This window comes from Rhizobium sp. PP-F2F-G48 (genome assembly GCF_004342335.1).
GTDB lineage: Bacteria > Pseudomonadota > Alphaproteobacteria > Rhizobiales > Rhizobiaceae > Ferranicluibacter.
The window spans coordinates 1-57,025 of the sequence record NZ_SLVH01000004.1; the positions used below are offsets into that span (position 1 = coordinate 1).

The window sequence follows — 57,025 nt, forward strand, 5'->3', positions numbered from 1 at the left end:
AGAAACTTCAGAGCGAGTTCGTCGGTCGCCAGCAGCGCCGCCGCCCTCGTTGGTGTGCGGTTTATAGATCCCACTTCACCGCTTCGTCAACAGGGGGTGGCGGGAAAAATGACATTTTTTATAACACATTGATATAATACGCCTTTTCAATTTCTCCTGATTTTCGTCGCAACATTCTCCCCAATCGGTCAGCCCATCCGCGGGAATCACCTGTCTGCTGTCTTCCCTTCCTATGCTCATCATCCTGTCCTTTCCGTCTTGGCCACGATCATTCGCGCCAGTCTTTCGCGGACAGACAACATGGGCTTCGTGCACTTTGTCTCAGGGCCCTATAGATTGGCACTATGACCATCTTTGCCTCGCTACCCGACCTTCCTGTCAAAGCTGTCCTCGCGCAGATCGGGACGGCTCTTTCGACCAGCGGCCTTGCCGTCCTCTCCGCCCCTCCGGGTGCCGGCAAGACGACGCTCGTGCCGCCCTTCCTGCTCGACGCGTCATGGCGGGGGGATGGGCGGATCATTCTTCTCGAACCGAGGCGCCTTGCAGCACGGGCCGCGGCGGGCCGCATCGCATCGCTTCTCGGCGAGGAGATCGGGGAGAGAGCGGGATACCGGATGCGGCTCGACAGCCGCATCTCGGCGCGGACGCGCATCGAGGTGGTGACCGAAGGTGTGTTCGCCCGGATGGTGCTCGACGATCCGGAGCTCAAAGGGGTGGCGGCCGTTCTCTTCGACGAGTTTCATGAACGATCGCTCGATGCGGATGTCGGACTGGCTCTGGCCCTGGATGTGCGCGCCGCGCTGCGGGAGGATCTGCGCCTTCTCGTGATGTCGGCGACGCTCGACGTGGAGCGGGTGGCGGCGTTGCTGGGCCATCCCGCTGTGATCGAGAGCCACGGCCGCAGTTTTCCGATCGACATCCGGCACAGCGACCGGTTGCCGAACGAGCGGATCGAAGATGCCATGGCACGGGCGATCATCGAGGCGCATCGCGGCGAGGAAGGCTCCATTCTGGCTTTTCTCCCCGGGCAGGCGGAGATCAAGCGGACGATCGAGCGGCTGCAGGGTCGCCTTCCCGGAGCGACCGACATCATTGGTCTTTACGGAACGATGAGCCAGGCCGAACAGGATCGGGCGATCAAGCCGGTCTCGCCGAGACAGCGCAAGGTGGTGCTGGCGACCTCGATCGCGGAGACGTCGATCACCATCGACGGCGTACGGATCGTGATCGATAGCGGCTTGCAGCGCCTGCCGGCCTATGAGGCGGCGACAGGCATCACGCGGCTTGAAACCGTTCGCGTCTCCAAGGCCTCGGCCGACCAGCGGGCCGGGCGCGCCGGGCGCACCGAGCCCGGCATCGCCGTCCGGCTCTGGCATCCGGGACAGACAGCGGCGCTGCCCGCATTCACGCCGCCGCAGATTCTCGCAAGCGATCTCTCCGGGCTCGTGCTCGATCTGGCGCATTGGGGCGTGACCGATCCCTCCTCGATGGGATTTCTCGATGCGCCGCCAGGCCCGGCCTGGCGCGAGGCGCGGGCGCTGCTCTCGTCACTCGGCGCCGTGGATGCCGAGGGGAGGCTGACGGAGGCCGGACAGCGGATTCGAAATCTGGCCTTGCCGCCGCGGCTTGCGGCCATGGCCGTGGGGGCAGCGTCTGACGGACAGGGCATGGCGGCCTGCGAGCTCGCCGTCCTTCTGACGGAACAGGGGCTTGGCGGCACATCGATCGATCTCGAGGATCGATTGCGGCAGTTTCGCGCAGACCGCAGTCCGCGCGGCGAAGCGGCGCGCGGGCTTGCGCGGCGCATGGCGTCCGAGCTTGGGGTTCGGCGCAACAGTCCGGCCGAGCCCGTTCTTGCGGGCGCCCTCTTGATCCGGGCATTTCCGGATCGGATCGCCCTGCAGCGCGGCGGGCGGGGGCGGTTCGTGATGGCCAATGGGCGCGGCGCCGAGCTGCCGGAGACCGAGCGCCTGTCCGGCGCGACCATGCTCGTCATCGCGGATGTCACGGGGTCGGCCGGGCGGCACCGGATCTTGGCAGCGGCCGAGATCCGTCGGGAGGATGTCGTCGATCATCTCCCCTCCGCCATCGTGACGGGGAACGAGACCTATTTCGACCGCCAGAGCCGGCAGGTGCGAGCGCGGCGCGTCACGCGGATCGGCGCGATCGTGCTGGAGGAGACGCCGATGGCGCGGCCGTCCGGCCTGGATGCCGCACGCGCTGTGGCGGAGGGCGTGCAGATGCTGGGGCTCGATGTGCTGCCGTTCTCGAAAGAGGGGCGCCAGCTGCGTGACCGGATCGGATTTCTGCACAGGAAACTGGGCGATCCCTGGCCGGATGTCTCCGATCTCGCCCTTCTCGACCGTCTCGACGACTGGTTCGTGCCGTTCCAGGCGGATGCGCGGGGTTTGAGCGATATCGAGCCGGGCAGCCTCACGCAGGGACTTCAATCCCTCGTTCCACAAGGCGCATCGCGGGACCTGTCCAAGCTCGTGCCGACGCATTTCGAGGCGCCGACGGGCAACCGCCATGCGATCCGCTACGATGCCGACGAGCCGGTTCTCTCGATCCGGGTGCAGGAGCTGTTCGGGCTGACCGTGCATCCGGCGATCGGCGGGGGACGTATACCCCTGCTCTTGGAGCTGATATCGCCGGGTCAGCGTCCGATCCAGACGACGCGGGACCTGCCGGGCTTCTGGGCGGGATCCTGGAAGGACGTGCGCGCGGAGATGCGCGGCCGCTATCCGCGGCATCCCTGGCCGGAGGACCCGGCACAGGCCGCGCCGACGGCGCGGGCCAAACCGAGGGGGACGTGAATGGCACATCAGGATACGGCTCTGGAGACCGCGGCGACCGGATCGCGCGAGCCGGACGATCCGACAGCGAGCCGATCCCTGCGGCTGCAGACCATCGTGCGGTTGCGCTGGCTGGCGGTGGCCGGACAGTCGATCGCGATCATCATCGTCGCGCTCTGGCTGCGATTCCCGATGCCGCTGATCGCCTGCTTCCTGCTGATCGCGCTTCTGGCCATCGTCAACATCTACCTGACCCTGCGTTATCCCCCGGCACACCGGCTGCATCCGGTCGCCGCCTTCACGCTTCTGGGCATCGACCTCGCGCAGCTGACGGCGCTTCTCTACATGACCGGGGGCATCGCCAATCCGTTTGCGCCCCTCGTTTCGGTTCCCGTCATCATCTCCTCGGCATCGCAGCCGAAATGGTACAGCGTTGCGCTTGCGCTGCTCGCCGTGGCCGGCGTGACGGCGCTCGCATTTTCGCCCTATCCCCTGCCCTGGTACGATGGCGCGGTTCTCGTCGTGCCGCCGGCGCTGATGGTCGGCTTCTGGTTCGCCATCGTCTCCACCACGGCTTTTGCCGCTTTCTATGCCTATCGCGTGTCGCTCGAGGCGAGCGAACTGGCCGAAGCGCTGGCCGCAACCGAACTGGTGCTGCAGCGCGAGCAGCATCTGTCCCAGCTCGACGGGCTGGCGGCGGCCGCCGCGCATGAACTCGGCACGCCGCTCGCGACGATCAGCGTGGTCGCCAAGGAGATGGAGCGGGAACTCGGCAACGATCCGAAATTCGGCGAGGACGTCCAGCTTCTACGCAGCCAGAGCGAGAGATGCCGCGACATCCTGCGGCGACTGACGACGCTCTCCTCCAACGACGAGGCGCATATGCGCTACCTGCCGCTGTCGTCGATGATCGAAGAGGTTCTGGCGCCGCATCGGGAGTTCGACATCGAGATCATTCTGGTGGAGGTTTCCGGCCGCAAGGGCGAACCGGTCGGCACGCGCAATGCCGGAATTCTCTACGGGCTCGGAAATCTGGTCGAGAATGCTGTCGACTATGCGAAGACCGAGGTCATCGTGACGGTAAAACATTCCGCCGATCGCGTTTCGGTGACGATTGAGGATGACGGCGACGGCTACGCGCCGGACATTCTGAGCCGGATCGGCGAACCCTATGTGACGCGGCGGCAGCGCGACGACACCGCAGGCGGGCTGGGGCTCGGGCTGTTCATCGCCAAGACGCTTCTGGAACGGTCGGGCGCGACGCTCGCCTTCGAGAATGGCGGGCCGGAGAAGCCGGGCGCGCGCGTCAGCGTCGAATGGCCGCGGGCCTTGATGGACACCAAGCCGGCGAAATGACCGGTCGTACCTTTCGCCATTCGGGACGGACCCTTATCTATCCCTCCATGAGATGAAGCGAGACGAGCTGAACGGGGCAAGAAGGATCGCGCCATGAGCGAGAGAGCAGACGCCGGAGCCGGCGAAACAGTTGCAGACAACCTGGACGACGCGATCGGGCTCGATCCGTCGCTGCTGATCGTCGATGACGACGGGCCGTTCGTGCGCCGTCTGGCCCGCGCGATGGAACAGCGCGGCTTTACGGTCGCGATCGCCGAATCGGTTGCGGACGGCGTCGCCCAGGCGAAACGGCATCCGCCGAAATATGCGGTGGTCGATCTTCGCCTCGGCGACGGCAGCGGGCTTGACGTGATCGAAGCGATCCGCAGCTGCCGCGACGACACACGCATCATCATGCTGACCGGCTATGGCAATATCGCGACGGCGGTGAACGCGGTGAAGCTCGGCGCGGTGGACTATCTGTCGAAGCCTGCGGATGCCGACGAAGTCTACAATGCCCTCATCCAGAACGACGGCGACAAGGCGGAGCTGCCGGAAAACCCGATGTCGGCCGATCGCGTCCGGTGGGAGCATATCCAGCGCGTGTTCGAGATCTGCGAACGCAACGTGTCGGAGACGGCGCGGCGGCTGAACATGCACCGGCGCACGCTGCAGCGGATTCTTGCCAAGCGAGCCCCGAAGTAAGCGTTCAGAGATCGCTGTCCTGCGCGCCGGACATGATGTCCGACAGCGGCGAGGCGTCGCCGGCGCCACCGACGCACCATTCCGCGAGCATCAGCCGCTGGGCGGCGGCGCGCGCGAAGTTGAGGGTGACCGACTTGCGCTGCGGGGCGGAAAGACGGTGTTCGGGGGCGTCGCGGATCATGTCGGCGCCATAACCGTCGGAGAGGAACAGGCCGCAATCCTCCGGGAAGATGTCGAGCGGCACGTCCGCATGCGTGGCGAAAAACAGCCGGTCGCAATGCAGCCTGTAATCGGGCCATTTTCGATCCACCCTGAAATCCTCGATCGACGTCTTGATCTCGACGATCCAGATCTCGCCCTTCGGCGAGATCGAGGCGAGGTCGGCCCTGCGGCCGCCCGCAAGCGTGAGTTCGGGCATCACAGCGTGGCGCAGGTCGTAGAGATACCGTTGCAGGCCGCGGCGAACGAGCATCGCGCGGCGGGACTGACGTCCATCGACAAGCGGGGTGGTGGCGTGGAGCGAAACGATCGGCATGGCATCTTCCTAACTGGCCTGCGCTTGAAATGCCGGACATGGCGGTCTTTGTTGCAAAAAAACCATCCAGGCCGAATTTGAATCAGCGCAGCCTCATGCTGCAGCGCATTCCCTTGCAAGGACCCGGCGAATGGAAAATAAGCATAGAGGCTGATGGTCGAACCACTCGAGCCGTCCTTCGCTCCCTTTTAAGAGATTCTCATGCGCACCCGCAACGCATTCTTCCTGTGCAGCCTTCTGGCAAGCGTCGCTCTGGCCGGCTGCTCCACGGCGCCCGTCACCACGTCCAATAATATGCCGATCCAGCATGTCGCGACGAACCAGATCTTCTCCGACGGCTACGGTCCTGTCGAAGATCACGGATATGCGCTTCCGGCGATCCCGATCAACCGCGTCGATCAGCGCTTCCATCGTCAGATCGTCGATTATGCGACGAACGACCCGGTCGGCACCATCGTGGTCAACACGCCGAACCGCTTCCTCTATTACGTGCTGCCGGGCGGCAAGGCGGTTCGCTACGGGATCGGCGTCGGCAAGCAGGGCTTTGCCTGGCAGGGCCGCGCCTATGTGGCCTGGAAGCAGGAATGGCCGACATGGCATCCGCCGAAGGAAATGGCCGAGCGTCGCCCCGACGTCGCGCAATATGTCGAATCCGGCATGGGCCCGGGCCTGCGCAATCCGCTCGGCGCGCGCGCGCTCTATCTCTTCAACGACGAAGGCAAGGATACCTTGTTCCGTCTGCACGGCACGCCGGAATGGAACTCGATCGGGACGGCTGCTTCCTCGGGCTGCATCCGCCTGATGAACCAGGACATCATCGACCTCTATTCCCGCGTTCGCCCAGGCAAGAACACGCTTGTCGTCGTCCAGCAGTAGTCGAGCCGCTCCTGGCGTTTCGCCATTGACGAAAAACCCGGATCGCTCCGGGTTTTTTTATGGGTCTTGTTATCGCGATGCCGCTTTCAATTCGAGGCGGCGGCGGTGAAGGACCGGTTCGGTGTAGCCGTTCGGCTGTTCGCGCCCCTTGAAGACCAGATCGAGCGCAGCCTGGAAGGCGACAGACGAATCGAAATCCGGTGCCATCGGGCGGTAGGCCGGGTCGTCCGCATTCTGCCGATCGACAATGGCGGCCATGCGCTTCAGGGTCTCGGTGACCTGATCGCGCGAGACGACGCCGTGATGGAGCCAGTTCGCCATGTGCTGGGCGGAAATGCGTAGCGTGGCGCGATCTTCCATCAAGCCGATATTGTTGATGTCGGGCACCTTGGAGCAGCCGACGCCCTGATCGATCCAACGGACGACGTAGCCGAGAATGCCCTGCGCATTGTTGTCGAGTTCACGCTGGATTTCGTCCGGCGTCCAGTTCGGGCGCGTTGCCACCGGGATGGACAGGATATCGTCGAGCTTGGCGCGGGGGCGTGTCTTCAGACCCTTCTGAACCTCGGCGACATCGACCGTGTGGTAATGCGTCGCGTGCAGCGTGGCCGCCGTCGGCGATGGAACCCAGGCGGTGTTGGCGCCGGCCTTGGGGTGGGCGATCTTCTGCTCCAGCATCGCCGCCATCAGATCCGGCATGGCCCACATGCCCTTGCCGATCTGCGCATGGCCGGCCAGACCGCAGGACAGGCCGATATCGACGTTCCAGTTCTCATAGGCCGCGATCCAGGCTGCCTGCTTCATGTCGCCTTTGCGGATCATCGGACCCGCTTCCATGGAGGTGTGGATCTCGTCGCCGGTCCGGTCGAGGAAGCCGGTATTGATGAACACGACACGCTCGCGCGCGGCACGGATGCAGGATTTGAGATTGACCGTCGTGCGGCGCTCCTCGTCCATGATGCCCATCTTGATCGTGTTCGGCGCCATGCCCAGCGCCTGTTCGACGCGGGTAAAGATCTCGCAGGCGAAGGCCACTTCGTCGGGACCGTGCATCTTCGGCTTGACGACATACATCGAGCCTTCGCGCGAGTTCATGCGACGTCCGGACGGTCCGATGTCTCGAAGAGCGATCAGGGCCGTGAACATCGCGTCCATGATACCTTCCGGCACCTCGTTGCCGTCGCGATCGAGGATTGCCGGATTCGTCATGAGGTGGCCGACATTGCGCACGAGCATCAGCGCCCGGCCTTTCAACGTGATCTCGCTGCCATCGGGCGCCGTCAGTGCGACATCCGGATTGAGGCGGCGGGTAAAGCGGGCGCCGCCCTTGGAAACCTCTTCCGTCAGCGTGCCGTCCATCAGGCCGAGCCAGTTGCGGTAGATCAGCGTCTTGTCGTCGGCATCGACGGCTGCAACGGAATCTTCGCAGTCCATGATCGCGGTGACGGCGGATTCCAGGACGACATCGGAAATATGCGCCGGATCGCCGCCACCGATGGTGGTCGTCGAATCGATGACGATCTGGACATGCAGGCCGTTGCGCTTGAGGACGATCGACGCGGGCGCTGCGGCATCGCCCGTGAAGCCGACGAACTGGGCCGGATCCTTCAGCGCGAGGTTGCCGTCGTTCAGGATCAGGCGACCGTCGGTCACCGAGATCGAGCGGAGATCTGTCCAGCCAGCGCCTGCAAGCGGTGCGCTCGAATCCAAAAAGTTGCGGGCCCAGGCGATGACCTTGCTGCCGCGGGCCGGATTGTAGGCCTTGCCCTTCTCCGCGCCGCCTTCGTCGGAAATCGCATCCGTGCCGTAGAGCGCGTCGTAGAGCGAGCCCCAGCGCGCATTGGCGGCGTTGAGCGCATAGCGTGCATTCATGACGGGCACGACCAACTGCGGCCCGGCGATCGCGGCGATCTCGGGATCGACATGGGAGGTCGAGACCGTGAAATCAGGTTCTTCGGGCAGGAGATAGCCGATCTCGGTCAGGAAACCGGTATAGGCCTTGAGATCGACCGGCACGCCGTTTGCGCGATACCAGGCATCGATCTTCTCCTGCAAGGCATCGCGAACCTGCAGCAGGACCCGGTTCTTCGGTGCGAGATCATGGACGATCGCGGAGAAGCTCTCGAAGAAGCGTTCGGGCTCCAGTCCCGTGCCGGCCAGCGCTTCGTTGACGATGAAGCCGTGAAGGCCCTGTTCGATCTGCAAACCCTTGATATCGATGCGGTTCATGAGGTCTCCTCGCTCTTGCCCCGTTGCGTGCACTGCAATGTCCTCACGTACGCCGCGAAGTCAACGTCTTCCGATGGGGAAGGGCTGTGCACGGTGACTATCCTACCGTCGCGTCACCCGCATGGGGATGCCGCCCTGCGGCTGCGTCGTCAGCCTTTGAACCGGCCAGGGGCGGGTCTGGGGCGTCACGTCGAAACGATAGTCTTTCATCAGAACGCCGAGCGCGATGACGGCTTCCTGCAGCGCGAAGGTCGCACCGATGCAGACGCGCGGGCCGGCGCCGAAGGGCAGATACTGGAACCGGTGCAGGCTCTCGCGATGGCCGGGCAGGAAGCGCTGCGGCACGAAAGCGCGCGGGTTCTCCCAATAGAGCGTGTGCCTGTGCAGTGTCCAGGGCATGACGAGAACGGAGACGCCCTTTGCGATATCGACGCGCTCGCCGGTCGGCGACGTCCAACTGTCCGCCTCGATGGCCGCACGATTGATCGAGGGCGCCGGCGGATAAAGCCGCATAGATTCCTCGAACGCGGCGCGGACATGCGGCATGTTGTCCAGCCAATCGACGGGATCTGTTCCGTCCGCGACGACGCGATCGATTTCCGCCTCCATCAGAGCCCGAAATTCGGGGACATGCGCGATGCAATAGAACGTCCAGCCCAGCGCCCGGGCCGTCGTTTCATGACCGGCGCCGATGAAGGTGAGGATGTTGTCGGCGATCTCGTCGGCATGCAGCCCGTCCGGGCCTTCGCGTTCGAGAAGCAAGGTCAGAAAATCCTGCGGCACCGTCTCGGGGTGGGCGCGCATCTGCCGGCGGCGCTCCTCCATCGTGGCGGCCACGACCGTTCCGAAGCGGCGCATCAGTTTGCCGCTCCCCCAGCGGGTCACACGCGGGACCCAGGATGGGGCCAGCAGCATGTCCATGGGATCGACACGGCCCATGCTGCCGAGCAGCGTCTCGACATCCTTGGTGAAGGCTTCGGTTTCCGCAGCGATCTGCCCGGAAAACAAGGTTTCCGCCAGGATATCGTAGGTCAGTTCGGTCATGTCGGTGGCGATATCGACAGACATGCCTCCGTCGGCCGCCCGCGTATACCGGCGCGCATAGTGCTCGCAGGTCGAAAGCATCTTGTCGGCGAAGCCCTTGGCGTGGCGGGGCGTGAAGACCGGCGCGACCGCCTTGCGCGTGCGCTTCCATGTCGGGCCTTCGGCCGTCAGCAGTCCATCGCGCAGGATCGGCCGCAGCACGAGCCGGCGCACCTCCGACATCTCGTAATTCGCGACGTTCTCGACAAGGATGTAGCGGATGAGGCCGGGATCGTTGACGATCAGGGTCTGCTGGTTGACGAACCGCGTCTCGATCCAGGGGAGCGTGTAGGATTGCTCGCTCCAGAGTTCGAGCGGATTGCGCAGAACCGTCCGGAGAACGTTGAGCTTCGAGAGTTCCTGCTTGCGGGGAATGGGGGCCGGCGGCTCGAACGTTCGCGAGATCATGTCCATCGGATGTCGACCTTTGAGGTTTGGGCCGGGATCGGGGTGGGGGGCTTCTGTCGCCGACCTCCGTTGGATCAGAGAAGCGCCTTCAACTCGGGCAGCTTCTCGTTCACCAGCCAGCCATAATAGTTTTCCTCCGGCCACTGCACGGGGCCCGATCGGTTCTTTGCGGCAAGCGCTGCGGCGCGCTGGTCGGGATTGCCGATATTGTAGAGCGTCGCAGTGATGCCGGGATTGTCGCTGATGTCGATGTCGGCCACCGAGCGATAGACGTCGATCGAGTGGCGGATGACGGCCGCCATGTAGGCGAGCGACTGGTCGGGATCCATAATCGCTTTATAGACGTCGGCCGCGCTGTTTTCGTCCAGCCGATCATAGCCAGACACACGGGCGACCGTGTCGGTCATCATCAGGGCCGTCAGCGGGTTGATCTGGCCAAGGCCGAAGGTCTGTCCCGCATAAAAGGGCTGGAAGAAGACGGCGGAAAAACGGTTGTTCGAGAACGTTGTCCCCCCCACCGTTTCGCCTCGGAACTCTTTGTCCCAGACGCTCTCGCGGCAGCTCCAGAGAGCGTAGGACCCTTTCTTGCTGGCACAGACGGAAAATTGCGGACGGTCGACGAAGTCGGCGATCGATTCGCCTTCATAGGCAAAACGGAAGCTGTCTCCGGCATAGGCCGCCGCCTTGACGTAATAGGACTGCAGCCGATCATAGGCATCGACATTATAGGTATGTTCGCCGACGATGGCGCCGACCATATGGATCGGGTCGATGCCATAGGCGCGTGCCGTGGACTTGATCTTGCCCATCAGCTTGCTGTCGGTCGCAAGCAGCTGGCGAACCTTTTCGTACTTTGCGTCGAAGCTCGATTTTCCTGCCTTCGTGCGGCGAACCGAAGCGCCAGGCACGGACGGCTGTTCCGCATTGCGGTTGCCCTCCGGCATGACGTGCATCTCCGCTCTGGCCGGCGATCCCGACGCAGCCAGCCCCGAAACGAGCAGGCCCGAAGCAATCAGGACCGTGACGAGGGCGAGAGCGGGAACAAGTTTGCGCAAGGCTTCAGTCTCCAAAGGGTATGGCGGTGCGCTCGTGATGCGGCGCAAAGGTGTCGGAATCATGCCAAGGGGCATGTCCTCTGCCATCCTCCGATATTCGGCATGCCGCCGCAACCGCCTGCCCCACGCCTCTGAAAGACGCGGCGGCAGGTGGGATCGCAGCGCATCAGAGAATATAGCGCGACAGGTCCGTATTGGCAGCGAGGTCACCGACATGCTTGCGCACATACTCGGCATCGATCGCGAGCTGCTCGCCCGACTTGTCGGGTGCGGCAAACGAAATCTCGTCGAGCACACGCTCCATGACCGTCTGCAGCCGGCGCGCGCCGATATTCTCGACGCTGGCGTTCAGGTGCACCGCGACATCCGCCAGCGCATCGAGCGCATCGTCGGAAAAGTCGAGGACGACGCCTTCGGTTTCCAGAAGCGCCTTGTACTGGCGGATCAGGCTCGCCTCGGTTTCCGTCAGGATGCGGCGGAAATCTTCCTTTGTCAGCGCCTTCAGCTCGACCCGGATCGGCAGGCGGCCCTGAAGCTCCGGCAGGAGATCGGAGGGCTTGGACACATGAAAGGCGCCGGATGCGATGAAGAGGATATGGTCGGTCTTCACCGGCCCGTATTTCGTTGCGACCGTCGTGCCTTCCACCAGCGGCAGCAGGTCGCGCTGCACGCCCTCGCGCGAGACGCCGGCGCCCATTCCGCCGTCGCGGGCGGCGATCTTGTCGATCTCGTCCAGGAAGACGATGCCGTCATTTTCGGCCGAGCGCACGGCTTCCCGCTGGATCTGCTCGTTGTCGAGCAGCTTGTCGGACTCATCGTCGATCAGAAGCGCGTAAGACTCCTTGACGGTCGTGCGCACTTTTTTGGTACGGCCGCCCATGGCCTTGCCGAACATTTCCGACAGGTTGAGCACGCCGATATTGGCGCCCGGCATGCCGGGAATCTCGAAGCCGCCGCCCGGGCTCGCACTGTCGGCGACCTCGATGTCGATCTCCTTGTCGTCAAGCTCGTTGTCGCGCAGCTTGCGGCGGAAGCTGTCGCGGGTCGCGGGCGACGCCGTGCTGCCGACGAGCGCATCGAGAACGCGTTCCTCCGCATTCTGGTGGGCCTTCGCCTTTACTTCGCCGCGCTTCTTGTCGCGCACGAGGCCGATGCCGACCTCGACCAGATCGCGGATGATCTGCTCGACATCGCGGCCGACATAGCCGACTTCGGTGAATTTTGTGGCTTCCACCTTGATGAACGGCGCCCCGGCGAGCTTGGCGAGACGACGCGAAATCTCGGTCTTGCCGACGCCGGTCGGTCCGATCATCAGGATGTTCTTCGGCATCACCTCGTCGCGCAACTCGTCGGGCAGCTGCTGGCGGCGCCAGCGGTTGCGCAGGGCGATGGCCACGGCGCGTTTCGCATCGTGCTGGCCGATGATGTAGCGATCGAGTTCGGAAACGATCTCGCGGGGGGAAAAGGTCGTCATGGTGTGTCCGTTTCTTCAATCTGGGGATCCAGCGCCATGAGATGGGCCGGACCGTATTGGCTGTGACGCCGGTCGACGAAGCGGAATCCGGCCTTCTCATAGGCGCGGATCGCGCGTGCATTCTCGGGATGCGGGTCGACGATGATCCGCATCGTGCCTGTTGCAAAAAGTCGGGCCGCAAAGCTGGCGGCGATCCGGCCGCCATGGCCTCTGCCGATCTCATCGGGCGGGCCGATCGCCATGTCGATGCCGATAGTTCCCGCCGGCTGGTCGCGATAGGGATGGTCCACCTCCCGGTGCGGATCGTAGGACTGGAGGTAGGCGATCGGCCGCCCCTCCCGTTCCACGATCATCGGCCGGGTCTCTCCCGTCTCCATGGCTTTCGCAATGGCGTCGAGTTCGACCTCCACCGCATCCCACCATGTCCTGACGTGCGGCTCCGCAAGCCACTGCGCCAGACGGGGGAAATCCGCGGGGCTCAGCGGGCGAAAGACGTAAGAGGCGCCCGGCTCGAAGGGCATGTTCAGGCGGCGTCCAGCGTCTCGACGACGATGTTGCCATTGGTATAGACGCAGATATCGCCGGCGATCTCCATGGCGCGGCGGGCGATCTCTTCGGCTGTGCGATCCGAATCCATCAACGCGCGGGCCGCGGCATAGGCGTAGTTGCCGCCGGAACCGATCGCGATCGTCCCATGTTCCGGCTCCAATACGTCGCCATTCCCGGTGATCGCTAGCGTGATCGACTTGTCGGCGACCAGCATCATCGCTTCGAGATTGCGCAGATATTTGTTGGTCCGCCAATCCTTGGCAAGCTCGACGGCGGCGCGCATCAGCTGGTCGGGATACTGCTCGAGCTTGGCTTCGAGCCGCTCCAGCAGGGTGAAGGCATCCGCCGTGGCGCCGGCAAAACCCGCGATGACCTGGCCTTTGCCGAGCCGGCGCACCTTTCGGGCGTTTGCCTTCATCACGGTCTGACCGAGGCTGACCTGGCCATCGCCGGCCATGACCACCTGGCCGCCCTTGCGCACGGTGATGATCGTGGTCGCATGCATGGTTCCGTAGGGGTTATGTTCGCTCATGAGAGTCCTGTTGCCTTCCGCACCCGGGACTGTCCGGGGCGTTTGAATGCTTGATGTCGCGATCTATGTAAGAATGCCGGAAGCGATTGCAAAGGGTGGTTCCGGCGTCCGTCGGGACACACGATCGTGCCCGGGAGATGCGGGTCAATCGAAGCTGGATCTTTCCCGGCCGGCCTGATATCAGGCGACTTTCACACACCGGAGTTCCCGATGGCAGAGGCAGAAGGCCGCACCGGCAGCATATCCCGCAAGACCAACGAGACGTCCGTCTCCGTGTCCGTCGCAATCGACGGGACCGGGGCATCGACCATCTCGACGGGGGTCGGATTCTTCGACCATATGCTCGAGCAGCTGTCGCGTCATTCCCTGATCGACATGACGATCGAGGCAAAGGGCGACCTGCATGTGGACGATCACCACACGGTTGAGGACACCGGCATCGCCATCGGCCAGGCGATCGCCAAGGCGCTCGGCGACCGGCGCGGCATCACGCGCTATGCCTCGATCGACCTTGCCATGGACGAAACCATGACCCGCGCCGCCGTCGATGTGTCCGGCCGTCCGTTCCTTGTCTGGAACGTCGCCTTCTCCGCGCCGAAGATCGGCACGTTCGATACGGAGCTGGTGCGGGAGTTCTTCCACGCTCTGGCGCAGAATGCCGGCATCACGCTGCATATCCAGAACATCTACGGCGCCAACAACCACCATATCGCCGAGACATGCTTCAAGGCCGTCGCCCGTGTGTTGCGCACCGCAACCGAGATCGATCCCCGCCAGGCCGGCCGTATTCCCTCCACCAAGGGGACTCTGGCCTAAGCCGGGTTCTTCCGCTGCGGACGCCGGGCCACTTCGGTTTGGTTTGGTTTGGGCGCATTCCCGGGGGTGCGCCGCCCCGTCGAGACACGTCTTCCTGAGAGAAGATCCCTCTGTTGAGAGCAGGCTGCTGATGACACCGTTCCTCGTCTATCTCCCGCCCGGCGCGCGGCGCGACAGCCCGGATGCGGTCTTCGTGGCCGATCGTTTCGCCTGGCCGGCTTTCGTCTTCCCGGCCTTCTGGCTTCTCTTCAAGCGCCAATGGATCGCCGGCATCGCCGTCTTCATCCTGCAGGGTGCGATGACCATGGCCGGCGGACTGGCCGATGCGGCACTTGCCGCGATCCTGTTGGAACTTGCGCTCCGGCTCCTGGTGGCGCTGGAAGGGCCAACCTATCTTGCCCACCGGCTGGAGAAGCGGGGCTTCACGCTTGCCGCCGTCCTGCCGGCACCCGATCTGAAGACGGCCGAAGCCATGTATGGCGCGACGCTCGACGATCTCGCGAACGATCCTGCGCTGCCTCTGCCGCGCCTTGGCCCGAGCTTCGGTTTTGGCCAGAACGGCGCAAGGGCGATCGACCCTGCCAATCCGGGCTTCGGCCTGTTCGACACCTATGGGAGCCGCTGATGCGCGTCGCGATCATCGATTACGGATCCGGGAACCTGCGGTCCGCGACCAAGGCCTTCGAGCGCGCCGCCCGCGAGGCCGGCATCGCTGCGGAGATCGACCTGACCGACAAGGTGGATCGCGTGGCGACGGCCGACCGGATCGTTTTGCCGGGTGTCGGCGCCTATGCCGATTGCCGGGCCGGTCTATCCGCCGTCGATGGCATGAGCGAAGCCATCATCGACGGCGTCGAGAATGCTGGAAAGCCGTTCCTCGGCATCTGCGTCGGCATGCAGCTCATGGCCTCGCGCGGGCTGGAAAAGGCGACGACGCAAGGGTTCGGCTGGATCAAGGGCGATGTGGTGGAGATGAGGCCGGCGGATGCCGCGCTGAAAATTCCGCAGATCGGCTGGAACACACTGACGCTCAACCGGCCGCACGCTCTGTTCGACGGCATTCCGACCGGGCCTGATGGACTGCATGCCTATTTCGTGCACTCCTATCACCTCGCGACGGAAAACCCCGACGATCTCGTCGCAACGACGCGCTATGGGGCGCCTGTCACGGCTTTCGTTGCGCATGAGAACAAAGCGGGCGCTCAGTTCCATCCGGAAAAGAGCCAGACGCTCGGCCTCGCCCTATTGACCAATTTCCTGCGCTGGAAGCCCTGACATGATCCTTTTTCCCGCGATCGACCTCAAAGACGGTGCCTGCGTCCGCCTCAAGCTCGGCGACATGGCGGAGGCCACCATCTACAATCCGGATCCCGGCGCCCAGGCGAAGGCCTTTGAGGATCAGGGGTTCGAGTGGCTGCATGTGGTCGATCTCAACGGCGCCTTTGCCGGCGAAACGGTCAATGGGGCTGCGGTCGAGGCGATCCTGAAGGCGACCACCAACCCGGTCCAGCTCGGCGGTGGCATCCGCACGCTGGCTCATATCGAAACTTGGCTCTCCAAAGGTCTTGCCCGCGTCATCCTCGGCACCGTCGCGGTGCGCGATCCCGCGCTGGTCCGCGAGGCCTGCCGCCTCTTTCCGGGCAAGGTCGCCGTGGGCATCGATGCGAAGGGCGGCAAGGTCGCCGTCGAGGGCTGGGCCGAGGCGTCCGAACTCGGCGTGATCGAGCTTGCGCAGCGCTTCGAGGGTGCCGGCGTTGCCGCGATCATCTATACCGATATCGATCGCGACGGTATTCTCGCCGGGATCAACTGGGCGGGCACCCTGGCCCTTGCCGATGCGGTCGCCATTCCCGTCATCGCCTCGGGGGGCCTTGCCTCCATGGAGGATATCAATCGTCTCGCAGCACCCGACATGGCCAAGCTCGAAGGTGCGATTTCCGGGCGCGCGCTCTATGACGGCCGGATCGACCCGGCCGAGGCGCTCGCCGTTCTCAACCGTGCAAGAGGACGTGCCGCATGACCCTCAAGGCCCGCGTGATCCCCTGCCTCGACGTCAAGGACGGCCGCGTCGTCAAGGGCGTCAGCTTCGTCGATCTGATCGATGCCGGCGACCCCGTCGAATCGGCCAAGGCCTATGACGCGGCCGGGGCCGACGAGCTCTGCTTTCTCGACATCACCGCCTCGTCGGACGGCCGCGACACGATCTTCGACGTGGTCGAGCGCACCGCCGAACATTGCTTCATGCCGCTGACCGTTGGCGGTGGCGTGCGCAGCGTCGCGGACATTCGCCGCCTGCTTCTGGCTGGCGCCGACAAGGTCTCGATCAACTCCGCGGCCGTGCGCGATCCCGATTTCGTGGCACAGGCGGCCGACAAGTTCGGCAACCAGTGCATCGTCGTCTCGATCGACGCCAAGCGGCGCGTGTCGCCGGGAGCGGAAGGCACCAGCGCGTGGGAGATCTTCACCCATGGCGGCCGCACGGCAACGGGCATCGACGCGGTGGACTTCGCAACGCGAATGGTCGAGCGCGGGGCCGGCGAACTGCTGGTCACCTCGATGGATCGAGACGGCAGCAAGATCGGCTACGACCTCGACCTGACCCGCGCCATCGCCGACCGCGTTTCCGTTCCCGTCATCGCTTCGGGCGGCGTGGGAACGCTTGATCACATGGTGGAAGGCATTCGCGACGGACATGCGACGGCGGTTCTGGCCGCATCGATCTTCCACTTCGGAACATACAGCATCGGCGAAGCGAAGCGCTATATGGCCGAGCACGGCATTCCGATGCGGCTCGACGGCTTGGCGCAGGCGGAGAGCATCCTGTGACCCGGTTTTCGCTTTCCGATCTCGAAGCCATCGTCGCCGAGCGGGCAAAGGCCTCGCCGGAGACATCGTGGACCGCCAAGCTCGTTGAAAAAGGACAGGCGCGCGCGGCCAAGAAGCTTGGCGAGGAGGCCGTGGAAACAGTGATCGCCGCGGTTTCCGGCGACCGGAAAGAACTGGTCTCCGAGAGTGCGGATCTGCTTTATCATCTCATGGTGGTATTGAAAATTGCGGACGTTCCGTTACAGGAAGTCCTGGAGGAGCTTGAGGGACGCACGGTCCGGTCAGGCCTTGAGGAGAAGGCGAGCCGAAAGACGTGACCATTGCGCCGCAGAACAGGGGTGAAGCGGATATGCCGGACGATCTCGGCAGGCGAGACTATTCCCCCTACCATTTCTTTTCGGCCGACGCGTGGTCGCAGTTTCGAGCGGATACGCCCCTGACACTGACGGCGGACGAGGTTCGCCGGCTGCGCTCCCTGAACGACCCGATCGATCTCGATGAGGTGCGTCGGATCTATCTGTCGCTGTCGCGCCTGCTCTCCACCCATGTCGAGGCGTCGCAGATCCTCTACGAACAGCGCAAGCGCTTCCTGACGATCTCGGACGAGACCAAGACGCCGTTCGTGATCGGCATCGCCGGATCGGTGGCTGTGGGAAAATCGACCACCGCCCGTATTCTGGCCGAGCTTCTGTCGCGCTGGCCCTCCAGCCCCAAGGTCGATCTCGTGACGACGGACGGGTTTCTCTATCCGAATGCCGTGCTGATGCGCGACAACATCATGAACCGGAAGGGTTTTCCGGAAAGCTACGATATCGGCGCGCTGCTGCGCTTTCTCTCGGCCATCAAGGCCGGACAGCCGAATGTGCAGGCGCCGAGCTATTCCCACCTCGTCTATGACGTCTTGCCCGACCAGTTTCAGGTCGTGGACCGGCCGGATATCCTGATCTTCGAGGGCATCAACGTTCTGCAATCGCGCGACCTGCCGGAGGACGGCAAGATCGTACCGATGGTGTCGGACTTCTTCGACTTCTCGATCTATATCGATGCCGACGAGACGCTGATCCACTCCTGGTATGTCGATCGCTTCATGCGACTGCGCCAGACGGCGTTCAAAAACCCGGAATCCTTCTTCAAGCGCTATGCCGAGGTGAGCGAAGAGGAGGCCCGGTCGATCGCCGAGGGTCTCTGGCAGAATACGAACCTCAAGAACCTGCGCCGCAATATCCTGCCGACCCGGCCCCGTGCGGACCTGATCCTGCAGAAGGGCACCAATCACCTCGTCCAGACGGTTGCGCTGCGCAAGCTGTAAACGCCTACAGGAGACCGGCTTCCCGAAGCCAGGTTTCGAGAGGCGCAAGCGAGGGATGATCGAGCGCTTCGCGGAGATAGGCGAACGTGCGCGGCATGTGTTTCATATAGCCGGGCTTGCCGTCCCGCTGCATCAGCCGCACCCAGATACCGACGAGCTTGCAATTGCGCTGCGCCGCCATCAGGTGGAAGTGCTCGACGAACGCGGCCTCGTCGAAGGGTCCGAGACGGCGTCGCTCGGTGATATAGGCATCGAGGATGGCCCGCCCGAGACCCGGCGGGATGGTCGCCCGCGCATCCTGGACGAGCGAAGCCACGTCATAGGCCGTCGGGCCGATCATGGCATCCTGAAAATCGATGAGGGCGACGCGGTCGATGCACGTCCTGTCCTTGCGCCAGAGGATGTTCGGCGAATGGACGTCGCGCAGGAGGAGGTGCTTCTCTCCGCGCTCCGACAGGTCGATCAGCCGGTCCCAGACGGCGGCATAGGTTTCGCGCTCGGCAGGCGTGGCCGGCGTGCCGCGATGATGCGGCAGGAACCAGTCGAGGAGCAGCCGGGTCTCGATCTTGATCGCGGCGCGATCGAAGGGCGGGATGACATGGACCTGCCCGCCGGGAAGCGGCAGGCGGTTTTCCGGTGGCTCGCCATGCAGTCGGGCAAGCAGGCGCGCCGTTTCGATGTAGCGTTCCGCAACCGGCGCGCCGCCCGTGTCGAGCACGCCTTCGGCCCCGAGATCCTCCAGAAGAAGCATGCCGGCGTCGATATCCTGAGCAAGGATCTCGGGCGCAGCGAAGCCGCGCTTGCGGAGATAAAGGTCGATCGCGACGAAGGCGCCGACATCCTCGGCGATATGGGCGATCTGCTGATAGTATTTTCCATCCTCAAGGATCGGCCCGGGAATGGTGCGCGGGGCGTCCATCAGGATCATGTCCTGCCCGGCTGGCTGATGGATGCGCTCGTAGCCGCGCACGGAAGCATCGCCGTTGAGATGGCGGCGCGCGACGCCGTGGTAGCCGTGGTCGTCCAGAAACTGCCGGATCGAAAGGCTGCGGCGGATGCGGGACAGGATCGGTTCGCTGCCGGAAACGATGGCCATGCGACCGTCTCCATCCTGCTCCAACGCCAACACGATGCTCTGTCGCGGCAGGTAGCCCTCCGCCCGCTCGGGCCATTCGATCAGGCAGATGCCGTTCGCCGAGAGTTCATCGAGGCCAAGCTCCAGCACCTCGCTCGCATCCCCCAGTCGATAGAGATCGAAATGCGAGACGGTCGTGCGCAGATCGTATGACTGCACGAGCGTGAAGGTCGGGCTGGGCACCTCCAGAAAAGGATCGTCTGCGACGGCCCGGATGAGCGCGCGGGCGAGGGTCGATTTTCCCGCACCGAGATCGCCCGAGAGAGCGACCGTGTCTCCGGATTTCAGAGCGAGCGCCAGATCTTCGCCAAGCCTGATCGTGGCGGCTTCATCGGCAAGCGGCAGGCGCAGCATGTCGGTCATTCCGCGGCTTCGGCCTTCGGCAATGCGCCCGAGGGAATACGGCAAATGACCTCGGTCCCCTCGCCTTCCCGCGTCACGATGCGGACCTTGCCATGGTGGAGGGTGATGAAGCTATCGACGATCGAAAGGCCGAGGCCGGCGCCGCCGCGCTGGCCATGGCTCTCGAAGCGATGGAAGACGCTTTCCAGCACGTCCTTCGGAATACCGGGTCCCTGATCGCTGACGGTGAAGACGAAATCGCTGGCCTCGCGCGCGCAGGAGAGGCCAACGACGCTGCCCTCCGGCGCGAAGTTGGCGGCATTGGTCAGGAGCTTGATGAAGATCTGCTTCAGCCGCTGGTGGTCGGCAACGAAAGTGCCGAGCATGTCGGGCGTGTCGATGCGCAGGGTGACAGAGCTTTCCTGCAGACGATCTGCCATCTGCTGCGACACCTCATCGAGGAAATCGGTGAGATTGATCTCGCTGAGGTCGAGCTCGACGATGCCGGCATCCACGGTCGCGAGGTCGAGAATATCGTTGACGATGGTCAGGAGCAGCGAGGAGGAGGTGGAGATATGATCGACATATTCCGCCTGGCGCGTCGATAGCTCGCCGAAGGCGGGCGTCTTCAGAAGGTCGGCGAAACCGATGATGTTGGTGAGCGGCGAGCGCAGCTCGTAGGAGACATGCTGCACGAAATCGTTCTTCAGCGAGTCGGCCATGCGCAGCGCCTCGTTCTTTTCCGTCAGGGCGCGCTCGACGCGCACGCTGTCGGTCATGTCGACGAAGGTCAGCATGGTCTGCGCATTGGGAAGTGGGATGATGGCAAAGTCGAGGATGAGACCGGTGCGCAGTTCGAGCATACCGCGGCTCGACGGCCGCTCGTCCTCGAAGCTGGTAATGGCGTGGGCAAACCGCTTCCAGCCATCCGGCTGGTCGTAGGAAACGGTGCAGGCCTGCTCGATGGCGCGGATATGGATGCCCGGAGCGACTTCGGTTTCGGTCACACCCCAGAGCGCCCGGAACGCCGGGTTGGACAGCTTGATGCGCCCGTCCGGACCGAACACGGCAACGCCTTCGGAAAGGTGATCGATGGTTTCGCCCTGGACCTGCACCAGCGTATTGTAGCGGGTTTCCAGATCGACACGCTCGGTGAGGTTTTCGAAGACCCAGGTTGCCCCGCCTTGCGGACGGGCCGTCGCGAAAACGCGCAGGGTCTGGCCGTTCGGCAGATGCCACATGTCCATCTGGGTTTCGATGGCCTGATAGACGGAGAGAGCCTGTTCCTTCCATTGCTTCCAGCTGAGCTGCTCGGGAAGGCGGCCGCTTTCGCGCAGCTGGTCGAAGATCTCGCCATTGCCGGGGCGGCGGGCGAGAAAGGCCGTGTCGAGGTTCCAGAGGGTCTGGAACGCCTGATTGTAGAATTGCAGGCGCTGCGAGCCATCGAAGGTCGCCACGGCCGTTGCCAGATGGTCCAGCGTCTCGGCATGGCTCTTCAGCGTGCGGGACAATTCCTCGCGAACGGCCTCGATGGCGCTGACATCATGGGCGATACCGGCCGTGCCATAGGTGGTCTTCGCATCGACGACATCGAAGAAGGTGCGCTGGCCGCGCACGACGGTCGAGATCTTGTCGCGGAAGGGCGAATCATAGGTGGCGAGCGCCTTGGCTTTTTCACGTGAAACGGTTGCCAGCAGTTCGCGGCCTTCCTGGACCACGACGTCGGTGCTCGGCGCTTCCACGGCGTCGCGATAGGCTTCGTTGACCCAGGCGATCTGTCCGTCGCGTCCACGCTGCCAGACCGGCATATCCACCGCATTCAAAAGCGTCTGAAGGCTTGCGAGATCGCCGCGCAGCCGGTCGCGCTCCAGCGTCAGCTCGGCCAGTTCCTCGCGCAGATTGTTGAGAGCGACGAAGCGCACGAAGGCGCGGCCGCCGGACACGCGTCCCTGAGCTTCCAGGATCTCGTTGCGGTTCGTCTGCACGACGAGGTCGAAGCTTTCGGCAAAGGTGCGCAGGCGATCGATGGCCCGTTCGAGTTCGCTCGCCGACGTCGCCTTGATCCAGCGGCCGAAGGCGAGGAAATCGCGGTCGTCCTGCGGCGCACCCGTTTCCGGCGGTAGCTGGCCGAGAAATTCGGGCTTTTCGGCCGGACCATCCCAGACCACGATGCTGCGGTTCTTGTCGGAAATCAGTGCCTGGAAGCGCGCGATGCTCTGGCGCGCATCGGCAAGCGCCGTCTTCAGGTCGCGATTGTCGGTCTCGACGGTGCTGCGCTGCCGTATCACCCAGACGGCCGAAATCATGGCGGCGGCAATGGCACCGGTGAGGAGCGAGAACGTGATGATCTCAGAGGAGTGAAAAACGCTCGTGACGCCTTCCGCGGCCATGGCCTCGCCGGAGAGGAGCCCGAGGGCAGAACCCGCGGCAAGGTGGCGAATGATCGACGACAGGCGCTTGCGACGTCGATCCGGCCGGGTGTCGACCGCAGAGCTTACGCCCGGCTCGGCAGGCGTTCGTCCGGCGTTCCAAGAAGCTTTCGTCATCACGTGCCTGTCCCCGTTGCACGGCGCCCGGCCGGTCTTCCGCCAAGATGGCAAAACCCCACAGGCACGCATCCGCCGTCCGCACGACCTTTCGACAAGGCCGGTTGAACGAATATCGTCGTCTTCGGGATCGTTACGCGTTCTTGCTTGCCCGCCGCTTACGGCGTGCGTCGTTCCGTCCTGAAAACCAACGCTTTTTTCCGATTCGGTCCGCGTCAGTGCCGCATCTTCGTCCCGAATCGATACAGGTCAGCATAGTCCCTCCCCTTGGAAGCGGGAAGCATGGAGACGAAAAAGAGGCCGCACGCTCTTCAGCGTACGGCCTCTTCCAACTCCGGATATTTTTCGCTCGCGCTTAGTAGCGGTAGTGATCCGCCTTGAACGGACCCTGCGGGGTCACGCCGATATAGGACGCCTGTTCATCCGACAGCGTCGTCAGCTTGACGCCAAGCTTGGCGAGGTGAAGGCGCGCGACCTTCTCGTCGAGGTGCTTCGGCAGGATGTGGACGCCGGCTTCGTACTGCTCGCCCTTGGTGAAGAGCTCGATCTGGGCGAGCACCTGGTTGGTGAACGACGCCGACATGACGAAGGATGGGTGACCTGTGGCGTTGCCGAGGTTCAGCAGGCGACCTTCCGACAGAAGGATCATCCGGTTGCCCTTAGGGAACTCGATGAGATCGACCTGCGGCTTCACATTGTTCCACTTCAGGTTCCGCAAGGCGGAAACCTGAATCTCGTTGTCGAAGTGGCCGATGTTTCCGACGATCGCCATGTCCTTCATCTCGCGCATATGCTCGATGCGGATGACGTCCTTGTTGCCGGTCGTGGTGATGAAGATATCGGCGCTCGCGACGACGTCTTCGAGCTGGACGACTTCGAAGCCATCCATGGCGGCCTGAAGGGCGCAGATCGGATCGACTTCCGTGACCTTGACGCGGGCACCCGCACCCGACAGCGAGGCTGCCGAACCCTTGCCGACGTCGCCGTAACCGCAGACGACGGCAACCTTGCCGGCCATCATCACGTCGGTGCCGCGGCGGATGCCGTCGACGAGCGACTCTTTGCAGCCATACTTGTTGTCGAACTTCGACTTGGTGACGCTGTCGTTGACGTTGATCGCCGGGAAGGGCAGCAAGCCCTTGGCGTGCAACTGGTACAGGCGGTTGACGCCGGTGGTGGTTTCCTCGGTGACGCCCTGGATCGCGTCGCGCTGCTTCGTGAAGAAGCCGGGCGTTTCGGCCAGACGCTTCTTGATCTGCGCGAACAGGATCTCTTCTTCTTCCGAGCCCGGGTTCGACAGCACGTCTTCACCGGCTTCGGCGCGCGCGCCGAGCAGGATGTACATGGTGGCATCGCCGCCATCGTCGAGGATCATGTTGGAGACGCCGCCGTCGGTCCACTGAAAGATCTTGTCGGTGTAGGTCCAGTATTCCGTCAGCGTCTCGCCCTTGACGGCGTAGACCGGAATGCCCGCAGCCGCGATCGCGGCGGCAGCATGGTCCTGCGTGGAGAAGATGTTGCAGGATGCCCAGCGAACGTCGGCACCGAGCGCGACCAGCGTCTCGATGAGAACCGCCGTCTGGATCGTCATATGCAGCGATCCCGTGATGCGGGCACCCTTCAAGGGCTTCGACGCACCGAATTCCTCGCGCGAGGCCATCAGGCCCGGCATTTCGGTTTCGGCAATGGTGATTTCCTTGCGGCCGAAGTCGGCCAGGCCGATATCGGCTACCAGATAGTCGTTGGTCGTGCTCATGAAGCTCTCCGCTGGTGGCTCGCCGGGTCGAAAGCTTGAGGCTCCGGGACCGCAGGCGGGCACTGATCTCTTGCCCGGCCATAGGCGGGGCGCGATCTTTCTCTAGCAGGAAAGCGGATGGCAGGCAACCTACATATAAAGACGTCTTTATATGTTTATATCCCTACATTTCCTCGCCGAACCGGTCGCGCACCAGAGCGTCGAGCGCTTCCAGCGCCGCCTCCGCCTGCTGGCCGCTTGCGGTGACGGAAATCGAGCTGCCGGTGCTGGCCGCCAGCATCATCAGACCCATGATCGACAGGCCGCCGACGGTCATGCCGTCCTTGGTGACGTGGATTTCGGCATCGTAGGCCTCGACCGTCTGCACGAATTTGGCAGAGGCACGCGCATGCAGGCCGCGCTTGTTGATGATCTGGAGGTCCCGCGACAGTGTCATGAAGGATTGCGCCCGTTATTTGCCGCTGAGAACGCGGCTGGCAACATTGATATATTTGCGCCCGGCCTCGGAGGCCTCCACCAAGGCCTTGTCCATGTCGCTCTCGCCACGCACACCCGCCAGCTTGATCAGCATGGGCAGGTTGACGCCGGCGATGACCTCGACCGTGCCGCTTTGCATGACGGAGATGGCAAGATTGGACGGCGTGCCGCCGAACATGTCGGTGAGAATGATGACGCCGTTGCCCTCGTTGGCAGCGATCACGGCCGTCAGAATATCCTGACGCCGCTGATCCATGTCGTCTTCCGGGCCGATACACACGGTCTCGATGAATTTCTGCGGCCCTACGACGTGTTCGAGCGCATGACGAAACTCTTCAGCCAGCTTGCCGTGCGTGACAAGCACAAGTCCGATCATGTGTCTTTGCTCCAACTGCCTTTTCCCTTCGGCGGACGATAGCCATGCCATGCCGCAATGCAACAATTTCATTCCGCCTTGGGGCGGTCATCTTGGCGAGGAAATGCCGGAGTGCAAGTCAAAAATCCTAAAACTCGGATCACATGAGCAAAATCTGTGCAGACTGCGACATTTAAAGAGTCGAAAAGCGGCTGAGTGCATCGAGCGGGTCAAGCCCCGGCAAAAGCGGAAGCCGAAGCAGGGGAAGGGTCACTGCGCCCACCGTCCAGGTCTCGGCCTCCGGTGCGACCCGCAGCCCGACAGGGGGCAGAACGGGCAGGACGGCAAAGGACATGACGGCCGCCCGGACGCTGCGGATCGGCACCGGGCCGACCCCGCGCAGCTCGGCAAGGCCCGCAATGCTCGCCGGCGCGCGGGCGACGAGGCGGTCGCCTTGCAGAGAGATGAGGACCTGATCGTCCGAAACGAGTGCCGCGTTCCAGCCGCGACGAACGGCGGAGGACAGGCAGGCAAGGGCGGTGCTGGTCTTGCCTGTGCCGGAGGGCCCGACGAAGAGATAACCGAGCGTGCCGAGAACGATGGCCGTCGCGTGGATGTTGGCGGGCGCGTTCCTCTCTCGGCTTGCGTGACCGCATTCGGCCTCGTGCTCTCCGGACTTCATCGCGCAGCGCTCACGCCGCCTCGCCGACGGGCAGCGAGAGAATGAAGCGGGCCCCGGTGATCTTTCCGTGCGGATCCGTCATGTTTTCCGCCCGCAGCGTGCCGCCATGCGCTTCGGCGATCTGCCGCGAGATCGAGAGACCGAGGCCCGAATTCTGTCCGAAGTCTTCGCCATCGGGCCGATCGGTGTAGAAGCGTTCGAAGATGCGGTCGATATCCTCGGCCTGGATGCCCGGGCCGTTGTCCTCGACATAGACGATGCAGCGCGTACGGTTGCGCGTCAGCCGCACGATGATGTGTCCCCCCTCTTCCGGCACGAAGGACCGGGCGTTCTCGATGAGGTTGGTGATGATCTGGCCGATGCGCAGCTCGTAGCCGCTGACATCGAAGCGAGCCTTCGGATTGTCCTTTCGCTCCACGACGAAGTTGAGCAGCACCGCCTTCTTCTTGTTGCGCACCTGACGCGAGATATCGACGAGATCGCCGAGCAGCTTTTCGAGATCGACGACGCGCGCATCGCTGCGGGCAAGCTCGGCATCCAGCCGCGAGGCGTCGGAGATGTCGCTGATCAGGCGGTCGAGCCGGCGCACATCGTGCTGGATGACGTCCATCAGGCGCTTCTTGGACTCGTCGCTGCGGGCCAGCGGCAGGGTCTCCACCGCACTGCGCAGCGAGGTCAGCGGGTTCTTCAGCTCGTGGCTGACATCGGCGGCGAAATTCTCGATGGCGGCAATACGGTCATAGAGTGCACCCGTCATGTCGCGTAGCGCCACCGAGAGATTGCCGATCTCGTCCTGACGCGAGGAGAAATCGGGAATCTCCTGGCGCTCCTTGGCACTGCCACGGCGCACGCGGATGGCGGCGGCCGAAAGGCGGCGCAGGGGATTGGCGATCGTGCTCGACAGGAGCAGCGACAGGATGACGTTGACGAGGGCTGCGACGCCGAAGACCCGGATGATCGCCAGCCGCTCGGCGTGAACGATCTTGTCGATGTCGCCCGCCTGGGTCGAGAGGAGCAGCACGCCGAGAACGGCCCGGAAACGCTGGACGGGGACGGCGACGGACACGATGAGCTCGCCCTGTTCCGTCACCCGGACGACCGCGCCGCGCACGCCCGTGAGCGCGTTCATGACCTCGGGATAGATCGATCCGTTGCCACCTGGCGGCTCCTTGTAGAGCGGCAGGTTGCCCGGCTGGAGCATGCGATTGTACCAAGTGTTGAGTTTGCCGGTCAGGGTCTGGTTTTCGGGCTCGATCGGCGGCAGGTCGAAGCGCAGCACCTGCCCGCCCGTATAAAGGTGACGGCTGTCGAGCAGGAGATCGGCATCGGCATCGAACAGACGGGCGCGGGTGCGGGTCGGCGAGATCAGCCGTCGCAGCACGGGCGCCACACGCTCCTGGGTGATCGGAAATTCCAGGTCTTCATCGCGCGGCAGCGGCGTGATGCTCTGCCCGGCCTGCAGCTCGAGAAGCTTTTCCGGATCGATGGTGATGGAATTGGTATCGACCGAAGCAGAGGCGGCGATGGCACCGGCGATGATCTCGCCCTGCGTCAGCAGGCTCTCGACGCGGGCATCGATCAGTCCCTCGCGGAACTGGTTGAGATACATGATGCCGCCGACGAGCACGACGAGCGCCACGAGATTGAAGAACAGGATGCGGCGCGTGAGGCTCGAAAAGACGGCGTTGCCGAAGAGGCGGCGGATCAGCGTGAAGGGATGCGCCCAGCGCCGGCCGGAGCGATAGGCTCCGTCCGCTTCCTCGATCGCCGCATGCCTCGTGATGTCTGCCACGTCGGATGCTCAGCCTCTCCCGCTCGTCGCGATGTTCAGGGCGTCATGATTCGAGACGTCAGGCCGATTCGCGGAACCGGTAACCGACGCCATACAGGGTTTCGATCATATCGAAGTCGTTGTCGACCATCTTGAACTTCTTGCGCAGCCGCTTGATGTGGCTGTCGATGGTGCGATCGTCCACGTAGACCTGCTCGTCATAGGCCGCATCCATCAACGAGTCCCGGCTCTTCACGACGCCGGGGCGCTGGGCAAGGGAATGCAGGATCAGGAACTCGGTCACCGTCAGCGTCACCGGCTCATTCTTCCAGGTGCAGGTGTGGCGCTCCTGGTCCATCGACAGCTGGCCGCGTTCCAGCGAGCGGGCCTGGATGTCGTCCTTCATCTTCTGGAGGCCGGCCGGACCGGCCGCGGCCGCCGCTTCCCGGTTGGCGGAGCGGCGCAGGATCGCCTTGACGCGCTCGACCAGCAGGCGCTGGGAGAACGGTTTGGTGATGAAGTCGTCGGCACCCATCTTGAGGCCGAAAAGCTCGTCGATCTCCTCGTCCTTGGAGGTGAGGAAGATGACGGGGATATCCGACTTCTGCCGCAGGCGGCGCAGCAGTTCCATTCCGTCCATGCGCGGCATCTTGATATCGAAGATCGCGAGCTGCGGCGGTCGGGCGAGAAGCCCATCGAGCGCGGAGGCGCCGTCCGTATAGGTCTCGACCTTGTAGCCTTCCGCTTCCAGCGCGATCGAGACCGATGTCAGGATGTTCCGGTCGTCATCGACAAGTGCAATGGTCTGCATCGTATTCCGCTCCATCATATCTTCGCGCCTTCTCTCATCCGGCCCTCTCCCGCTGGAAGAAGGGCGTCATCGACAGAGGCCGGCCAGGATAGACAGAACTCCGCATCAGGAGGTCGGCCGAGGCCGGCGCGCGTTCATGAGTATAAAGGTGGAACAAATTGTGGCGAAGCGAAAATGTCGCGATGACGCACAATCGTTCGTATGAGCGCTGAGGTGCGCACCTCAGACATTTTCAATTCGAAATTTAAACCGATTGAACATTGAACAATTTCCTTTAAATCGATTAATATATTGAATTTATTGTATTTTTTAGAATGCCGTCTTGCGTTTTCTGTAACTCCGGCTAATGTTGCGGCATTGATACAACGCAGGGGAGCAGCGCTCATGGAAGAATTTGGCATTCGCAATCCGGATCTCGGAATCGCTGCACTCGGTTTCGACGATATCGTCGCCGTCCGTTACAATCTGACGCCTGCAGAACTCTACGAAGAGTCGCTGCGTCTCGGCGAAGCACAGGTCACGGCCGATGGCGCTCTTCGGGCACTGACCGGCCAGCACACCGGTCGCTCCGCCAAGGACAAGTTCGTCGTTCGCGATGCGACGACCACCGACCAGATCTGGTGGGACAATAACAAGGAAATGTCACCGGCGCATTTCGAGACGCTGTGCAACGACATGATGGACCACGCCCGTGGCCGTTCGCTCTATGTGCAGGATCTGATCGGCGGTGCCGACAGCGACAACGCCCTGCCGACGCGCGTCATCACCGAATTTGCCTGGCATTCCCTGTTCATCCGCAACCTGCTGATCCGTCCGGACCGCGAAAGCCTGAAGACGTTCGCGCCGAAGCTGACGATCATCGATCTGCCGCATTTCCGCGCCGACCCGGCCCGTCACGGCTGCCGCACGGAAACGGTCATCGCCTGCGATCTCGTCAACGGCCTCGTGCTGATCGGCGGCACTTCCTATGCCGGCGAAATGAAGAAGTCGGTCTTCACGGCGCTCAACTACCTGCTGCCGGAAAAGGGCGTCATGCCGATGCACTGCTCGGCGAATGTCGGCCCGGATGGCGATTCCGCCGTCTTCTTCGGCCTTTCCGGCACCGGCAAGACGACGCTGTCGGCCGATCCGAAGCGCACGCTGATCGGCGACGACGAGCATGGCTGGGGCAAGGACGGCATCTTCAACTTCGAGGGTGGCTGCTACGCCAAGACGATCCGTCTTTCGGCCGAAGCTGAGCCGGAAATCTTCGCCACGACCAAGCGTTTCGGCACCGTGCTCGAGAACGTCATCCTGGATGAAAACCGGGTACCGAACTTCGACGACGGCTCGCTGACCGAAAATACGCGCTGCGCCTATCCGCTCGACTTCATTCCGAATGCCAGCGCAACCGGCACGGCCGGTCATCCGAAGACGATCATCATGCTGACGGCCGATGCCTTTGGCGTCATGCCGCCGATCGCCAAGCTGACCGCCGACCAGGCCATGTACCACTTCCTCTCCGGCTACACCGCCAAGGTCGCCGGCACGGAAAAGGGCGTGACCGAGCCGGAAGCCACCTTCTCGACCTGCTTCGGCGCCCCCTTCATGCCGCGGCATCCGAGCGAATACGGCAACCTGCTGCGCGACCTGATCGCCGAGCACGGCGTTACCTGCTGGCTCGTCAACACTGGCTGGACCGGTGGCGCCTACGGCACGGGCCGCCGCATGCCGATCAAGGCCACGCGTGCCCTGCTTGCCGCAGCGCTGGATGGCTCGCTGGCCGAGACCGACATGCGCACCGACGCCAATTTCGGCTTCGCGGTTCCGGTCGAAGTTGCCGGCATCGAAGGTGGCATTCTCGACCCGCGCTCGACCTGGGCCGATGGCGTGGCCTATGATGCGCAAGCGAGCAAGCTTGCCAACATGTTCGTGGCGAACTTCACCAAGTTCGAAAGCCACGTCGATGGCGGCGTGCGGGATGCGGCACCGGGTCTGGCGATCGCTGCGGAATAAGCGCAGCGAGGCGGAGACGCCTTACCGATGATTTCACGTGAAACCCGACGCTGTCGACAGCGTCGGGTTTTGTCGTTCTGCTCTATTTGCAAAGTGCCCCGAGCTGGAATAAACAGGGAACGAAAGGCGACGGCATGGCAAGCGACCCCCTCTATATCAACGATCGGATCGTGATTGCCGGCTGGGAGCTGAGCGAACAGTTCGTGCTGGCGGGCGGGCCCGGCGGGCAGAACGTCAACAAGGTCGCAACTGCCGTCCAGCTGTTTTTCAATATCGCCGCATCCCCGTCTCTGCCCGAGCGCATCCGCGACATCGCCATTGGCCTTTCCGGGCGGAAGGTCTCGAAGGACGGCGTGCTGATGATCGAGGCCAACCGTTTCCGCAGCCAGGACCGCAACCGCGAGGACGCGCGCGAACGCTTGAAGGCGCTGATCCTCAAGGCGGCCGAACCCCCACCGCCGCCCCGCCGGAAGACAAAGCCGACCCGCGGCTCGGTCGAGCGCCGTCTCAAGGCCAAGAGCGGGCGCGGAGAGGTCAAGAAAATGCGCGGCCGGCCGGATGGCGATTAGATGAAGTCAAAGACCGGACGCGTCCTTCGGGGACACGATGTGTCGAGCGAAAGCGGATCGATCGCGGTGAGACTCCGGCAAGCGATGCCGTCATGGCCGGATCCATCTTGAGCAACTGGCAACAACGCGAACAGGAGGAGGCCATGCTGGTCCTGCCGAAAGGCTTTCGCCACATTCCGGGCTTTCTCGATCGCGATCGGCAGGAAGCCCTTGTCGAGGCGGTGAGAGGCATCGTCGCCGCGGCCCCGCTCTACCGCCCGGCCATGCCGAAGACCGGCAAGGAACTCTCGGTCAGAATGACGAATTGCGGCACGCTCGGCTGGGTCACGGACAAGGATCTAGGCTATCGCTACCAGCCGCTTCACCCCGTGACGCAAGAGCCGTGGCCCGCCATTCCGCAGAGCCTCCTGGATCTCTGGCAAACCGTTGCCGGCGCCGCCAAGCCGCCGCAGGCCTGCCTCGTCAACTTCTATGCGGAAACGGCCCGGATGGGGCTGCACCAGGACAAGGACGAGCAGGATCTTCAGACGCCCGTGGTTTCGGTGTCGCTGGGCGATGCCTGCCTGTTTCGGGTCGGCGGTCGCGAGCGAAGCGACCGGACGGTCTCGTTCAAGCTGTCGAGCGGCGACATCGTCGTTCTCGGCGGAGAAAGCCGGCTGGCCTTTCATGGCGTCGATCGGATCTACCCCGCGACATCGACGCTTCTGAAGAACGGCGGCCGTATCAACCTGACGCTTCGGCGCGTCACGCCTTGAGAAGGGGTCGGCAACGTGTCACCTGCAAGGATCTGTTCTTGAACCCTGCCGCGTTTCGGAAATGATGCAAGGCTTCGATTACGAATCACGGCGCCAAGGGAGCGCCAACCCGGGAAAGGGCGACATGCTCATCGAGAATGCCATGGTGCTGGCTGCAGGGCTCGGAACGCGCCTGCGCCCCATCACCGACACCATGCCGAAACCGCTGGTGCCGATCGCCGGCAAGCCGATGATCGATCATGTGCTCGATCTTCTGGTCGATGCCGGCATCAAGACCGCTGCCGTCAACGTGCATCATTTCGCAGACCGCATGGAAGACCATCTCCACGCCCGCGCCGCGCCCGCCATCCGGATATCCGATGAACGCGATGCCCTGATGAATTCGGGCGGTGGGCTTGCCAAGGGGCTCTCGCTTCTGGAGTCCGGTCCCGTGCTGGTCATGAACGCCGATCTGTTCTGGATCGGCGAGCCGGAAGGCCGCAGCAATCTGGCGCGACTGGCCGAAGCCTTCGATCCCGCCCGCATGGACATGCTGCTCCTCTGCGTCGATCTCGAGCGGACCACGGGGCATGACGGCAAGAAGGATTTTTCGCTTCAGGCGAACGGCAAACTCGTGCGTTATGCCGAGGGCATGTCCCGACCGGTCGTCTATGCCGGCGCCATCGCCATGATGAGCACATTGTTCGATGATGCGCCGAAGGATGCCTTCAATCTCAACATCTATTTCGACAGGGCCATCGCCGCCGGGCGCCTGTACGGCCTGATGCTGGAAGGCGAGTGGATCACGGTGGGAACGCCGGATGCGATCGGCAAGGCCGAAGCGCAGTTTGCGCGGCTGGCGGAACGCGCCTGAGGGGACCAAGACATGACGCCAGCGCGACAGAACGTCTTCACGATCCCGGCCGGCGTGCCCTTCCTGAAGACGCTCGTCCACGCAATCTGCGACGGGACCATCGTCCCCGATTATCGCTACGATCCCGCCGATCCTTTGTCGCTTGCGGGCGTTACGATCTTCGTTCCGACGCGGCGCGCGGCGCGCGTGCTCCGCTCGGAGTTCGTGGATTGCCTCGGCGCCCGCTCGGCGATCCTTCCGGTTATCCGGGCGCTGGGGGAGACGGACGACGATAGCGGCTTCTTCGATGCGGAAATGCCCGCTGTCCTCGACCTCGCGCCGCCGCTGACAGGCCCGGCCCGCCTGATCGAACTGTCTCGGCTGATCCTTGCCTGGCGCAACACGCTGCCGCGGATCGTCACCGAACTCCATGGCGACAGCCCGCTGATCGCCCCGGCCAGCCCGGCCGACGCCCTGTGGCTGGCCCGAAACCTCGTGCAGATCATCGACGATATCGAGACGGAGGATCTGGATTGGACGAGCCTCGGCACGCTCGACGCCAGCAACTACGCGCAATGGTGGACGCTGACGCTCGAATTCCTCGAGATCGCCAGCCAGTTCTGGCCGGCCCGGCTGGCCGAACTCAGCCGATCTTCGCCCGCCCGCCACCGCAATGCGGTCCTTGAGGCGGAAAGCCACCGGATCGCGGCCGGCGCCATCGATGGTCCTGTCATCATTGCCGGCTCCACGGGCTCCATTCCCGCCACCGCCCGGCTGATTCTTGCGGTGCAGAAGCTGGCGCAGGGCGCCATCGTCCTGCCCGGCCTCGATGAGACGATGACGGAGACGGACTGGAACCTGATCGATCCCCCGGCCACCGACGCTGCACGCCGCGACGATTCCGCCAGCCGGAGCCACCCGCAATATGGCTTCGTGCGCCTCCTCCGGCGCATGGGCATCTTCCGAAGCGAGGTCGTTTCGATCGGCACAGTCGAAACCGATCTCGGCGACCGTGCGGAGACGCTGTCGCATGCCTTTCTGCCGGTCGAGGCGACCAGTTCCTGGGACGCCGTGCGACGGTCGCTGGACGCCGGGCATGTCGAGGCGGCTTTTGCCGACGCGGCCTTGATCGAGGCTATCAACGAACGGGAGGAGGCGACCGCGATTGCGCTCTCGCTGCGGTTGGCCTTGCAGAAGGACGAGGAATGCCAGGCGGCGCTGATCACGCCCGACCGGGATCTCGCCCGTCGGGTTGCCGCCGAACTGCAGCGCTTCGGCATCGAGGCGGATGATTCCGCGGGAACGCCGCTCGCATCCACGCCGCAGGGCACGCTGCTGCGGCTGATGCTCGATGTCGCGCTACGCCCCGGCGATCCCGTCGCCATCACCACACTGATGAAGCATCCGCTCGCCCTCTTCGGCGTCTCGCCCGAACGTCTCCGCCCGGCCGCGACGCTGCTGGAGCTGCTCGCTTTACGCGGAGGAACGATGCCGGCCGATATCGCCGACCTGAGGCCGCTCCTCGACGAGGCGGCGCCGCGCCGGCGGGCCGATCGCCATGCGCCGGAATGGCTGACGCAGGTGACCGATGCGGATATCGAGGAGGCGCGTTCGGTGGCTGGTGCCATCGCCACGGCCGTCGAGCCGCTCGTCGCCATGCTGGTGCGGCGGCGAAAGGGGGCTGGTGGTTTCAGTACCTCGCTCACCCTGTCCGACTGGGCCGAGCGGACCGGCCGGGCGCTGGAAGGCCTTGCGACGACCGAGACAGGCGATCTCGGTGCGCTCTGGTCCGGCGAGGCGGGTGCGGCACTGGCCGATCTGCTGCGCGCCGTCATCGAGGCCGACGGGCAGATCGAGGCGGATGGCGGGCAGTGGTGTGAGGCAGTGGAAGCGTTGATGGCCGGCTCCGCCGTCAAGCCGCGCGCCATGCGGCACCCGCGCGTCTTCATCTTCGGGGCGCTGGAGGCGCGACTGCAGAGCGTCGATCTCGTCGTGCTCGGCGGCATGAACGAAGGGACGTGGCCGGGACAGACCGCCAACGATCCCTTCCTGTCGCGGAGCATGAAGACCGGCATCGGACTTGAGCCGCCGGAACGGCGCATCGGCCAGCTGGCCCATGACCTGCAAATGGCCTGCGGCACGCGCCGCCTCGTCTTCAGCCGATCCTTGCGCAAGGGTGCGACGCCCACCGTGGCATCACGCTGGCTGCAGCGGCTTCTCGCCGTCGGCGGCAAGGATCTCGGTGAGCGCCTGCGTGAGAACGGACGCGATCGTCTGCGCTACGCGGCCCTTCTCGATGCGCGGCCGGATACGCCGCTCGCCCGGCGGCCGGAGCCCAGGCCCGATTTCGCGCTGCAGCCGAAGCGCTATTCCTTCAGCGAGGTCGGGCGCCTGCGCCGCGATCCGTATTCCATCTATGCCCGGCGCATCCTGCGGCTCCAGCCGATCGACGGCTTCAACGCTGACCCCGGCGCGGCCGAGCGCGGCACGATCTACCACGCGATCGTCGAGCGCTTCGCCAAAAGCGCCGTCGATCCGGCAACGGCCGAAGCCCAGATCGTGATGAAAGAGCTGATCGACGCGGCCTTCGACGAGCAGCGCCTGCCCGTCCATATCGACGTCATCTGGCGGCCCCGCTTTGCCGCCGTCGGTCGGGCCTTCATCGATTGGGAGATCTCCCGCAAAGACGGAATCCGGCAATCCTTCCTGGAGCGCTATGCGAAATTCCAGGTCGGCGTCGCCGATATCGAGCTGACCGGCATGGCCGACCGGATCGACATCGGCCCGGACGGCGAGGCTGTCATCGTCGACTACAAGACCGGCGCCAGTCCCTCGGTGAAGGAAGCCCGCGCGCTGCTCGATCCGCAATTGCCGCTGGAAGCCGCCGCACTGAAGGCAGGTGCCTTCGACACGGTCGGCAAGCGCCACCCCGCCTCTCTTCTGTATGTCCGGCTGAAACCTGGAGATCGGTTCGAAGTGGACGAGGTCAACAATGAGGGGCGCGCGAAAGGCGATGTCGAGCCGAAGACGGCGGAAATGCTGGCCGACGAATCACTTGCCCAGTTCACTGGCCTGCTGCGGGCGCTGCAATCGGGTCAGCGCGGCTTTGCCTCGCGCGTGATCGTCCAGAAGGAGAAATCCTATGGCGGCGAATATGATCACCTGGCGCGCGTGGCCGAGTGGTCGACCGCGGATGGCGAAGAGGAGACGGGGGATGCCTGACGATCTCGCACCGACGAGCGGCTCGCCCGCCGACTGGCTGAACTGGACGACACAGCAGCAGGCGCTCGCCTCGGACCCGAAACGATCGGCCTGGGTGTCGGCCAATGCCGGATCGGGCAAAACCCATGTGCTGACGCAGCGCGTCATCCGGCTTTTGCTTTCGGGATGCCGCGCCTCGGCCATTCTCTGCCTGACCTATACGAAGGCGGCAGCCGCGGAAATGTCGAACCGCGTGTTCGAGCGTCTCGGCGAGTGGGTGACGCTCGACGACGCGACGCTGTCCGCGCGCATCACCGCACTCGAAGGACAGACACCGAGTGCCGCGACGGTCGCCGAGGCACGGCGTCTGTTTGCTCGTGCGCTGGAAACGCCGGGCGGGCTGAAGATCCAGACGATCCACGCCTTTTGCGAAGCGCTGCTGCATCAGTTTCCGCTCGAAGCCAATGTGGCCGGGCACTTTTCCGTCCTGGACGACCGGACCGCGACGATCCTTCTGGCCGACGCACGTCGCCTTCTCCTCACGGCTGCCGCGACGGAAGGCGATCCGGTGCTGACCGGCGCCTTCGAGACCGTTCTCTCGCTGGCCGACGATACCGGGCTTGAAAGCCTGCTCTCGATGATCGTCGCCAACCGGACCGCACTTCAGGCCTTTCTGAGCGAAGCCGAACAGCGAGGCGGCACGGAGCCGGTCCTCCGCGACGCGCTGGGCCTGTCTGCGGATGAAACGGCAGACAGCGTCATCGCGCAGTTCTGGCCGCTGGCAGGCCTCAATGGTCCGGATCTGACGCGCTATATCGATCTTTGCCGCGCCTCGGGCGGCGCCAAGGTACGGGATTTCGCCGATGGGCTGGCCGTTGCGGCAGAGCTGAAGACACCGCTCCAGCGCTATCAGGCCGTTCGCGAACTTTTCTTCTCCGCCTCGTCGGGCAAGCCGCGCGCGATCTCGGGCTTCTTTTCCGCACCGCTGCGCAAGGCGGCGCCCGATCTCGAAGACAAGGTGCAGGCCGCCTATGACGCGGTCATCGGGCTTTCCGACAGGCTGGCGCTCCTGCATATGTTCGAGGCGACGCAAGCCGCCATGGTGCTGGCCGAGCGGCTGACGCACGACTACGAGGACATCAAGAAAAGCCGCAGCCAGCTCGATTTCGACGACCTGATCAACCGCACCGCCCGGCTGCTGACACGCGCGGACGTCGGGGCCTGGGTGCACTACAAGCTTGACCAGGGCATCGATCACATCCTCGTGGACGAGGCGCAGGATACGAGCCCGGTGCAGTGGTCGATCATCCGGTCCTTGGCCGAGGATTTCTTCACCGGCGACAGCGCCCGCGGGCGGCATCGCACGCTCTTTGCCGTCGGCGACGAGAAGCAGTCGATCTACTCGTTCCAGGGCGCGCGACCGGAGCGTTTTTCGGAAGAGGAGCGCGAGGCAAGGCGGCGAATCGATGCCAGCGGGCTCGCCTTCAGCCCCGTGCAGTTGCAGCTCTCCTTCCGTTCGACCGAGGATGTGCTGTCGGCCGTCGACACCGTGTTTCGCCAGCCCACGCATGCGCGCGGCCTCAGCGCCCGCAACGAGCCCGTCGTGCATGCCTCCAACCGTATCGGCCATCCCGGTCTGGTCGAGATCTGGGATGCCATCGCGCCCGCGCCGAGCTTCGAGGAAGAGGACTGGACCGCGGCCTTCGATGCGACGCCGGAAAATGCGCCGGCGAACATTCTCGCCGAACGCATCGCGGCGATGCTTGCAAGCTGGATCGGCACCGAGACCATCATCGAGAAGACCACGCGTCGCCTCATGCGGCCGGGGGACGTGATTGTGCTGGTGCGCAAGCGCGATGCCTTCGTCAACGCACTGATGCGCGCCCTGAAGACGCGGCACGACATTCCAGTGGCCGGTGCCGACCGGCTGGTGCTGACAGCGCATATCGCCGTACAGGACCTGATGGCGCTCGGCCGCTTCCTGCTCTTGCCGCAGGACGACCTGTCCCTCGCCGCCGTGCTGAAAAGCCCGCTTTTTGCGGTGACCGAGGAGATGCTGGCAGAGGCCGCGACCCTGCGTCCGCTCGGCCAAAGCCTCTGGTCCGCGCTTCAGAGATCGGATGATCCCGCTCTGGAGCCGGTCGTCGCTCGGCTGGCGAACTATCGGACACGCGCGGATACGCTCTCCGTTCATGATCTCTATGCGCGGCTGCTGGGTGCGGATGGCGGCCGCGCGGCGTTTCTGTCGCGGCTCGGCAGCGAGGTCAGTGATATCCTCGACGAATTCCTGACCTTCTGCCTCGATCACGAAGCCAACGGGCTTCCGGGTCTGCAGAGCTTTATCTCCGGGCTTGAGCTGGAAGCACCGACGATCAAGCGGGAGCAGGACAAGGAGCGCAACGAGGTGCGCGTCATGACCGTGCATGCGGCCAAGGGCCTGGAGGCGCCGGTCGTCTTTCTGGTCGATGGCAGCGGCAAGGCCTTCAACAACCAGCATGTTCCGGCACTTCGCATGGTGCCCTCCCCGCATGGACGCGGCCCTGGCGGCGAGATCCCGATCATTCCCGTGTGGCGACCGCCACGGGCCGCCTCCAACAGCCTGATCGACGGCGATACCCAGCGACTGAAGGCAGGCGCCGAGGAGGAATATCGCCGCCTGCTCTATGTGGGCATGACGCGGGCGGCGGACCGCCTGATCGTCTGCGGCTATCGCGGCAAGCTCGACAATCCCGAGAGCTGGCATGCGATGGTGAAGGCCGGCCTTTCAGTGGACACGGAAGGCCGTCTCATGCCCGTCGATTTTTCAGTGGCCGGGCTGCAATGGACCGGCGCGCGCTGGCATGCGCTGACGAAGCGGACGGAATTCGACATCGAGTCCGTGAAGAGCGACATCACGGCCGATAACGTCGGAGCCTTGCCGCAGGCCTTGCTCGACCCTCTGCCGCCGCAGCGCCACCTCCCTCGTCCCTTGAGCCCGTCCGGAGCCGGCTTTACGGTAGAGGCGGATGCGGCGGACACGGTCACCGGTTCGCGCCTCTTTTCCGAAGACAAGCGGACCGGGCCGTCTTTGTTGCGCGGTGCGATCCTGCATCGGCTGCTGCAGGTTCTGCCCGCCCGCGCGCCGGGGGAACGGGAGGCCGATGCCGCCCTTTACCTGTCGCGCGCCGTTCCCGGCTGGAGCGAAAAGCAGCGGACGGAAATCGTGCGCTCCGTTCTCGCGGTCATCGAGGATCCGGCGCTTTCCGCTCTGTTCTCTGCCAACAGCCGTGCCGAGGTCTCGATCATGGGAACGCTTCGGCTCGGAGCGCGCGATCACGCGGTCTCAGGACGAATCGATCGTCTGGCTGTCTCAGACGAGGACGCGGTGATCGCCGACTTCAAGACGAACCGGGACGTTCCCGGCGATGTCGGTGCCGTGCCCCTCGTCTACCGAACACAGCTCGCGATCTACCGGGAGATCCTGCGGCCGCTTTATCCGGCGCATCGATTTCGCTGTGTTCTCGTCTTTACCGAGGGGCCGCGCGCGATCGAAGTATCGGACGCGCTTCTCGATGCCGCGCTTGTGGACCTTGCGACAAAATGAGATACCGGACATTGAAATTCAGGGTCTGGATCATCACATCCTGATCATGCCCTGCGGGTCCTCCGCACCATAGAAATTAGGAGCGCATCATGGCGACCGTGAAAGTCGATACATCCAATTTTCAGGATGAAGTTCTCAATGCACAGGAGCCGGTCATCGTCGATTTCTGGGCCGAATGGTGCGGCCCATGCAAGATGATCGCACCGAGCCTCGAGGAAATCTCCAACGAGATGGCCGGAAAGGTGAAGGTCGCCAAGATCAACATCGATGAGAACCCGGAAATTGCCGCGCAGTACGGCGTCCGCTCGATTCCGACGCTCGCGATCTTCAAGGCCGGCGAAGTCGCCGACATCAAGGTGGGTGCAGCGCCGAAGACCGCGCTGACCTCCTGGATCTCCAACGCGGCCGCTTAAGTCTCCGCTTTATCGGATATGAGAATTGGAAAACCCGGCCTCGCAGCCGGGTTTTTTCATATCGTTTCTTCGTTGACGTCTTTTATCGCGGCGGTGTCCCGTTATCGGCCAGGACGTTGCCGACAAGGTAGAGCGATCCGCCGATCAGAATGCGTGGCGGGACCGGCTGGTCCTCGAACACGGCCGATAGGATCGACAGCGCTTCCGTGACCGACGAGACGGGCTCGGCCTCAAAACCCTGTGCTGCGGCATCCTGTGCCAGCGCGACAGGATCGATGCCGACATCCGAGCCCCGGATGGGCACCGTGAAAACCTGTTCGGCGAGGCCGGAAAACGCCTGGAAATAGCCGGCCGGATCCTTGGTGTTGATCATGCCGATAATGAGAAACAGGGGTCGCGGGTCGCGTTCCTCCAGATTTGCCATGGTCTCGGCGATCACCTTTCCGGCACCCGGATTGTGCCCGCCATCGACCCAGATCTCGGCGCGCTTGGGCGCGCGATCCGCCAGCCGTCCGCTCGTCAGCCGCTGCAGGCGGCCCGGCCATTCGACCGTCGTCAGGCCGGTCTCGATCGCCGCGTCAGCCGGATCGAAACCGGCAGCGCGAACCGTGCGGATCGCCGCGGCGGCATTGGCATATTGATGCCGGCCGGGAAGACGCGGCAGCGGCAGGTCGATCAGCCCGTCATCATCCTGATAGATCAGCCGGCCGAACTCCTCATGGGCGAGAAAATCCTGTCCGTAGACGGACACGGGGCATCGCAGGCGCTCGGCGGTGGCCACCAGCACGTCGCGCGCGGCCTCCTCCTCCTGCTGCCCGATGACGACAGGACAGCCACGTTTCATGATCCCCGCCTTTTCGGCGGCAATGAGTTCGACCCGATCCCCGAGATAGGCCTGATGATCGAGCGAGATCGGCATGATCGTGGAAACGGCTGGCGTCTTGATGACGTTGGTCGCGTCGAAGCGTCCACCGAGACCGACCTCGATGATGGCGACATCGGCCGGATGCTCGGAGAAGAGAACGAAGGTCACGGCAGTCAGTATCTCGAAGACCGTGATCGTCTCACCGCGATTGGCGGCCGCAACACGACGAACGGCATCTGCGAGAACCGCGTCCGTCGCGTATTGACCGCGTCCGCCCGGAACGCCGAGCCGATAGCGCTCGTGCCAGGTGACCAGATGCGGAGAGGTGTGAACATGGACCGAAAGGCCGGCCGCTTCAAGGATCGCCCGCGAGAAGGCCGAAACCGACCCCTTGCCGTTGGTGCCTGCCACGTGAAGGACCGGCGGCAAGCGCTCCTGCGGATTGCCAAGCCGGTCGAGGAGGCGGGTGACGCGCTCCAGCGACAGATCGAAGCCTTTGGGATGGAGGGCAAGGAGCTTGTCGATCTCCTGCGTGGCTTCGCTCACCTCGACCGTCATCGCGAGACTAGACGCTGGCCGCGACCGGCACGGCGGCCGCGGGAACCACGACCTCCGGCTCGACGGGCCGCTTCACGGCATCGACAGGCTTCTTGAGCATGATTTTCAGCACGCGTGCGAGCGTCGAAGGGATATCATGCCGCTTGATGACCATGTCGATCATGCCGTGATCCATGAGATATTCCGACGTCTGGAAACCCTCGGGAAGCTTTTCACGGATGGTCTGCTCGATGACGCGCTTGCCGGCAAAACAGATTTCGGCACCCGGCTCCGCAAGATGCAGATCGCCCAGCATGGCATAGGAAGCCGTGACGCCGCCCGTGGTCGGATTGGTGAGGACGACGATATAGGGAAGGCCCGCCTCCTTCAGCATCTGGACGGCGACCGTCGTGCGCGGCAGTTGCATGAGCGAGAGGATGCCTTCCTGCATGCGGGCGCCGCCGGACGCCGGAAAGATGACCAGCGGGCACTTTTCCGCGATGGCACGCTCGAAGGCCTTGATGATCGCCTCGCCGGCGGCGATGCCGAGAGAGCCGCCCATGAAGGCGAATTCGTGGACGACGGCCACGAGCTTCAGACCCTCGACGGTGCCGACACCGGCAAGGATCGTATCCTCCATCTCGGTCTTCGTCCGGCTGTCGCGCAGGCGGTCGGTGTATTTCTTCGAGTCGCGGAACTTCAGCGGATCCTGCGCCACCTTCGGCTGCGGCAGCGTCTCGTAGACGCCCGCGTCGAACAGATCCTTCAGACGCGCTTTGGCCGGCATCTTCATGTGGAAGCCGGAGGCGGGAATGACCCATTTGTTTTCTTCGAGATCGCGGTGGAACACCATCTCGCCCGTTTCCGGGCACTTGATCCAGAGGTTTTCCGGAACCTCGCGGCGGCCGAGCATCGAATTGATCTTCGGGCGAACGTAGTTGGTAATCCAGTTCACATGAAACTCCTGAAATCGTTCAGCCTGTCATTGCCCTGAATGTGGGCGATTATTCGGCTGCGGCAAGACGTGCGGCCCGGACGCCCGCCGAAAGGCCGCGAACCAGAGCCTCGACGCCCGGAACGGTCGCGCCCGTGGCCTGACCGTCTTCGGTGAGGCTGGAAGCGACCTGATTGATGATGACGGTGCCGACGACCACCCCGTCGGCCGACGCGCCGATGGCGCGCGCGTGCTCGGCGGTCTTGACGCCGAAGCCGACGCAGACGGGCAGGCTGGTGTGCTCCTTGATGCGCGCCACCGCCCCGCCGACCAAAGCCGGCTCCGGCAGAGCCGAGCCCGTGATACCGTTCATGGAGACGTAATAGACGAAGCCTGACGTGTTTTCGAGAACCTTGGGCAGGCGGCGGCCGTCCGTGGTCGGTGTCGCCAGCCGAATGAAGCTGATACCCTTCGCGAGCGCGGGCAGGCAAAGCTCGTCGTCCATTTCCGGCGGCAGATCGACGACGATCAGCCCGTCGATACCGGCGGCAAGAGCGTTTTCCAGGAAGCGATCGACGCCGTAGATGTAGATGGGATTGTAGTAGCCCATCATGACGACGGGCGTGTCGGTGTCGGTCTTGCGGAACTGCCGGGACAGCTCCAGCGTCTTTTCGAGCGTCTGGCCACCGGCAAGGGCGCGCTGGCCGGCAAGCTGGATTGCCGGGCCATCGGCCATCGGGTCGGAGAAGGGCATGCCGAGCTCGATGATGTCGGAGCCGGCAGACGGCAGCGCCTTCATGATCGACAGCGACGTGTCGAAATCCGGATCGCCCCCCATAATGTAGGTGACGAGCACCGGACGGCGCTCGGCGGCAGCCTTGGCGAAGGTCCTGTCGAAACGTGCGCTCATGTTCTTACAATTCCAATCCGAGCAGCTTGCCGACGGTGAAGATATCCTTGTCGCCGCGTCCGCAGAGGTTCATCACGATGATCTGGTCCTTGCCCATCGTCGGCGCCCGCTTGATGACCTCGGCGAGTGCATGGCTCGGTTCCAGCGCGGGAATGATGCCTTCGACGCGGGTCAGAAGCTGGAAGGCTTCGAGCGCCTCATGGTCCATGATCGGCACATATTCGACACGGCCGGCATCCTTCAGCCAGGAATGTTCGGGGCCGATGCCGGGATAATCGAGGCCGGCCGAGATGGAATGGCCTTCCTTGATCTGCCCGTCCTTGTCCTGCAGCAGATAGGTCCGGTTGCCGTGCAGGACGCCCGGGGAGCCCGCCGTCAGCGAGGCGCAATGCTCCTCGCCGTCGAGACCCTTGCCGCCGGCTTCCACGCCGACGATCTTGACGCTGGCATCGTCCAGGAAAGGATGGAAGAGGCCGATGGCGTTCGAGCCGCCGCCGACGGCGGCAACCAGCATGTCCGGCAGACGGCCTTCCATCGCCATCATCTGCTCGCGCGTTTCCCGGCCGATGACCGACTGGAAGTCGCGCACCATCTCGGGATAGGGATGCGGGCCTGCAGCGGTGCCGATCAGGTAATAGGTATCGTCCACGTTGGTGACCCAATCGCGCAGGGCCTCGTTCATGGCGTCCTTCAGCGTGCCGTGGCCGGCCGTGACGGGACGGACTTCCGCGCCGAGCAGCTTCATGCGGAAGACGTTCGGCGACTGACGCTCGACATCGGTCGCGCCCATATAAACGACGCAGGGCAGGCCGAAGCGGGCGGCAACGGTCGCGGTCGCCACGCCATGCTGGCCGGCACCGGTTTCCGCGATGATGCGCGTCTTGCCCATACGCTTGGCAAGCAGGATCTGGCCGAGGCAATTGTTGATCTTGTGCGAACCGGTGTGGTTGAGCTCGTCGCGCTTGAAGTAGACCTTCGCGCCACCCAGCTCCTCCGTCAGCCGCTCGGCAAAATAAAGCGGGCTCGGACGGCCGGTGTAGTGCGTGTTGAGATGTTCGAGCTCTGCCTTGAAGGCAGGATCGGTCTTGGCCTTCTCCCACTCAGCTTCAAGCTCAAGGATCAGCGGCATCAGCGTTTCCGCAACGAAGCGACCGCCGAAAATGCCGAAGCGGCCGTCCTCGTCGGGACCGGAACGGAAGGAATTGGGTAAAGGGGTCTGATTCACGTCGTGCTCCTTAACCGGAAAGGCTCTGCACGAGCCTCAGCAACGGCATCGAAAAACTCTTCCATCCGCCTGAGATCCTTGACGCCGGGCGCGCGCTCCACTCCGGAGGAGATGTCGATCGCGCGCGTGCCTGTCTTCTCCAGGGCCTCGCGGATATTTCCGGCGTTGAGGCCGCCGGAAAGCATGTAATCCACCTCGGCGTCAAGCGCATCGAGGAGCGTCCAGTCGAACGATACGCCGTTGCCGCCCGGGATCTCGGAGCCCTTTGGCGCTTTGGCATCGAACAGGAAGCGATCGGCAATGCCGACATAGGCATCGACCGCACGCAGATCCTCGGCTTCGCGCACCGAAAACGCCTTCATGACCGGGCGACCGTAAATGGCGCGGATGTCCAGCGTGCGCGCGGCCGTCTCGTGACCGTGGAGCTGAAGAATGTCGGGGTCGAGCGACGAGACGATTTCATCCAGCGTGTCGTTGTCCGCATCGACCGTTACGGCAACGATCTTCGCGCGACCGCGAATCCGGTCGGCAAGCCGCGCGGCATCGTCCGGCTCGATATTGCGCGGGCTCTTTTCAAAGAAGATGAAGCCGACATGGTTCGCGCCCAAGGCAACCGCCTTGTCGACGGCCTCGGCGGTCTTCAATCCGCAGATCTTGACATCGATGGTCATACGGCATCGCATTTGCATGAATCGGCCTGCGAGTCGAGCCAAAACAGGGGCTCGCGCCTGTGTCGCAGGCCGCGATCAGGTGAAGTCGATGGCGTGAAGAAGCGTCCCGTTACGCTTCAGCCAGTGACGGGCATCGGGGGTGCGGGGGCAGAGCCGTTCGCAGAGCGCCCAGAAGTTCGGGCCGTGGTTCATTTCCTTGAGATGGGCGACCTCATGGGCGGCGAGATAATCGATGACATAGGGTGGCGCCATGACGATGCGCCAGGAGAAATTCAGCGCGCCATCCACCGCGCAGGAGCCCCAGCGACTTCGCGTGTCGCGCAGCGTCATCGACTTGATCCGCCGCCCGACGGTTAACGCATGCGCGGGCGCCAGACGCTCCAGATCCTTGCGGGCTTCCTTCTTCAGGAAATCGGCGATGCGGCGGCCGAGATGCTCGGGCGCACCGCTGACCCGGAGCACAGGCTCATCCTCGACCATGGCGCTTTCCGTGACGCCGCGCAGGCGCCCCGTCCGTTCGATACGGTGGGCGATGCCGCGCACGAAGATCATGCCGCCTTCCTCCAGCACGCTTTCGCCGGAAAAGCGTGCGAGCCGACTTGAGAGCCAAGCCTGATGACGATCGAGAAACTGGGTGATTTCGCGCTCGGGCAGCCCTTCGGGAATGGTCATCTTCAACGCCCGGCCACCGGGCTCGATGCGCAGGGTCATGCGTGTCGCACGCGGGTTCTGCCGGATCGTCAAAGGAACCGGCCGCTCATCGACGATCAACGTCTTCACCACGGTCTTTGTCGCCGGCCGGACAGGTGCGACCGGCTTCTTGCGGCGAACGGGCTTCAGCAGCAGAGGAAACATGACGTTCCTGATAGATGATTCGCGGGCGTTGCGCCGCAGGGCGCGGCATGAAAAAGCCGGCCTTCCTGCTTGAGGGAGGCCGGCCTTGGGGTGTCAAGCGCCGTTGCGTAACACGGCGCTTGATGGATCAGTTGCCGGTGTAACCGGTAACCGGACCATTCGACGGGTTGTTGCGCTCGCGCATGAAGCGATCGAAATCGTCCTGGTCCTTGGCACGGCGCAGTTCGCGGACGTAAGCGTCGAAATCTTCGCGCATGTCGTCCAGGCGGCGGCGTTCTTCATCGAGACGCGTCAGTTCCGCTTCGCGCCAGTCGTCGAAAGCGACGTTGCCGGTATCGCCTGCACGGTACGTACCGCGGGTGAAACCAGTCCTGCGAAGGCCACCGAAGCTGCCCCTGAACGTGGAAAAGACCGTGTCGACAGAGGCATTCGCGTCGCGCTTGAAGGATTTCAGGCGTTCGCCGAACAGGATGTAGGCCAGCATGGCAAGGCCGAGCGGCCAGAAGACGACGAAGCCGAGAACCATCAACGCAATGGTCGCGGGCGTCCAGTCAGGACGGATCAAGGCATTCTGATTCATGGAGTTTAGTCCTCGTCAATGGAGGGTTCGGTCGTCGAACCCGCTGACGTCGATGTGGGAATAGCGACATTCCTTCACAAGACAAAACGAATCGAAATCGGGCAAATACTTGCCCGATCTCATGATTTTTCGATATTTGATTCGCTTTTTCGGGGCTTATCCGGTTTTTCCGCCTCGGATGACCTTGACGGAGGCCGTCTTGTGGCCGTGCTCGCGCTGGAAAGCCGTGATGCGCGGAGCGATCTCGCGGCGGAAGCGCGATCCGTTGAAAACGCCGTAATGGCCGACGTCCGGCTGCACGTAATGCATCCGCATGTGGTCGGGAATATTGGCACAGATCGTCTGGGCCGCTTCCGTCTGACCAGCGCCGGAAATGTCGTCGTTTTCACCCTCGACCGTCAGAAGGGCCACCTTGCGGATCGCGTTCGTGTCGACCCGCTCGCCGCGATGCATCATCTCGCCTTTCGGCAGCGCGTGCTGCATGAACACGACATCGACGGTCTGCAGGTAGAATTCGGCGGTCAGGTCCATTACGGCGAGGTATTCGTCGTAGAACTCCCGATGCTTTTCGGCCGCATCGCCGTCATGCTTGACGAGATGGTCGAAGAATTCCTTCTGGGCGTTGATGTGCCGATCGAGATTCATCGACATGAAGCCGGAAAGCTGCAGGAAGCCGGGATAGACCGGCCGCATGAAACCGGGCTGCGGGAAGGGCACGGGCATCACGACATTGTCGCGGAACCATTCGATCGGCTTGTCCTTGGCGAGCTTGTTGACGGCCGTCGGGTTGATCCGCGTGTCGATCGGCCCGCCCATCAGCGTCATGGAAGCCGGCGACAGGAGATCGCCTCTCGCTTCCATGATCGCCGCCGCGGCCAGAACCGGAACGGCGGGCTGGCAGACCGCGATGACATGCGTATCGGGGCCCAGGAAATGCAGGATCTCGATGACGTATTCGATATAGTCGTCGAGGTCGAACGTGCCTTCCGTCAGAGGCACCATGCGGGCGTCGATCCAGTCCGTGATGTAGACATCGGATGTCGGCAGCAGCGCTTCCACTGTGCCGCGCAGAAGCGTGGCGTAGTGGCCGGACATCGGAGCGACGATCAGGACGCGGGGATCGGACCGGGCCGGTTTCTCAAGGACGCGCTCGAAATGGATGAGATTGCAGAAAGGCTGCCGCCAGACGATCTTCTGGTCGATCGAGATCGGCCGATTGTCGATGATCGTTTCGTCAAGGCCGAATTCCGGCTTGCCGTAACGGCGGGTCGAGCGCTCGAAGACTTCAAGGCCCGCTGCGGCGGTTCGGCCGAGATAGGTTTGCGACAGCGGATTGAGGGGATTGCTATAGGCCAGACGCATGGCGTCGGCTGCGGCTCGCCAGGGCGCCATGATCGCGTGGTTCAATTCGTAGAACTGGTAAAACATTGGATGCAAACTCCTTTTACCATGAGAGGAGACGATGTCTGGCGTGAGGTCTCCGCTCACTTCTCTGTCAATATTTCAGGCTACGCCTTATTGTGCAATGCGGCAAGTTCTCTAGAGTATCAGGTGAGGCCAGTGTGAGGCTGTTCTATGGCGGTCTCTTCACCCGCCATTGAAATAGACAATCGTTCTGCGAGGGGAGTGTGCGCCCGTAGGAATTGACAAGTCGATAATACGCCTCAATAGCCTGACGCTCCTGTCGGCTGGGACGTTTCATCGCCTTGATATTGCAGGCGGAGACGGGTCGTTGCTTGCGCGAGCGTCGTGACATCCGCGCCGATCGCCATGAAGTCTGCGCCGAGATCGCGATAGAGTTTCGCCTGATCGAGGTTCAGCGTCATGATGCCCGCGGCCTTGCCGGCGCGGGCGATGCGCCCGAAGGCGTCGCGAATGGCCTCCGTGACGTCGGCATGACCGGGCTGGCCGAGGAGCCCCATATCGGCTGCCAGATCGGACGGGCCGATGAACAGACCATCGACGCCATCCACCGCAGCGATCTCATCAAGCATCTTGAGACCAGCCCGGCTCTCGATCTGGACGATCAGGCAGATTTCGCGCTCCGCCGTTTCCAGATAATCCTCGATGCGGCTGAAAGCCGAGGCGCGCCCGAGGGCCGCACCCACGCCGCGATCGCCCCGCGGCGGATAGCGGACCGCGCGGACGAGCCGCTCGGCCTCTTCCACCGTCTCCACCATGGGGATCATGATGGTCTGCGCGCCCGCATCGAGGATCTGCTTGATCATCCATGTCTCGCCCACCGGCAACCGCACGATCGGGTGGCTCTGCGAGCCGTTCAGCGCCTGGACCTGCGCTGCGAGCAACGGAATATCGTTCGGTGCATGTTCGCCGTCGATGAGGAGCCAGTCATAACCGCTGCCGGACAGGATCTCGGCGGCATAGGGACTGGCCAGCGCCACCCAGAACCCGAGTTGGAAGCGCCGCTCGCGCAAGGCCGCCTTGAAGTGGTTGACCGGTGCCGGCACGCGCATCTCCTTCTTGTGTCCTGAAAAACCACATAGGGCATATCGCCAACGTCTCCATGGCAAAGACACTCTATTCGCCGAAGCATCTTGTCGGCGATGATATGGACTTACTAGATGGTGTCGTGTGCGCTCCCTCGCACGCCCGCGCTTTCCCATCGGCACCGCTGGCTCAGCGGCCGACACATCAAGGACCAGAACCATGACCACATCGAGCAATTTCCGACAGGCCGATTTTCCGATCGAAGCCAGCTTTCTCGACCGCTGGTCGCCCCGCGCCTTCAAGGACCAGACCATGGGGGAGGCGGAACTCCTGACGATCCTGGAGGCCGGACGCTGGGCACCCTCCGCCTTCAATTCGCAGCCCTGGCGTTTCTCCTATGCGCTCCGCGGAACGCCGGAATGGGACACGCTCCTGCCAATCCTCAACGATTTCAACCAGAGTTGGGCGAAATCCGCATCCGCCATCGCGATCATCATCTCGAAGACGCATTTTACGGCACCGGGCTCGACCGAATCCAAGCCTTCCTACAGCCATAGCTTCGACGCGGGCGCAGCCTGGGGCGCCATCGCCCACCAGGCGACGCTGCTCGGGTATCAGGCGCATGGCATGACGGGGATTCATTTCGACAAGGCAACAGAGATCCTCGGCATTCCCGAGGGTTATCGCGTCGAAGCCGCCATCGCGATCGGCCGGGTCGGCGACAAGTCCGTGCTGCCGGAAGGCCTGCAGGCCCGGGAGACCCCGAGCCCCCGTCGTCCGCTGTCCGAACTCGCCTTCAACGGCAGCTTCAAGGCCGACTGATCACAGCACGGGACCGACATGAGAAAGCCCTCGCAGCCGAAGGGTTGCGAGGGCTTTTTGATGTGAATGTCCGACAATGACGTCCGTCAGATATCGAGGTTCGCCACGTTCAGCGCGTTCTCCTGGATGAAGTCGCGGCGCGGCTCGACTTCGTCGCCCATCAGGCGGGAGAACAGGCTGTCGGCGTCGGTCGCATCGTTGACGCGGACCTGCAGCAGCGAGCGAACGTTCGGATCGAGCGTCGTTTCCCAGAGCTGTTCGGCATTCATTTCGCCGAGACCCTTGTAGCGCTGCATGGAAAGACCCTTGCGGCCGCTGGCAAAGATGGCGTCGAGCAGCGCGCGGGGGCCGCTGATTTCCTGCGTGCCCTCCTTGCGTCGCAGCACCGGCGGCACGGCATAGATATCGTGGAGCTTGGTGTTCAGCTGGTCGATCAGCCGGGCATCCTGGGACGCGATCAGCGCCATGTCGAGGAAGGCCAGTTCCTTGACGCCGCGGACCATGCGCTCGAGCCGCAGCCCGCCATCGCCGGCGATCTCGGCGCTCCAGCCGCGCTCGGTTTCCTCGGCGATGAGATCGAGCCGCTCGGCCAGTTCGCGCGCGATGACCGCAGACTTCTCGTCGTCGCGCAGGCGTTCCGGATTGAGCGCGCCGGCGATCGCGGCCTGCTCGACGACCGAGCGGCTGTAGCGGGAATGCAGCCCTTCGACGAGCGTGCGCAGGCGCAGCGCATCGGTGATGACCTCGCGCAGATCCTGCCCGGCCCGTACTTCGCCGGAGCCAAGCTCCAGGCGGGCTTCTTCCAGGCCCATCGAGATCAGATATTCCTCGAAAGCCTTCTCGTCCTTCAGATACTGCGCCGACTTGCCGCGCGTAACTTTGTAGAGCGGCGGCTGGGCGATATAGAGGTGGCCGCGCTCGATCAGTTCCGGCATCTGGCGGAAGAAGAAGGTGAGCAGCAGCGTCCTGATGTGGGCGCCGTCGACGTCGGCGTCCGTCATGATGATGATCTTGTGGTAGCGCAGCTTTTCCGGGTTGAACTCGTCCTTGCCGATGGACGTGCCAAGCGCGGTGATCAGCGTGCCGATTTCCTGGCTGGACAGCATCTTGTCGAAGCGTGCGCGCTCGACGTTCAGGATCTTGCCGCGCAGGGGAAGGATCGCCTGGTTCTCGCGCGACCGCCCCTGCTTGGCGGAGCCACCGGCGGAGTCACCTTCGACGAGGAACAGTTCGGACTTGGACGGGTCGCGCTCCGAGCAGTCGGCAAGCTTGCCCGGGAGCGACGAGATGTCCAGCGCACCTTTGCGGCGGGTCAGTTCGCGCGCCTTGCGGGCAGCCTCGCGCGCGGCGGCGGCTTCCACCACCTTGCCGACGAGAATCTTCGCATCGGCCGGATGCTCCTCGAACCAGGTGCTCAGCGCCTCGTTGACGAGACTTTCGACGACGGGACGCACTTCGGACGAGACGAGCTTGTCCTTGGTCTGCGAGGAAAACTTCGGATCGGGAACCTTGACGGAGAGGACGGCGGTCAGGCCTTCGCGGCAGTCTTCGCCCTGCAGCGTCACCTTTTCCCGCTTGGTGATGCCGGACTGGTCGGCATAGGAGGTGACCTGCCGCGTCAGAGCGCCGCGGAAGCCGGCCATATGCGTGCCGCCGTCGCGCTGGGGAATGTTGTTGGTGAAGCAGAGCATGTTCTCGTGGTAGCTGTCGTTCCACCACATCGCGACCTCGACGGTGATGCCGTCCTTCTCGCCGCGGATGGAGACGGGTCGCGTGACCAGGGGCTTCTTGGCCCGGTCGAGATAGACGACGAAAGCCTCGAGGCCGCCGTCATACATCATCTCTTCCTGCTTGATGTCGGAGTGGCGCTTGTCGGTCAGAACGATGCGGACGCCGGAATTGAGGAAGGCGAGCTCGCGCAGGCGATGCTCCAGCGTTCCATAGTCGAACTCGACCTTGGTGAAGGTATCCGTGCTCGGCAGGAAGGTGACTTCGGTTCCCGTCAGGCCACCGCTGTCGCCGGTCACCTGCAGCGGACCATCGGCCACGCCATGGGTGAAGCTCATCTCGTGGATCTTGTTGGCCCGACGGATCTTCAGCTTCAGCGAAACGGAAAGCGCGTTGACGACGGATACACCGACGCCATGGAGACCACCGGAGACCTTGTAGGAATTCTGGTCGAACTTGCCGCCGGCATGCAGCTGGGTCATGATGACCTCGGCCGCGGAAACGCCCTCTTCCTTGTGGATGTCGGTCGGAATGCCGCGACCATTGTCGGTCACCGTCACAGAGCCATCGGCGTTCAACGTCACCGTCACGAGGTCGGCATAGCCGCCGAGCGCCTCGTCGATCGCGTTGTCGACGACCTCATAGACCATGTGGTGCAGACCCGAGCCGTCGTCGGTGTCGCCGATATACATGCCCGGGCGCTTGCGAACAGCATCGAGACCCTTCAGAACCTTGATGGAATCGGCACCATATTCGGCATTCGCGCCGGTTGCAGCATCAGGCAGTTCGGTCATAGAGGTCGGGTCTTTCATTGTTACGGCGTCGTCTCCGACGCTTGCCATGCTGGAATCCGGGCCATGCGGCCATCCGGGATGGCGAATCAGCTTGCTGGCAATCGTTCGAATATAGGCATTTCAGGGTTCGCTTCCACAGTCTGACAGAGGGTTGCGGCCTGAAACGGGACTGGAAATCGATCCGGTGAAAGCGGAATCGGAAGGGATAAGTTCATCGGTTGTCGTCACTGCTTCCGCGGCATATCAAAAAGCGCTGGCGCCGGAGAGGGGTTCAGGAACCATCTTTAGCACCCTTCTGCGCATTGTCCAAAAGTTGCGTGATATCCACAACCGTCTGGTCCGGGAGATGCCGGATGTGGGCTGCCAGCCGGTTTGCGAGGATCGTGTGGCGAGGGGAGAGGCCTGCGGTGTCCAGGGTGACGCGGGGGTTCGATTGGGCGGCCAGCGCAAAGAGAGCATCCGCCTCGTCCCAGATGATGTGGAAGTAGCCGGCCACCCGCTGGAGGAAATCGAAGCTCGGCGTGCCGCGCCGTCCGTGCTCCAGCGCCGAGAGATAGGCGGCGGACACGTTGAGCGCGTGGGCCATCTGCTTCTGCGTCACCCCACGCTCCGCCCGAAGGCGAACCATCTCCTCGCCGAAAGGTGTCATGGCTTCTCACCGACGGCCGTCATGCAAGGGGGCCGGAACCGTGTCGCGAAAAGCCGTGCCGCGATAGCCGAACATAGAGCGCGCCCTCGCCCCCATGATTGCGGGCCGCAGGCTCATAGGAGGAAATCAGCGGGCGAAAATCGGGAAGCGAAAACCAGAGCGGCACCGCCCGCTTCAGGGCGCCTTCGCTGCCCATCGATGTGCCCTTTCCGGTGATGACGAGCACGTGCCGCAAACCGCGATCATGGGCCCGCGACAGGAACTGCAACAGGAGACCATGCGCTTCGGACTGCGCCATGCCGTGAAGGTCGATGCGGGCATCGATCGGGAGATGACCCTTGGCGAGCTTTCGCTTGACCGGCTTTTCGAGCGGCTGGTGCCGTTTCTGCGTTTCGACCTTGACGGCGGGCGCCATCTCGCGCGCCCGGATCGCGGCGGGAACCGGCGCGGGTTCGGCGGGCTTCGGCGGGGGTTCCTCCCCCTCGAAGAGGGCGAGCAGTTCCATGCGTCCGGGAAGCGCGCGGGTCGAACGGGCGACCTTGCCCCAAAGAATGCGGTCTTCGCTCGAAAGCGTCTTCTTCCTCGTCATGCGCCGTATCTTGCCGCGGCCGCCTTCGGAATCAAGATGAAAAAGTCCGCCGCATTGCGGACCGCGCCCGCCCTCTCGCCGGCCTCGTCGCCCGAGCCGGTGAAGATGTCGCCGCGCGCGGGCCCGACGATGGCGGTGCCGGTATCGAGCGCCAGCATCAGGCGGCGGAAGGGTCGTCCCGCGTCGATGCGGGTCAGACTGTCGCTCGCAACGAAGAACGGCACGCCGAAGGTATGGATGAGGCGATCGACGGCGAGCGAGCGTCCCGCTTGCAACGGCACCTTTGCGGCAGCGACGGGTCCGAGCACGGGATCATCGACGGCGGCCTCGCGAAAGAAGATGAAGGAGCGGTTGTGCCACATCACCGCGTCGGCTTCTTCGGGATGGGTGTCGAGCCAGGTCTTGATCGACTGCATGGACACGGTCGCCGCATCGATCGCACCGCGATCGATCAACAGCCTGCCGATGGCCGAGAAGGGGTGTCCGCTCTTTGCGGCATAGGTTATGCGCTCGGTGGACCCGTCCGAGAAGAGGAGGCGGGCCGCTCCCTGCACATGAGCGAAAAAGACATCCGTTTTGGAGCGAGCAAAGGCGATCTCCAGCCCACGCCCGTCCAGGCAGCCGGTTTCGATCGCCTTCCGGTCGGGATATTCCTCGATCTGGTCTCCTACGCGGCGGGCGAAGGCGAAGCTCCCGTCCAGCGAGGCCGGACGGTTGGTCGCATCGAGATCGACCAGATCATCCGGACGTCGATAGAAGGGATGGATATAGTCGCCGGTGCGCTCCCGGCTGACGGCGACCGTCGGCTCGAAAAAGGCGGTGACGAAGCCCGGCTGTCCATCGCGGCGCTCGATCGCGAAAGGTCGAAAGTTTTCCTCGAAGAAGGCTCGCACCGAAGCGGCATCGCGCCCGTCTATCTCATCGGCCGCTTTGAAGGCGGGGAGGAGATCATCGGAAGAAATGCCGAGCGATCCCGTCCGATAAGGTTTGACGGTCTCGACATGATGCCGGCACCGGCGCATGGCCGGCAGGAGCGCCGAGGGATCGTCCTCCGCCCAGCCGGGCAAGTCCGAAAAAGACACCTTGCGGAGCGCGAAATCCATCGGCGATCCCTATCCCTCTGACACGCTTTCCGCGACGTCATGCTTGAAAACAGACCGCACAGATTCTCAGTTCTCGGATTCGGTCGCGATCAGCTTCCAGTTCGGATCGCGCGAGCGGGTGTCGCGTGCGAAGGTCCAGAGGTCGTTGACCTCGGAGACGGCTTCCGCATCGCCATCCACCAGCTTGCCCGACGCGTCGAAGGTCGCCGAGATCAGCTGGCTGAAAATGCGCACGGTGACGATCGCTTCGCCATCCTTGAGATCGGCGGACACGATGTCGGACTTCTCGATGCCGACGAAGGTGGACTTGACGGTTTCGCCCTTGGCCTCGCGATCGGCGATCGCCGCTTCGAAGCCGTCATAGACCTCCTTGGACAGGAGCGACTTCAAAGTCTTCCGGTCGCCATCCGCAAAAGCCATGACGATCATTTCATAGGCCATGCGCGCACCGTTGACGAACGTCTTCGGGTCGAAGCCGGTGTCGGCATCGGCGATCTTGCGCAGCGAGGCGTTCAGCGGAGTTTCGGGCTTGGCAAAGGCATCGATCGCGGCGTAGCGCGCAGCTTCGTCCACGACGGTGTCGCGGCGGGGCAGCTGCACGACCTTGCCGGTCGGGTCGGCACTGTCGACAGGTTCGCGGGCGGAGAAGGGATCGGACGGCGGGCGTTCATTGCCGGTCCGACGGCCCAGCACGCTGCGAAGCTGGATGAAAATGATCACCGCGGCGACAAGAAAGAACAATGTTACGAAGTCGAAAGATCCCATTTCCACCAATGCCGCTTTTATGATGTATCTTAAAGACCCATATAGACGCGATGATCCGATCATTCAAATGGCCAGAAGCAGATTGGGGCGGAGCTGGAGCCGCTCGGCAAAGTAGATCGACCGTATCGTCACGAAAGCGACAAGTCGGTTCGTGATCCAATACCCCCTTCATGCCTCGTGCCAGACGGCATGAGCGAGACGACAACCCTTCCAACGAACATGTGGACCGAATGCGCCTCTCCCTGATCCCGCTTTTCTTCCTGCTCCTGCCGATGGCCGAAATCGCCACCTTCATCGTCGTCGGACGCGAGATCGGTGTGGTGGCCACGCTGGGCCTCATTCTCCTGTCGGCCGTTGTCGGCGCGGTGCTCCTGCGCGCGCAAGGCCTTGGAGTCTTGCGGAAACTCCAGTCCGTCTCGCGCACGGGCGAAAATCCCGGACGCCAGATCGTGCATGGTGCCATGATCGTCGTCGCCGCGTTTCTCCTGATCCTGCCCGGGTTCCTGAGCGACCTCATCGGCATTCTTCTCTTCATTCCGGCGGTGCGGGAGGCAACCTGGCAGTTTCTCCGCAAGCGGGTTACCGTGGTGACGCGGACCAGCAGTGCCAGGCCCGACGCAGCGGAAACACGGACCCGCTCCATACCCGGTGTGATCGATCTCGATGACGCAGAATTTACCAGGGATCCGGATCTCAGCGACCCGAATGACCGTTTGCGCTGACCAAAGACTTTCCGAACCACTGTTATCGCCGCCGAGATCGGTCCGGCTGTTCGGGTTGTAAGGGCATGCCCGAAATGATAGATGCGCTCGACCGATGAACCGCTCCCATCAACGTCTTTTCCGATCGAACGCCTCCAAGGAACGCGACTCATGACCGATACAGCAGCCCCCACGAACGATGGTACCGGCGAAAATCCCTCGCTGAACATTCTCGCCCAGTACATCAAGGATCTCTCGTTCGAAAACCCGGGTGCGCCGCGTTCGCTCCAGGCCCGCGACAAGGCTCCGGCGATCAACATCAATGTCAATGTCAACGCCAATCCGCTCTCGGATACGGAGTTCGACGTCGTGCTGACGCTGAATGCCGAAGCCAAGGATGTCGACAAGGTTCTGTTTGCGATTGAACTGACCTATGGCGGCGTCTTCCGCGTCACAGGCTTCCCGCAGGAGCACATGCTGCCGCTGCTCTTCATCGAGTGCCCGCGCCTGCTGTTCCCCTTCGCACGCCAGATCGTGGCCGATGCGACGCGCAATGGCGGTTTCCCGCCGCTGATGATCGACCCGATCGATTTTGCGCAGATGTTCACGCAGCGTATGGCCGAAGACCGCGTCCGCGCGCAGGTATCATCGACCCCCAACTGATCGGCACATCCGTCGCTTTTTTCCAGCGCCCGGTCCGACAAGACCGGGCGTTTTTCGTTCAGACTTCGTAGCGCGACCAGATGGCTTTGGCGCCCATCGTCTCGATCAGCGCCGCATGTGCGGCTATGTCGGTTTCAGCGAGGCGCGGGTGCAGCGGCGCCGGGCGCTCGCGTGGCACGACGACCAGATCCTCGGAGGCGTCGGCCTGGGCGCGGCTTTCCCGCGTGGTCAGGCCGAGGGCCGCCTGGCGGCCGCCGATCATCTCGATATAGACTTCCGCCAGAAGCTCGGAGTCGAGCAGCGCGCCGTGCTTCGTGCGGTGGGTATTGTCGATGCCATAGCGACGGCAGAGCGCGTCGAGAGAGTTCGGACCCATCGGGTGCTTGCGGCGGGCGAGCGAAAGGGTATCGGTCACCAGATCCTGCGAGACGGCCGA

At 63.6% G+C, this 57,025-nt stretch carries 51 protein-coding genes (1 of these 51 cut by a window edge); 21 read left to right on the forward strand and 30 right to left on the reverse strand.

The features are described from left to right. The first annotated feature begins 344 nt into the window (after positions 1-344). The 3 genes from hrpB to C8J36_RS11325 all read left to right on the forward strand — a co-directional run bounded on the left by hrpB (position 345) and on the right by C8J36_RS11325 (position 4,835). The gene (hrpB, locus tag C8J36_RS11315; RefSeq protein ID WP_132534984.1) at positions 345-2,816 is read left to right on the forward strand and encodes an ATP-dependent helicase HrpB; all 2,472 of its coding nucleotides are present in this window, start codon (positions 345-347) and stop codon (positions 2,814-2,816) included. Continuing rightward, a complete protein-coding gene (locus C8J36_RS11320) occupies positions 2,817-4,151 on the forward strand; it encodes an ActS/PrrB/RegB family redox-sensitive histidine kinase (protein ID WP_132534986.1) in 1,335 nt (444 codons plus the stop codon). It begins immediately after the preceding gene. Between the two features lie 93 nt (positions 4,152-4,244). Further along, positions 4,245-4,835: an ActR/PrrA/RegA family redox response regulator transcription factor gene (locus tag C8J36_RS11325; protein ID WP_132534988.1), complete on the forward strand. Its 591-nt coding sequence runs from the start codon at positions 4,245-4,247 to the stop codon at positions 4,833-4,835. A 4-nt stretch (positions 4,836-4,839) separates the two neighbouring features. On the opposite strand, the gene C8J36_RS11330 is transcribed toward C8J36_RS11325, so the two are convergent. Beyond that, positions 4,840-5,370: an MmcB family DNA repair protein gene (locus tag C8J36_RS11330; RefSeq protein ID WP_062593470.1), complete on the reverse strand. Its 531-nt coding sequence runs from the start codon at positions 5,368-5,370 to the stop codon at positions 4,840-4,842. A 201-nt stretch (positions 5,371-5,571) separates the two neighbouring features. Here C8J36_RS11330 and C8J36_RS11335 point away from each other — a divergent pair, with 201 nt between their 5' ends. Beyond that, the gene (locus C8J36_RS11335; RefSeq protein WP_062593471.1) at positions 5,572-6,246 is read left to right on the forward strand and encodes a L,D-transpeptidase; all 675 of its coding nucleotides are present in this window, start codon (positions 5,572-5,574) and stop codon (positions 6,244-6,246) included. Positions 6,247-6,315: 69 nt separating this feature from the next. On the opposite strand, the gene C8J36_RS11340 is transcribed toward C8J36_RS11335, so the two are convergent. The 6 genes from C8J36_RS11340 to hslV all read right to left on the reverse strand — a co-directional run bounded on the left by C8J36_RS11340 (position 6,316) and on the right by hslV (position 13,576). Further along, complete coding sequence (locus C8J36_RS11340) at positions 6,316-8,475, reverse strand: malate synthase G (RefSeq protein ID WP_132534990.1); 2,160 nt, start codon at positions 8,473-8,475, stop codon at positions 6,316-6,318. A gap of 102 nt (positions 8,476-8,577) precedes the next feature. Beyond that, positions 8,578-9,972: a cytochrome P450 gene (locus C8J36_RS11345; protein ID WP_132534992.1), complete on the reverse strand. Its 1,395-nt coding sequence runs from the start codon at positions 9,970-9,972 to the stop codon at positions 8,578-8,580. A gap of 68 nt (positions 9,973-10,040) precedes the next feature. Then, on the reverse strand, positions 10,041-10,919 hold the full coding sequence (locus C8J36_RS11350; RefSeq protein ID WP_132535430.1) for a DUF1402 family protein: 879 nt from the start codon (positions 10,917-10,919) through the stop codon (positions 10,041-10,043). 268 nt (positions 10,920-11,187) lie between these two features. Next, entirely contained in the window at positions 11,188-12,495 is a 1,308-nt protein-coding gene (gene hslU, locus C8J36_RS11355; RefSeq protein ID WP_132534994.1) for an ATP-dependent protease ATPase subunit HslU, read from the reverse strand. Next, a complete protein-coding gene (locus tag C8J36_RS11360; protein WP_132534996.1) occupies positions 12,492-13,016 on the reverse strand; it encodes a GNAT family N-acetyltransferase in 525 nt (174 codons plus the stop codon). Before C8J36_RS11360 ends, hslU begins: the two co-directional genes overlap by 4 nt. A 2-nt stretch (positions 13,017-13,018) precedes the next feature. Further along, a complete protein-coding gene (gene hslV, locus C8J36_RS11365) occupies positions 13,019-13,576 on the reverse strand; it encodes an ATP-dependent protease subunit HslV (protein WP_132534998.1) in 558 nt (185 codons plus the stop codon). A gap of 210 nt (positions 13,577-13,786) precedes the next feature. Here hslV and hisB point away from each other — a divergent pair, with 210 nt between their 5' ends. From hisB to coaA, 7 genes are all read left to right on the forward strand, one after another. Then, positions 13,787-14,392 (forward strand): imidazoleglycerol-phosphate dehydratase HisB, encoded by a 606-nt coding sequence (gene hisB, locus C8J36_RS11370; protein ID WP_132534999.1) that lies wholly within the window; start codon positions 13,787-13,789, stop codon positions 14,390-14,392. A 130-nt stretch (positions 14,393-14,522) separates the two neighbouring features. Next, on the forward strand, positions 14,523-15,017 hold the full coding sequence (locus C8J36_RS11375) for a DUF2628 domain-containing protein (RefSeq protein WP_132535001.1): 495 nt from the start codon (positions 14,523-14,525) through the stop codon (positions 15,015-15,017). Then, complete coding sequence (gene hisH, locus C8J36_RS11380; protein WP_132535003.1) at positions 15,017-15,667, forward strand: imidazole glycerol phosphate synthase subunit HisH; 651 nt, start codon at positions 15,017-15,019, stop codon at positions 15,665-15,667. Before C8J36_RS11375 ends, hisH begins: the two co-directional genes overlap by 1 nt. A gap of 1 nt (position 15,668) precedes the next feature. Further along, on the forward strand, positions 15,669-16,412 hold the full coding sequence (gene hisA, locus C8J36_RS11385; RefSeq protein WP_062593490.1) for a 1-(5-phosphoribosyl)-5-[(5-phosphoribosylamino)methylideneamino]imidazole-4-carboxamide isomerase: 744 nt from the start codon (positions 15,669-15,671) through the stop codon (positions 16,410-16,412). After that, positions 16,409-17,218 (forward strand): imidazole glycerol phosphate synthase subunit HisF, encoded by an 810-nt coding sequence (hisF, locus tag C8J36_RS11390; RefSeq protein ID WP_132535004.1) that lies wholly within the window; start codon positions 16,409-16,411, stop codon positions 17,216-17,218. The genes hisA and hisF overlap by 4 nt, the downstream gene beginning before the upstream one ends. Then, on the forward strand, positions 17,215-17,535 hold the full coding sequence (locus C8J36_RS11395) for a phosphoribosyl-ATP diphosphatase (protein WP_132535006.1): 321 nt from the start codon (positions 17,215-17,217) through the stop codon (positions 17,533-17,535). Before hisF ends, C8J36_RS11395 begins: the two co-directional genes overlap by 4 nt. A gap of 32 nt (positions 17,536-17,567) precedes the next feature. After that, positions 17,568-18,527: a type I pantothenate kinase gene (gene coaA / locus C8J36_RS11400; RefSeq protein WP_062593681.1), complete on the forward strand. Its 960-nt coding sequence runs from the start codon at positions 17,568-17,570 to the stop codon at positions 18,525-18,527. Positions 18,528-18,531: 4 nt separating this feature from the next. Here the strand turns inward: coaA and tsaE are convergent, their stop codons facing one another. The 8 genes from tsaE to C8J36_RS11440 all read right to left on the reverse strand — a co-directional run bounded on the left by tsaE (position 18,532) and on the right by C8J36_RS11440 (position 28,402). Next, positions 18,532-20,025 (reverse strand): tRNA (adenosine(37)-N6)-threonylcarbamoyltransferase complex ATPase subunit type 1 TsaE, encoded by a 1,494-nt coding sequence (tsaE, locus tag C8J36_RS11405; RefSeq protein ID WP_132535010.1) that lies wholly within the window; start codon positions 20,023-20,025, stop codon positions 18,532-18,534. Continuing rightward, positions 20,022-22,550 (reverse strand): PAS domain-containing sensor histidine kinase, encoded by a 2,529-nt coding sequence (locus C8J36_RS11410; RefSeq protein WP_132535012.1) that lies wholly within the window; start codon positions 22,548-22,550, stop codon positions 20,022-20,024. The genes tsaE and C8J36_RS11410 overlap by 4 nt, the downstream gene beginning before the upstream one ends. A gap of 355 nt (positions 22,551-22,905) precedes the next feature. Beyond that, positions 22,906-24,306, reverse strand: a complete 1,401-nt coding sequence (gene ahcY, locus C8J36_RS11415; RefSeq protein WP_062593502.1) for an adenosylhomocysteinase — start codon at positions 24,304-24,306, stop codon at positions 22,906-22,908. 163 nt (positions 24,307-24,469) lie between these two features. Beyond that, a complete protein-coding gene (locus C8J36_RS11420) occupies positions 24,470-24,742 on the reverse strand; it encodes an HPr family phosphocarrier protein (protein ID WP_062593503.1) in 273 nt (90 codons plus the stop codon). A gap of 15 nt (positions 24,743-24,757) precedes the next feature. Next, complete coding sequence (locus tag C8J36_RS11425; protein WP_062477263.1) at positions 24,758-25,159, reverse strand: PTS sugar transporter subunit IIA; 402 nt, start codon at positions 25,157-25,159, stop codon at positions 24,758-24,760. 172 nt (positions 25,160-25,331) lie between these two features. Beyond that, entirely contained in the window at positions 25,332-25,820 is a 489-nt protein-coding gene (locus C8J36_RS11430; RefSeq protein ID WP_132535014.1) for an HPr kinase/phosphorylase, read from the reverse strand. Positions 25,821-25,830: 10 nt separating this feature from the next. Continuing rightward, on the reverse strand, positions 25,831-27,585 hold the full coding sequence (locus C8J36_RS11435) for a sensor histidine kinase (RefSeq protein WP_132535432.1): 1,755 nt from the start codon (positions 27,583-27,585) through the stop codon (positions 25,831-25,833). 85 nt (positions 27,586-27,670) lie between these two features. Next, on the reverse strand, positions 27,671-28,402 hold the full coding sequence (locus C8J36_RS11440) for a response regulator transcription factor (RefSeq protein ID WP_092935839.1): 732 nt from the start codon (positions 28,400-28,402) through the stop codon (positions 27,671-27,673). Between the two features lie 384 nt (positions 28,403-28,786). Here C8J36_RS11440 and C8J36_RS11445 point away from each other — a divergent pair, with 384 nt between their 5' ends. The 7 genes from C8J36_RS11445 (at position 28,787) to trxA (ending at position 39,750) form a co-directional block, all read left to right on the forward strand. Next, positions 28,787-30,397, forward strand: a complete 1,611-nt coding sequence (locus C8J36_RS11445) for a phosphoenolpyruvate carboxykinase (RefSeq protein WP_132535016.1) — start codon at positions 28,787-28,789, stop codon at positions 30,395-30,397. Between the two features lie 134 nt (positions 30,398-30,531). After that, positions 30,532-30,966 carry an alternative ribosome rescue aminoacyl-tRNA hydrolase ArfB gene (arfB, locus tag C8J36_RS11450; RefSeq protein ID WP_132535018.1) on the forward strand — a complete coding sequence of 145 codons (435 nt, stop codon included), beginning with the start codon at positions 30,532-30,534 and terminating at the stop codon, positions 30,964-30,966. A gap of 143 nt (positions 30,967-31,109) precedes the next feature. Next, complete coding sequence (locus C8J36_RS11455; RefSeq protein WP_132535434.1) at positions 31,110-31,721, forward strand: alpha-ketoglutarate-dependent dioxygenase AlkB; 612 nt, start codon at positions 31,110-31,112, stop codon at positions 31,719-31,721. 124 nt (positions 31,722-31,845) lie between these two features. Beyond that, complete coding sequence (locus C8J36_RS11460) at positions 31,846-32,574, forward strand: nucleotidyltransferase family protein (protein ID WP_132535020.1); 729 nt, start codon at positions 31,846-31,848, stop codon at positions 32,572-32,574. Between the two features lie 12 nt (positions 32,575-32,586). Then, the gene (gene addB, locus C8J36_RS11465; protein ID WP_132535022.1) at positions 32,587-35,775 is read left to right on the forward strand and encodes a double-strand break repair protein AddB; all 3,189 of its coding nucleotides are present in this window, start codon (positions 32,587-32,589) and stop codon (positions 35,773-35,775) included. Further along, the gene (gene addA, locus C8J36_RS11470) at positions 35,768-39,337 is read left to right on the forward strand and encodes a double-strand break repair helicase AddA (protein ID WP_132535024.1); all 3,570 of its coding nucleotides are present in this window, start codon (positions 35,768-35,770) and stop codon (positions 39,335-39,337) included. Before addB ends, addA begins: the two co-directional genes overlap by 8 nt. Positions 39,338-39,426: 89 nt before the next feature. Further along, positions 39,427-39,750: a thioredoxin gene (gene trxA, locus C8J36_RS11475; protein WP_132535026.1), complete on the forward strand. Its 324-nt coding sequence runs from the start codon at positions 39,427-39,429 to the stop codon at positions 39,748-39,750. 82 nt (positions 39,751-39,832) lie between these two features. On the opposite strand, the gene C8J36_RS11480 is transcribed toward trxA, so the two are convergent. The 9 genes from C8J36_RS11480 to C8J36_RS11520 form a co-directional block, all read right to left on the reverse strand. Next, a complete protein-coding gene (locus tag C8J36_RS11480; RefSeq protein ID WP_132535028.1) occupies positions 39,833-41,173 on the reverse strand; it encodes a folylpolyglutamate synthase/dihydrofolate synthase family protein in 1,341 nt (446 codons plus the stop codon). Between the two features lie 7 nt (positions 41,174-41,180). Further along, positions 41,181-42,107, reverse strand: coding sequence for an acetyl-CoA carboxylase, carboxyltransferase subunit beta (gene accD / locus C8J36_RS11485; RefSeq protein ID WP_132535030.1), 927 nt, complete (start codon positions 42,105-42,107; stop codon positions 41,181-41,183). A gap of 49 nt (positions 42,108-42,156) precedes the next feature. Next, entirely contained in the window at positions 42,157-42,996 is an 840-nt protein-coding gene (trpA, locus tag C8J36_RS11490; RefSeq protein WP_062593523.1) for a tryptophan synthase subunit alpha, read from the reverse strand. A 4-nt stretch (positions 42,997-43,000) separates the two neighbouring features. Next, positions 43,001-44,221 carry a tryptophan synthase subunit beta gene (gene trpB, locus C8J36_RS11495; protein ID WP_132535032.1) on the reverse strand — a complete coding sequence of 407 codons (1,221 nt, stop codon included), beginning with the start codon at positions 44,219-44,221 and terminating at the stop codon, positions 43,001-43,003. Continuing rightward, positions 44,218-44,892: a phosphoribosylanthranilate isomerase gene (locus C8J36_RS11500; protein WP_132535034.1), complete on the reverse strand. Its 675-nt coding sequence runs from the start codon at positions 44,890-44,892 to the stop codon at positions 44,218-44,220. Before C8J36_RS11500 ends, trpB begins: the two co-directional genes overlap by 4 nt. A gap of 75 nt (positions 44,893-44,967) precedes the next feature. After that, a complete protein-coding gene (locus C8J36_RS11505; RefSeq protein ID WP_132535036.1) occupies positions 44,968-45,747 on the reverse strand; it encodes a M48 family metallopeptidase in 780 nt (259 codons plus the stop codon). Between the two features lie 127 nt (positions 45,748-45,874). Next, complete coding sequence (locus C8J36_RS11510; protein ID WP_132535038.1) at positions 45,875-46,327, reverse strand: DUF2852 domain-containing protein; 453 nt, start codon at positions 46,325-46,327, stop codon at positions 45,875-45,877. 156 nt (positions 46,328-46,483) lie between these two features. Then, positions 46,484-47,755, reverse strand: coding sequence for a polyhydroxyalkanoate depolymerase (gene phaZ, locus C8J36_RS11515; protein WP_062593530.1), 1,272 nt, complete (start codon positions 47,753-47,755; stop codon positions 46,484-46,486). 236 nt (positions 47,756-47,991) lie between these two features. Beyond that, a complete protein-coding gene (locus tag C8J36_RS11520; protein ID WP_132535040.1) occupies positions 47,992-48,795 on the reverse strand; it encodes an HpcH/HpaI aldolase/citrate lyase family protein in 804 nt (267 codons plus the stop codon). A gap of 199 nt (positions 48,796-48,994) precedes the next feature. Between C8J36_RS11520 and C8J36_RS11525 the strand changes: the two genes are divergently transcribed. Further along, complete coding sequence (locus C8J36_RS11525; protein WP_132535042.1) at positions 48,995-49,597, forward strand: nitroreductase family protein; 603 nt, start codon at positions 48,995-48,997, stop codon at positions 49,595-49,597. An 86-nt stretch (positions 49,598-49,683) separates the two neighbouring features. On the opposite strand, the gene gyrB is transcribed toward C8J36_RS11525, so the two are convergent. The 5 genes from gyrB to C8J36_RS11550 all read right to left on the reverse strand — a co-directional run bounded on the left by gyrB (position 49,684) and on the right by C8J36_RS11550 (position 55,225). Next, on the reverse strand, positions 49,684-52,119 hold the full coding sequence (gene gyrB, locus C8J36_RS11530) for a DNA topoisomerase (ATP-hydrolyzing) subunit B (protein ID WP_132535044.1): 2,436 nt from the start codon (positions 52,117-52,119) through the stop codon (positions 49,684-49,686). A 271-nt stretch (positions 52,120-52,390) separates the two neighbouring features. Further along, on the reverse strand, positions 52,391-52,768 hold the full coding sequence (locus C8J36_RS11535) for a helix-turn-helix domain-containing protein (RefSeq protein ID WP_132535046.1): 378 nt from the start codon (positions 52,766-52,768) through the stop codon (positions 52,391-52,393). Between the two features lie 19 nt (positions 52,769-52,787). Then, positions 52,788-53,357 carry a Smr/MutS family protein gene (locus C8J36_RS11540; RefSeq protein ID WP_132535048.1) on the reverse strand — a complete coding sequence of 190 codons (570 nt, stop codon included), beginning with the start codon at positions 53,355-53,357 and terminating at the stop codon, positions 52,788-52,790. Beyond that, a complete protein-coding gene (locus tag C8J36_RS11545; protein WP_132535050.1) occupies positions 53,354-54,460 on the reverse strand; it encodes a murein transglycosylase A in 1,107 nt (368 codons plus the stop codon). Before C8J36_RS11545 ends, C8J36_RS11540 begins: the two co-directional genes overlap by 4 nt. 66 nt (positions 54,461-54,526) lie before the next feature. Further along, positions 54,527-55,225: a Tim44/TimA family putative adaptor protein gene (locus C8J36_RS11550; protein WP_062593542.1), complete on the reverse strand. Its 699-nt coding sequence runs from the start codon at positions 55,223-55,225 to the stop codon at positions 54,527-54,529. 230 nt (positions 55,226-55,455) lie between these two features. On the opposite strand from C8J36_RS11550, the gene C8J36_RS11555 reads away from it, so the two are divergent. Both C8J36_RS11555 and secB read left to right on the forward strand, forming a co-directional pair. Beyond that, entirely contained in the window at positions 55,456-55,947 is a 492-nt protein-coding gene (locus C8J36_RS11555; RefSeq protein WP_132535052.1) for an FxsA family protein, read from the forward strand. Positions 55,948-56,097: 150 nt separating this feature from the next. Next, positions 56,098-56,589, forward strand: a complete 492-nt coding sequence (gene secB, locus C8J36_RS11560; RefSeq protein WP_132535054.1) for a protein-export chaperone SecB — start codon at positions 56,098-56,100, stop codon at positions 56,587-56,589. A 58-nt stretch (positions 56,590-56,647) separates the two neighbouring features. Here the strand turns inward: secB and dnaQ are convergent, their stop codons facing one another. Next, positions 56,648-57,025: the 3' portion of a DNA polymerase III subunit epsilon gene (gene dnaQ / locus C8J36_RS11565; RefSeq protein WP_132535056.1), read on the reverse strand. 321 nt of this gene lie beyond the right edge of the window; only the last 378 of its 699 coding nucleotides appear in the window; its start codon lies beyond the right edge, outside the window — the gene reads right to left on this strand; the stop codon is at positions 56,648-56,650.

What these genes read in the sequence shown, in the direction of transcription:
- hrpB (WP_132534984.1), top strand. Translation starts at nt 345, where the DNA reads ATGACCATCTTTGCCTCGCTACCCGACCTTCCTGTCAAAGCTGTCCTC.
- C8J36_RS11320 (WP_132534986.1), top strand. Translation starts at nt 2,817, where the DNA reads ATGGCACATCAGGATACGGCTCTGGAGACCGCGGCGACCGGATCGCGC.
- C8J36_RS11325 (WP_132534988.1), top strand. Translation starts at nt 4,245, where the DNA reads ATGAGCGAGAGAGCAGACGCCGGAGCCGGCGAAACAGTTGCAGACAAC.
- C8J36_RS11330 (WP_062593470.1), bottom strand. Translation starts at nt 5,370, where the DNA reads ATGCCGATCGTTTCGCTCCACGCCACCACCCCGCTTGTCGATGGACGT.
- C8J36_RS11335 (WP_062593471.1), top strand. Translation starts at nt 5,572, where the DNA reads ATGCGCACCCGCAACGCATTCTTCCTGTGCAGCCTTCTGGCAAGCGTC.
- C8J36_RS11340 (WP_132534990.1), bottom strand. Translation starts at nt 8,475, where the DNA reads ATGAACCGCATCGATATCAAGGGTTTGCAGATCGAACAGGGCCTTCAC.
- C8J36_RS11345 (WP_132534992.1), bottom strand. Translation starts at nt 9,972, where the DNA reads ATGGACATGATCTCGCGAACGTTCGAGCCGCCGGCCCCCATTCCCCGC.
- C8J36_RS11350 (WP_132535430.1), bottom strand. Translation starts at nt 10,919, where the DNA reads ATGCACGTCATGCCGGAGGGCAACCGCAATGCGGAACAGCCGTCCGTG.
- hslU (WP_132534994.1), bottom strand. Translation starts at nt 12,495, where the DNA reads ATGACGACCTTTTCCCCCCGCGAGATCGTTTCCGAACTCGATCGCTAC.
- C8J36_RS11360 (WP_132534996.1), bottom strand. Translation starts at nt 13,016, where the DNA reads ATGCCCTTCGAGCCGGGCGCCTCTTACGTCTTTCGCCCGCTGAGCCCC.
- hslV (WP_132534998.1), bottom strand. Translation starts at nt 13,576, where the DNA reads ATGAGCGAACATAACCCCTACGGAACCATGCATGCGACCACGATCATC.
- hisB (WP_132534999.1), top strand. Translation starts at nt 13,787, where the DNA reads ATGGCAGAGGCAGAAGGCCGCACCGGCAGCATATCCCGCAAGACCAAC.
- C8J36_RS11375 (WP_132535001.1), top strand. Translation starts at nt 14,523, where the DNA reads ATGACACCGTTCCTCGTCTATCTCCCGCCCGGCGCGCGGCGCGACAGC.
- hisH (WP_132535003.1), top strand. Translation starts at nt 15,017, where the DNA reads ATGCGCGTCGCGATCATCGATTACGGATCCGGGAACCTGCGGTCCGCG.
- hisA (WP_062593490.1), top strand. Translation starts at nt 15,669, where the DNA reads ATGATCCTTTTTCCCGCGATCGACCTCAAAGACGGTGCCTGCGTCCGC.
- hisF (WP_132535004.1), top strand. Translation starts at nt 16,409, where the DNA reads ATGACCCTCAAGGCCCGCGTGATCCCCTGCCTCGACGTCAAGGACGGC.
- coaA (WP_062593681.1), top strand. Translation starts at nt 17,568, where the DNA reads ATGCCGGACGATCTCGGCAGGCGAGACTATTCCCCCTACCATTTCTTT.
- tsaE (WP_132535010.1), bottom strand. Translation starts at nt 20,025, where the DNA reads ATGACCGACATGCTGCGCCTGCCGCTTGCCGATGAAGCCGCCACGATC.
- C8J36_RS11410 (WP_132535012.1), bottom strand. Translation starts at nt 22,550, where the DNA reads ATGACGAAAGCTTCTTGGAACGCCGGACGAACGCCTGCCGAGCCGGGC.
- ahcY (WP_062593502.1), bottom strand. Translation starts at nt 24,306, where the DNA reads ATGAGCACGACCAACGACTATCTGGTAGCCGATATCGGCCTGGCCGAC.
- C8J36_RS11420 (WP_062593503.1), bottom strand. Translation starts at nt 24,742, where the DNA reads ATGACACTGTCGCGGGACCTCCAGATCATCAACAAGCGCGGCCTGCAT.
- C8J36_RS11425 (WP_062477263.1), bottom strand. Translation starts at nt 25,159, where the DNA reads ATGATCGGACTTGTGCTTGTCACGCACGGCAAGCTGGCTGAAGAGTTT.
- C8J36_RS11430 (WP_132535014.1), bottom strand. Translation starts at nt 25,820, where the DNA reads ATGAAGTCCGGAGAGCACGAGGCCGAATGCGGTCACGCAAGCCGAGAG.
- C8J36_RS11440 (WP_092935839.1), bottom strand. Translation starts at nt 28,402, where the DNA reads ATGCAGACCATTGCACTTGTCGATGACGACCGGAACATCCTGACATCG.
- C8J36_RS11445 (WP_132535016.1), top strand. Translation starts at nt 28,787, where the DNA reads ATGGAAGAATTTGGCATTCGCAATCCGGATCTCGGAATCGCTGCACTC.
- arfB (WP_132535018.1), top strand. Translation starts at nt 30,532, where the DNA reads ATGGCAAGCGACCCCCTCTATATCAACGATCGGATCGTGATTGCCGGC.
- C8J36_RS11455 (WP_132535434.1), top strand. Translation starts at nt 31,110, where the DNA reads ATGCTGGTCCTGCCGAAAGGCTTTCGCCACATTCCGGGCTTTCTCGAT.
- C8J36_RS11460 (WP_132535020.1), top strand. Translation starts at nt 31,846, where the DNA reads ATGCTCATCGAGAATGCCATGGTGCTGGCTGCAGGGCTCGGAACGCGC.
- addB (WP_132535022.1), top strand. Translation starts at nt 32,587, where the DNA reads ATGACGCCAGCGCGACAGAACGTCTTCACGATCCCGGCCGGCGTGCCC.
- addA (WP_132535024.1), top strand. Translation starts at nt 35,768, where the DNA reads ATGCCTGACGATCTCGCACCGACGAGCGGCTCGCCCGCCGACTGGCTG.
- trxA (WP_132535026.1), top strand. Translation starts at nt 39,427, where the DNA reads ATGGCGACCGTGAAAGTCGATACATCCAATTTTCAGGATGAAGTTCTC.
- C8J36_RS11480 (WP_132535028.1), bottom strand. Translation starts at nt 41,173, where the DNA reads ATGACGGTCGAGGTGAGCGAAGCCACGCAGGAGATCGACAAGCTCCTT.
- trpA (WP_062593523.1), bottom strand. Translation starts at nt 42,996, where the DNA reads ATGAGCGCACGTTTCGACAGGACCTTCGCCAAGGCTGCCGCCGAGCGC.
- C8J36_RS11500 (WP_132535034.1), bottom strand. Translation starts at nt 44,892, where the DNA reads ATGACCATCGATGTCAAGATCTGCGGATTGAAGACCGCCGAGGCCGTC.
- C8J36_RS11505 (WP_132535036.1), bottom strand. Translation starts at nt 45,747, where the DNA reads ATGTTTCCTCTGCTGCTGAAGCCCGTTCGCCGCAAGAAGCCGGTCGCA.
- C8J36_RS11510 (WP_132535038.1), bottom strand. Translation starts at nt 46,327, where the DNA reads ATGAATCAGAATGCCTTGATCCGTCCTGACTGGACGCCCGCGACCATT.
- phaZ (WP_062593530.1), bottom strand. Translation starts at nt 47,755, where the DNA reads ATGTTTTACCAGTTCTACGAATTGAACCACGCGATCATGGCGCCCTGG.
- C8J36_RS11525 (WP_132535042.1), top strand. Translation starts at nt 48,995, where the DNA reads ATGACCACATCGAGCAATTTCCGACAGGCCGATTTTCCGATCGAAGCC.
- gyrB (WP_132535044.1), bottom strand. Translation starts at nt 52,119, where the DNA reads ATGACCGAACTGCCTGATGCTGCAACCGGCGCGAATGCCGAATATGGT.
- C8J36_RS11535 (WP_132535046.1), bottom strand. Translation starts at nt 52,768, where the DNA reads ATGACACCTTTCGGCGAGGAGATGGTTCGCCTTCGGGCGGAGCGTGGG.
- C8J36_RS11540 (WP_132535048.1), bottom strand. Translation starts at nt 53,357, where the DNA reads ATGACGAGGAAGAAGACGCTTTCGAGCGAAGACCGCATTCTTTGGGGC.
- C8J36_RS11545 (WP_132535050.1), bottom strand. Translation starts at nt 54,460, where the DNA reads ATGGATTTCGCGCTCCGCAAGGTGTCTTTTTCGGACTTGCCCGGCTGG.
- C8J36_RS11550 (WP_062593542.1), bottom strand. Translation starts at nt 55,225, where the DNA reads ATGGGATCTTTCGACTTCGTAACATTGTTCTTTCTTGTCGCCGCGGTG.
- C8J36_RS11555 (WP_132535052.1), top strand. Translation starts at nt 55,456, where the DNA reads ATGCGCCTCTCCCTGATCCCGCTTTTCTTCCTGCTCCTGCCGATGGCC.
- secB (WP_132535054.1), top strand. Translation starts at nt 56,098, where the DNA reads ATGACCGATACAGCAGCCCCCACGAACGATGGTACCGGCGAAAATCCC.